Origin of the sequence: Tenacibaculum finnmarkense (assembly GCF_900239185.1) — a bacterium.
Classification (GTDB): domain Bacteria; phylum Bacteroidota; class Bacteroidia; order Flavobacteriales; family Flavobacteriaceae; genus Polaribacter; species Polaribacter finnmarkensis.
In genome coordinates this window covers 1-47,455 of sequence record NZ_OENA01000093.1, presented here as the reverse complement: position 1 = coordinate 47,455, position 47,455 = coordinate 1, and the positions used below count along the sequence as shown (strand labels likewise).

Sequence of the window (47,455 nt, the reverse complement as noted above, 5' to 3'; positions counted from 1 at the left end):
TTTAATGACTAAAAGGAATTAAAATAGTATCGAGAATTTGAATTGTTTTCTTTTGATACTAAAAAAGTTCTCGATACAATTTTTTGAAGGAAAAAATCACTCGAACTGATAGGGTAGAGATTGGTGGAATTATAGTTGATGTATCGATTTATGAAAATTAACACAAATGCCTAGCCCCGATTGAAGCTTTGTTTGAGCTCTTTTTTGTTATTTTTTAACAAAAAAAGCGAGTGCGGAAAGCGGGAAATTGCTTCAAAAAAAATCGATAATAAGTAACTTTTAAGCTCCTTATTATCGATATAAAATAAAATCTTTTTTAAGATACTATTTACAAATAGTGTTTTTTAAACGAACTCCGAAATCGGCAAGTGTTTTTATTTCTTTAATACCTGCTAATCGTTCTCTACCAATAACCAATAGACCTTTATTGTTTGCTTCAATATGATAGTATTTATTGCTTTCAAAAAATAAAACAAGTTCGTCTGTAAAAAAGCTTTTTATTTGAGAAGCATTTTTTCCAGAAAGATAAAATCGTTTAGAAAAATCAGGGTGATTGTCTATGTTAATGTCTTTAAAACCTGCAAAATGATAAATGTATTCAAAAATCCCTTCTTTGTCTAAAGTGAATTCAGGAGTGTTTTTTTCAATGTCAATATACATCATAGTGACCTTAATAATTTGTTTAGCGATTAATTCTCCTTCTGAAAATTCAACGTCAAATAATGTACAGTTTTCATTAGATAAAACATTGGATATATTACTTATTTGGCGGGTTTTAAAGTAACCAAAATGTGGGATTTTAGTTAGAGCTTCTTTTGCTGAAATATTATACGACCATTTTAATTCGTTAGAAATTTTTTGTAATGATTTTTGTCGTTTTGTTAAATTAGATGATGTAGTATTTTCATCAATTTCAACAGGGTTATTTTTACGTAAAGCAAATGGATGGGCGCTTTCTGTTTTATAACCATCTAAACCAATAACTTCAAAATAACCACCTTTTCGCTTAAAGGTTTCTGCGTAATTATTTAAATTTTCCATAACAGAATGATCTATAAAATCACATAAAGAAAAATCAATAATTGCTTCTTCAGTTTCAGGTATTTGATCTAATTTTGATTTCAATTTTGTGAAATTTAAAAAACTTGCGAAATTTTTTACTGAAACATAATATTTTTCATCTTCTTTAAACATTAAAACATTTGGTTTTAATAGGTTTGTAATGAAAAACATAATGTTTTTATTAATGAAAACATGAATGATAAAAGTAATAAAAATACCCGCTAAAATACCCGTAATTAAATTGGTAGCTATAGTGGTTAATAGGGTTGCCAAAAAGATAATTAATTGCTCTTTCCCTATTCTAAATACTTTAACAATATTTTCGGGTGATGCTAATTTATAACCTGTATATACTAATATTGCTGCTAAAGCTGGTAATGGTATTTTTCGTAATTCGGTAGCGAAAAGCAAAATAAATGCGACTAAAAATAATGCGTGAAAAAAGTTTGCTGAACGATTACTTCCTTTGTTATTTACATTAACAGAGCTTCGTGCTATTACCGTTACAACATTTAAACCACCTAAAAGACCACTGATTACTGTGGCTAAACCTAAGGCTCTAATGTCTTTATTAACGTTAGAACGGCGCTTTAAAGTATCTAATTTATCTACCGCTTTTATACTTAATAAACTCTCTATACTAGCAATTAATGTTATGGCAATTACTGCATTTATAAATTCAAATTCATAAATTTTATCAAAATTAGGAAAGGCAAAGCTCGATAAAACATCGTTTGGTAATTCTATTAATAAGCTTTTATCAATAGGGTATGGGCTTGCTGAAAATAAATCATAATAGTAATACATACCAATACTTAAAACAACAATCCACATAGGAGCAGGGATTAATTGAAAGTATTTATTACGTATTTTACTGTAAAAAATCATGATTAACAAACTAATAATACCAACTAAACCTGCATAAAAAATACTGGTGTTATCGGTTTTTATAAAATCAATGATTCCGCTAGGCATTTGTAAAAGCAAATCGATAATACTTCCTTTTGCATTTAAATTACCCAGCATTACATGTATTTGTTTGGCAAAAATACCGATACCTATGGCTGCTAGCATTCCTTGAATAGCGGAGGATGGAAAATAATCTCCTAAAGCGCCCATTCGAAGAAAACCAAGAATAATCATGATAATTCCTGAAATAACAATTGCGGCAAGGGTGTATAAATATCCTTGATGCATATCGCCAGCTCCTAAGGTGGTTATTGCTGCGATTACAACAACAACTAATCCGTTTCCAGGACCTGTAATTGTTACATTAGAACCTCCTAAAACAGCAACAACGGTACCACCTACAATTGCAGCAATAACTCCTGAAATTGGTGGTGCTCCTGATGCTAAGGCTAATCCGAAACCTAAAGGAAGTGCTATTAATGATACTACGAAACCTGCAAAAATATTTTGAGGTATTTCACTTAAAAATGTTTTAAAACGTTTTGATTTTCCCATTCTACTTAACTATTAAAACATCGGTTGGTAATTCGGATAAGATATATTCAATATCATGCGGAAATATTCGGTCTAAAAGCCCTGTTTTTTTAGGGGCACTTATAACCAATAAATCGGCTCTTTTTACTTTTGCGTAATGACCAATAGAATATCCTCTACGGCCAAAAATACTTTGTGTTTTTATGATAATATCAGCTGTTTTAATGTGTTCTAGCATTTTATTTACACGTGCGTCTTCACGTTTTTGCATGCGTTCTTTGGTTAATGTTGCTTTACGTAATGATACGTCATCGCTTACATTTACGTTTAATTCGGCAGCGCTTATTTCTTCAACAATAGTAACTCGTTTACAGTCTAAATTTGTAGCGAAATTAAAGCCTGTTTTAATGGTTTCTTCTGTTTTTTCGTCTTGTAAGCCGCTAATAACAATGTGTTTACAGGGTATTCTTTCTGTAGATGGTTTTATTAGTAATAATACAGAGCAAGGAGCTTTACGGGTAAGTTTTCGGGCAATTGAGCCTACATAATAGGTGTATATTTTTTCTTTTTGTAAAGCACCTAGTATTAATAGATCTACTTTTTCTTGTGTTGTTGTTTGTAAAATTACATCAACGGGTTTTCCTTCTTGCCAAATAACTTTTAAAGTTTTTTTTAGTGTAGGAGCCTCACTTAATAAGTGTTGTAGTTGTTTTTCTTTTTCATCAGATTTTTGTCCGACGTGAACTCCAATTAATTGTGCATTAAACATATTTGACAAGCGAATGCTTTCAAATAAATTAGCTTTTAAATTGGGTGAAAAAGCAATACCAATAAGAATGTTTTTTATCAAAGTCTAAATTTTAAAAAGCCCTAATATATAATTTTCTGACTGTTTAAAAAAAAAATAGATGCTATGAATTTATATTGGTTGTTTTATCTGAGAAAATAAGGAGTTTTGATTCTTATAATTTATAAGAATCTGTTTAAATTTCATCTAAAAAGTTTTGTAACAGAAAAATAAGAAATTGAATTCGTCAAGGGGATTCTAGTTTATTTTTGCATCCTGATTTGCCGTATTTTTTTGGGTTTTTTAATAATTTTTGTCAGTTCGAGTGATTTTAATGACTAAAAGCAATTGAAAAATTGAAATAGTCGAGAATTTTAACTATTTTATCTTGACCAATTTTACTACTTAAGGATTTCTCAGAACTGACAGTTTTTTTATTTTAAACAGGATTTAAGAAGATGCTTCTCTTCTTAAAAAGAACGATATGGAGTAATAAAAAATAAATTAAAGTGATAAACCAAAAACGCTTTTTAATTTTTCTATTAATGGATTTTTCTCTTTAAGTTTAGTGAATTTTTCTTGTGGTGTATAGGCGAATTTTTTTTCGACTACTTCATTAACTACAATAGTTATTTGAATAGCATAATTATTTAATTTTTCACGTAAAAATCGAGTAAATTTAGCCTTAATACGTTCTAATTGTACTTGCATTAATTCATTTGGGATAGCAAAAGTAACTGTATATTCTTTTGCTAAAACAGGTTGGCTAGAGGCTAAAACTGAAGCAATACTAAGATCGCCAAGTTGTTGTGTTTTTAAAGTGTATACTTTCCAAGCATCTTTAAGTTCTTTGTCTGTAAAAAGAGTTTTAGGATGGTTTTCAAAATTTTCAGAATCATCCTCGGTATTTTTAACCACTGGTTTTTGATGAATACTTTTTAAAGATAAGCCTGAAGTACGGCGTTTTATATTTTTTAATAATGGTTTTGATGATGATTGGCTAGTAGCGCTAATTAGCGGCTTTATTGGAGCCGCTGTAGCTATTTTTACTGTTGATTTTACAATAGGTGGTGCTATGCTATTTTTTACTGGAGATAAAGAAGTAAAAAAAGTAGCTGGAATTATGTAGTTGCTAGATTTTTTTTTTGCTCCATCAAAATTGATAGAGGCTATTTGCATTAAGGTTAATTCTACCAGCAATCGTTGGTTTTTACTGCCTCGATATTTTAAATCGCAATCGTTTGCTTTGTCAATTCCTAGGAGTAGAAACTGCATGCTTGCTTTTTTTGATTGTTCAAAATATTTTTTCTTAGTAGTATCGCCAACTTCTAATAAAGAAATGGTAGCGGCATCTTTTGAAACTAATAAATCTCTAAAATGAGATGCTAATCCGTTTATAAAATGATGACCTTCAAAACCTTTGTTTAAAACAGCATTAAAAGCCAGTAAAACTTGTGGGATTTTTTGTTCAATTAGTAAATCAGTAATTGTAAAATATACGTCATAATCTAACACGTTTAAGTTTTGAGTAACTGCCTCTCGAGTTAAGTTTTTCCCTGAAAAACTAATTACTCTATCAAAAATAGACAAAGCGTCACGCATGGCACCATCTGCTTTTTGAGCGATAATATGCAGCGCATCATCATCTGCTGTAATATTTTCTTTGATGCAAATGGTTTTTAAATATTCTTTTGCATCTAAAACACCAATACGTTTAAAATCAAAAATTTGACAACGAGATAATATCGTAGGTATAATTTTATGTTTTTCGGTAGTTGCTAAAATAAAAATAGCATGGGCTGGTGGCTCTTCTAAGGTTTTTAAAAAGGCATTAAAAGCCGCTTGAGAAAGCATGTGAACTTCATCAATGATATATACTTTGTATTTTCCTGTTTGTGGAGGAATACGAACTTGATCGGTTAAATTTCGGATGTCATCAACAGAATTATTTGATGCTGCATCTAATTCAAAAATATTAAAAGCAAAATCTTCATCAGTTTTAACCGTTGTATTATCTTCTTGATTGATGCGTTTTGCTAAAATACGCGCACAAGACGTTTTTCCAACACCTCTAGGACCTGTAAATAATAAAGCCTGGGCTAAATGATCATTTTTTATAGCATTTTCAAGCGTGTTTGTAATTGCTTGTTGCCCAACTACATCTTCAAAAATTTGAGGACGATATTTACGTGCTGATACTATAAAATGCTCCATTTAATTGCTCCTTTTTATACTTACAAAAATAGAAAAACTCCGCTATAATAGCGGAGTTTTTTACATTTATTTAAAAATCATTTTAATTTTTAAATAAAAATTAAATCGTAAAATCAATTCCAAAAACAATATTTCTACCAGCATTTAAAATAGCGTCTGATTTTAAACGAGATAAATGATTTATATATTTTTTATCAAAAATATTTTTAACACTAATTGATGTTGTAAATTTATATTTATTAATAAAAACATCACCGCCAATACCAAAATTAACCAAACTATAGCCAGGTGTTTTTGTTTCAAAAGAGCTTATGTTTTTTTGTTCAAAAGAAGAATGAATACTTAACGAAGTATAGCCGTTTTGTAACCATTTCGTGTTTAAAACTTCGGTTCTAAGTGTGTTTTTTAAGGTATTTGCCGGTATTAATGGTAAATAACTGTTTTCGTTTTTTATATTATTTTGTTTACCGATAACTGTTTCAAAACTACTTTCTAAATGCAACCAATCTAAAGGGTGTGGGTGTAAATGAACTCCAAATTCACCACCGTATAATTTAGCGTCTTCTTGTAAATAGGTATAAACAGGTGCTTCATCTTCAATTTTACCCGTTGGCGATAGATAAATATAATCATTTATTTTATTATAAAATCCGTTGGCAAAAACTTCAAAATGTTTCGATTTATAATCAAAAGAAATATCTAATTGCAGGTTTTTTTCGTTAGATAAATCATTATTTCCTTGTTCAAATCGATTGGTTCCGTGATGAACACCATTTGATGTTAATTCGGCTAAATTGGGAGCTCTAAATCCGTTAGCGATATTTATACGAGTATTTATATCTTTAAAAAGTAAGGTTTTAAAACCTAAAGAAGCTGTAAAACTATTAAATTGTTTGTCTATTGGATTAAAAACATGCACTTCATCTTCATGCTTAATTTCATGTTTTTCGGTTTTTATAGCCCTATTATCGAAACGAATTCCTCCTTGTAATTTAGTGGTTTCGTTTACATTAAAATTAGCGGTTGTAAAAATACCAAAATCATTAATAGTTGCATCAGGAATTAATAATTCTTCACCAAAATTAGTGTTTGTTTGATGCAAACCTTGTGTTCCTAAAAGAATTTCAAAATTTTTCAGTTTAGGAAAATGATATTTCAAATTATAGCTAAATGTTTTTAGCTCCATATTTAAGGCCGGCTCATTATTTGCGTGTTCGTCATGCTCCTCATGTTCGTCGTGTTCGTCGTGGTCATCATGATGGTCGTCGTGGTCATGATCTTCGTGATTCGCATGGGCATCATCATGGTCATCGTGGTCATCATGATGTTCATGTTCGTCTTCAAATTCTTTTCTACTATTGATTGTATATCCTAAATCGATATCTAATTTTGAAGCGTTAAAAAAAATGTGATTATGCAAGCTTATAATATGGTTATTAATATCTTGATACGGGTTTTCAAGGGCTGTTTTTTTGGTTTGTGTTCCAATTCCTTCTGTTAAACCTAGTTTTGAGTTATTAAAATTATAACGCAATGCTGATGAGAAGTTTTTTTGATGAAAACCAACACCTAATTTCAAATCTTTTTCTTTAAAACGAGTATTAGTAACACGATATGAAGGTGTTTTGTAATCGGAATGAATTCCATAGGTTCCACGAGCTAAAAATTGCCATTTTTCAAGAGATGATTTAACACCTAACGACATATTACTTCCCATTGTATTGGTAAAATAACGCTGATTAACATTGGTTTTAGTGGTGTTTTGCGAAGCAAATTTTTCTGGTTGAATATATAAAACTCCTCCTAAAGCATCGGAACCATAAAGAAGCGATGCAGGTCCTTTTATTACTTCAATCCCCTGAATACCAGCTTGGTTAATACCTAAACCATGTTCGCCACCAAATTGTTGATTTTCTAATCGAATTCCTTGGGTGTACACTAAAACACGGTTACCGCTTAAACCTCTAATTACAGGTTTTCCGATAGATGCGCCTGTTGATATTTGAGAAACTCCTGCAATATTTGTAATTCCTTCTGCAAGTGTCGTAGCACCTGTTCTGTGCAATGCTTTTGCCGATAATCGCTCGACTTTCATTACATTTTCAGATTGTAATTTATTAAAAGAGGTAGAAATAATTATTTCATCAATTTTAAAAATAGCTTCTTCTAGTAAAGGATTAAAAATTTGGTTTTCGTTATTAAAAATAAATGTTTTTGAAACATTTTTAAAACCTAAATAATTAAATGTAATGGTTATTTTTCCGTTAGGAATATGATTAAAAGTATAGTTTCCTTGCGCATCTGAAGTAACACCTTTGTGCAGTTGTTCGGCATAAATTTCAACGCCTAATAAAGCGTTTTTATTGATGTCTGTAATTTTTCCTGATACTTTATTTTGTGCGTACGAGTTTGACATCCCTATTAAAAATAGGAAAAATATTATTTTTTTCATTAAATGTTTTTTATGAATATTTTTACTGATAAAATCTTTATAAATCATCATTTAAAATGATTACAAAGTATTGTAATATGTAATTATGAAGCATCATTTTACTTCTTCGTTTTATTAAATAAAAAAAGTAATATCAAGTTCAAAAAAACACGATTATATAAAAAAGACTATTTTAAACCGTAAAATAGGGTGGGCCTCGGGTGAGTTTTTTATCCGTATAAACAACCGAAATTACTTGTGGTTGCTCGTTGTGTTTATTTTTGTAAAAATGTTGTGGAATTACAGCGTAATTTGAAGCTGCGGTATATGAAAATACTTGAAAATGAAAATCGTCTAACGAACAATCTAATTCTTGTTCATGAAAATGATGCTCATCGATACTGCTACAAATAGTATGTTTGTGGTTTTCAAAAGTATGCACGAGTTGTATTACTGACGGAAGTAGTAATAGCAACAAATTTAAAAAAGCGATATGTTTTTTGAAACGATACATTGAATTTGCAAATGTATAAAAAAATAAAGACCTGAGAGTTATAGATAACTGTCAGGTCTTTAAAATTATCTTAAAAGTTTCTTAAAAAACACACATAAGAGTCAATTATAATTTTTAATTTACTTTATAAACCGTTCCGTTTTGTTTAAAGTTAGAGTAGCCAATTTTAGCGGTAAAGCTATAAGAGCTATCAGTTACTTTGGTTATTTGCACAAATATCGGATCTTTATCTAAATCATTTTTAGGGCTTTTCATTCGTAATGAATAGGCAAAATTATTTTTCCATTTGATAAAAAGTGTATCAATATGTTTTTCTTGCTTTTCACTAACCGAACCATCAGCCAAAGAAATACTTGTTTTTTTAGTATATTCTTCAATTTGTAAACTATCGGTTCTTACAATCGTTGTTTTTCCGTAGCTGTTGCTCCCTGGAATTTGAAAAGTTCCGTGCTTAAAACGTTCGGGATCGCCTTGTTTATCCGTAGAATTACACGAAATCACTAAAGAAGCTACTAAAAAAGTAAAAAAATATCTCATTAAATTCCGGTGTAATTAGCTGGTGTAATTGCTTTTAATTCTTCTTTAATTTCTGATGAAACCTCTAAAGTATCAATAAAATTAGCAATTGATTTTTGATTGATTTTTTCGTTGGTACGCGTTAATCCTTTTAAAGCTTCGTAAGGATTCGGATACGCTTCACGACGTAATATTGTTTGAATAGCTTCGGCAACAACTGCCCAGTTATTTTCTAAATCTTCGGCAAATTTTGCTTCGTTTAATAATAACTTATTCAATCCTTTTAAAGTAGATGAAAAAGCAATTAACGTGTGTCCGAAAGGAACTCCTACGTTACGTAAAACTGTACTATCGGTTAAATCACGCTGTAATCTTGAAAGCGGTAATTTTGCTGATAAATGCTCAAAAATAGCATTTGCTAAGCCTAAATTTCCTTCAGAATTTTCAAAATCGATAGGGTTTACTTTATGTGGCATTGCCGACGAACCAACTTCTCCAGCTTTAATTTTTTGTTTGAAATAATCGTTTGAAACGTAGGTCCAAACATCTCTATCTAAATCAATTAAAATAGTATTGATACGCTTTAAACCGTCATATAAAGCCGCCATGTGGTCGTAATGCTCTATTTGAGTTGTAGGGAAAGAGTGGTGTAATCCTAAAATATCTTCTACGAAATGAGTTCCGAAGTTTTTCCAGTCGATATCTTTATACGCTACTTTATGTGCGTTAAAATTCCCTGTTGCTCCACCAAATTTAGCAGCGTGAGGCGTGTGTTGAATGTGAATTGCTTGATTGTTAATACGCTCTACAAAAACAAAAAATTCTTTTCCTAAACGAGTAGGAGAAGCTGGTTGTCCGTGCGTACGTGCTAACATTGGAATATGATCCCATTCTTCAGCTAAATCGGCTAATTTAGAAACTAATTCATCTAAAGCAGGATAATAAACTTCATCCATCGCATCTTTAATTGACATTGGAATTGCCGTATTATTAATGTCTTGAGAAGTTAATCCGAAGTGAATAAACTCCTTGTACTTATTCAAATTTAGCTTGTCAAATTCTTCTTTGATAAAATATTCAACTGCTTTTACATCATGATTTGTAATCGCTTCAATATCTTTAATTTTCTGCGCATTTTCAGTAGAAAATTCTTCATAAATTTTACGTAAATTAGGGTATAATTCTTTGTTGAAATCGGCTAATTGTGGCAACGGAATTTCACATAAAGCGATAAAATACTCTATTTCGACTTTTACTCTATATTTAATTAAAGCTTCTTCAGAAAAATAGTTTGCTAAATTGGCTATTTTATTACGGTATCTACCATCGATAGGAGAAATGGCGTTTAATTGTGTTAAGCTCATGATTTATGCTTTTTTATGTAATTTTGTTGTGTTGTTTCGCAAAAATAGAAAATACTATTCTTTTTTAACCGATTATAATTGATTAATAATAAAGAATAATCAAGTTCTATTTTATTTTTTATTTATGATACTTGTCATATATTAAATATATATAAAAAGATATTTTTGTATTTCACTAAAAGCCACTTAAAATGAATAAAGTAGATACAAAAGAAATTGAAAATAGAGAAGATGTTTTTTTATTAGTAAGCACTTTTTACGATAAAATAAAAAAGGATGATTTTATTGGGCATATTTTTTTAAAAACAATTCCTGCGGATGCTTGGGAAAGTCATCTGCAAAAATTAACTGATTTTTGGGAATCCAATCTTTTTTTCGTTCGAAAATTTAAAGGAAATCCGATGAAAGCCCACAAAGATTTAGATGCTCATTTTAATCACAGCATTTCACAAGAGCATTTTGGAAGATGGTTGCTTTTATGGTTTGAAACATTAGACGAAAATTTTCATGGAAATAAAGCAAACGAAGCCAAAGAACGTGCTAGAAATATCGCTTCTATGTTGTTTTTTAAAATGTTTGAAGATAAACCAAAAGCAACAAATTCATGATTTTTTACGCTCATCTATTTTTAACTTGTTTAAATTTTATCTAAAAAAAATAGTTATAGCAGAAAAATAAGGAATTGAATCCGTCAAACTAAATTTATTTCAGTTTCACATCCTGATTTACCACAGTTCTTAGCTTTATGCGATGCTGAAATAAATTCAGCATGGCGTTTAGATATTTAAAAAAGATTTTATTTAATTTTTAAACAGGCTCTTAGTTGAATTTATTTGATAGCTTTTTTTATCTTCACAAATTCAACTTTTTTAAACTTTTTTTTGTGGAAAAGATAACTATCATTTACCTTGTTTTGGCTGTTTTGTTAAGTGTTGCAATCGCTTATTTTCAATATTTCTACAAAACAACACGGAAATCTAAAAGAAATAAATTCCTTTTTGCTTTAAAAGCATTGAGTTTATTTTTACTGTTTTTATTGTTGATAAATCCTAAAATAAAAAGCATTGAAACTCAAAATATAAAACCTGTTTTAAGCATTTTAGTAGATAATTCATCATCAATAAAATATTTTAATGCCGAAAAAACAGTAACATCGGTTTTAAAAACCTTAAAAAATTCGACAAAAATCACCGATAAGTTTGATATTCAATCTTTTTCTTTTGATAAAAAAACAACAGTTTTATCGGCTGATAGTTTAAATTTTTCAGGAACTCAAACAGCTATTTACCAAGCAATAAATGCAGTGAATAAATTGCAAAAAGAACGCTTAAATACGACTGTTTTAATTACTGATGGAAATCAAACCAACGGGAATGAGTATCAATATATAACCTCAAAAAATAAAATTTTCCCAGTTGTTATAGGCGATACCACGGCTTATCAAGATTTGCAAATTTCACAGGTAAATGTTAATAAATACAGTTATATAAAAAATAAGTTTCCTGTTGAAGCCTTCCTGTATTATCAAGGAGAATTTAACGGGAAAGAACAAATAAACGCTACTTTTTCAATTACACATCAAGGTAAAAAAGTGTTTTCTCAAAATGTTGCCTTTTCGGCAGATAATCCTACAAAAACAATCACTACTAATTTAACTTCGGATAAAAAAGGAATCCAATATTATAAAACGTCAATAAGTGAAATTAAAAATGAAAAAAACACCAAAAATAATTATAAAAATTTTTCAGTAGAAGTAATTGACGAGCAAACAAAAGTGTTAATTTTAAGTGCTTTTTTACATCCTGATATAGGAGCAATTAAAAAATCGATAGAAAGTAACAAGCAACGAAAAGTGGATATCGCTTTTATAAATGATAAAAATATTAAATATAATGACTATCAGTTTTTTGTTTTTTATCAGCCAAATAGTTCTTTTAAAAAGGTTTTTGAAAAAGTAACCTCTAATTATTTAATCGTTTCAGGAACAAAAACTGATTGGAATTTTTTAAATACACAAAATTTAGGCGTTCAGAAAGAAGCAATTAAGCAATCTGAAAATTATACGGCACTTTACAACGCCAATTTTTTACCTTTCTTACAAAAAGATATCAATTTTAATGATTTTCCGCCACTAAAAGATGTTTTTGGAGATATAACAATAACAGGCGAAGCACAGGTTTTATTACATCAAAAATATGCAGGTTTTAAAACCAAAGAACCCTTATTGGCGACTATCGAAAACTTTGAAAATAAAAATTCTAAAACTGAAAAATCGACAAAAAACAATCAAAAATACGCCGTTTTATTTGGAGAAGGAATCTGGAAATGGCGTTCAGCTAGTTTTTTAGAATCACAAGGAATTGAAAATAACTTTGAAAAATTTGATGCTTTTTTAGGCAATTTAGTACAGTATTTAGCCTCTAATAAAAAAAGAAAAAGACTGTCTTTAAAAAGTAAATCATCGTATTTACAAAATGAAGCCGTAACAATTTCAGCTTTTTATGTTGACAAAAATTATAAATTTGACAATAGGGCATCGCTAGAAATAACCATTACAAACACCCTAACAAAGCATCAAAAAACACTGCCTTTTTCATTGGTAAATAATTCGTATCAAGTTTCAATTTCTAACCTTTCTTCTGGCGATTATTCATATAAAGTTGCTGTAAAAAACCAAAAAAACAACGCAAATCAGAAAATAAACAGCTACGGGAAATTTAAAATTACCGAGTTTAATATAGAAGAGCAGTTTGTAAATGCCAATGATCAAAAACTACATCAATTAGCCTTAAAAACAGCAGGAAAATTAATATATCCTGATAAAATAGATGGATTAATTTCTGAATTATCCGAAGATAAAACCTATTATACTACTCAAAAATCAAGCATCAAAAAAGAACATTTAATTAATTGGAAATGGCTTTTATCGTTAATCATTGTTTTATTTTCAGTAGAATGGTTTATCAGAAAATTTGATGGTAAAATATAAAAAACGAATCGCTTTTAATTGTGTAACTTAGCATTGTTCCTGTACTTTGTATATATAATTTAAAACTTAAAAAGATGAAATTTAACACCAGAAAATGGATAAAACCAGAAGATTTAAACCCAAACGGAACGTTATTTGGCGGTCGATTATTACAATGGATTGATGAAGAATTAGGAATTTATGCCATTATTCAATTAGAAATACCCCGAACGGTTACCAAATTCATGTCTGAAATAGATTTTATAAGTTCAGCAAAACAAGGCGATATTATTGAAATTGGTATTGAAGTTGTAAAATTTGGAAACACCTCAATTACCTTAAATTGTCAAGTCCGCAACAAGCTTACCCACAAAACAATTATAGAAATAGACAAAATTATAATGGTTAGTTTAGGTGAAGATGGAACGCCAATGCGTCACGGAAAAACCAAGGTTGAATACGTTAAAGATCGATTAAATAAATAATTTTTATATCTTTGTTGTGCAACATAAACAGAAATCATGGAAGATTGTATTTTTTGTAAAATAATCCGAGGTGAAGAAAAATCTCACGTCATATGGGAAGACGACAAACACATTGCTTTTCTTTCCATATTCCCAAACACATTAGGTTTCACTGTTGTAGCGACAAAGAAACATAAAGCTAGCTATTGTTTCGAACTGTCTGACGCTGATTTAGCAGATTTAATGCTTGCCTCTAAAAAGGTTGGACTTTTAATAGATTCTAAACTTGAAGATGTAGGAAGAACTGGACTTATGATGGAAGGCTTTGGAGTAAATCATGCTCACACTAAGCTTTTCCCCATGCATGGTACTGCTGACATGTCCGAATGGAAAGCAATCAATTCAAATAAAACTAAGTATTTCGACAAATACGAAGGTTATTTATCATCACATGATAGCGAAATAGCCAATGAAGATGAACTTAAGAAAACTGCTGAAAAAATCAGGAATTAAACGTTACACAATAACTAAAATGCATTAAAACGCAGCTTAACCAAAGCATTATTGTAATTTAATTTTTTAAATCAATAAATTGAAAATTATTAGCATCCTCATATTAACCTTATTGCTGTTTGTACCTCCGGTGCAGGCACATTCGGATGCTATTATTTTTTCTGATTCTGAAACCGCACATTTTAATACGATGGACGATGCACATTCGCAAACCCATCATCAAAATGATACCGAAGAACAGAAAAATACCGAACACCATCATCATTGTATTTTTTTAGGTATTTCAAGCGCTGTTATTGCGCCTGAATTCAATTTTCAGATTATTATATTCTTTCAAAAACACTCAAAAAATCATTTTTATAAAGTGTTAAATACCGCTAGTTATTTAAACCAGCTTTTTCAACCTCCAATAGTTTAATTCTTTTTTTACTTTTTAATAATCGTATTATTTCAGCTGTTTAACAGTCGAGGTGATGTTGTTATTTCGTGTAAATTTTTATCGATTTTTATCCTTTTCATTTATTTTTTTTTGAAGCAATTTCCCGCTTTCCGCACTCGCTCTTTTTTGAAAAAAATCAAAAAAGGAGCTCAAACAATGCTACAATCGGGGCTAGGCATATAGTTCTTTTACTATTGCTTAGAGTGTTGATTTAAATAAAGCTACATTAATAATAAGATTCAATTATCGTAAAAATTGCACTTCAAAATTTTTAAAAATCAAGAATTAAACACATAAAAGATGTTAGATAACATTATAAAATTTTCAATTAAAAATAAATTGATTATTGGCGCTTTTGTATTGGTATTAATTGGTTGGGGAATTTATTCACTAAAACAATTACCGATCGATGCAGTGCCAGATATTACCAATAATCAGGTGCAAATTATTACTTCAGCACCCTCACAATCGGCAGAAGATATAGAGCGATTAGTAACATTTCCCATAGAAATGACCATGTCTAGTATTCCTAATATTGAAGAAGTTCGTTCTTTTTCTCGTTTCGGACTAAGCGTGGTAACCATTGTTTTTAAAGACGATGTAGATATTTATTGGGCAAGGCAACAAATTAGCGAACGCTTAAACGAAGCAAAAAGCAATATTCCAGACGGAGTTGGTTCGCCCGAAATGGCGCCTGTAACTACTGGTTTAGGAGAGATTTATCAATATACATTATTTGCCGAAGAAGGTTTTAAAGAAAAGTTTCCAATTATGGAATTACGTTCTCTTCAAGATTGGATTGTTCGCCGTCAGCTATTAGGAATCGAAGGAATTGCAGATGTTAGTAGTTTTGGTGGTTTTTTAAAACAATACGAAGTTGCTTTACAACCCGAAAGATTGCAAACACTAGGCGTAAGTATCAACGAAGTTTTAGAGGCTTTATCTAAAAATAATCAAAATACAGGAGGTGCTTATATTGATAAAAATCCGAAGGCATATTTTATCCGAAGCCAAGGGTTAATACAAAACTCGCAAGATATTCAGAATATTGTTATTAAAAATACTCAAAATGGTACGCCTGTTTTAATTAAAGACATCGGAAAAGTACAATTAGGAAGTGCTATCAGATACGGAGCAATGACCAGAAATGGCGAAGGAGAAGTTGTTGGTGGAATTGTAATGATGCTAAAAGGAGCGAACTCATCAAAAGTAATAAAACGTGTAAAAGATAGAGTTGCTCAAATTCAAAAAAGTTTGCCCGAGGGTGTTGTTATTCAACCTTTTTTAGACAGAACAAAATTAGTTGATAAAGCAATTAGCACGGTAGCTACCAATTTAATTGAAGGCGCTTTAATTGTGATTCTTATTTTGGTGTTATTATTAGGGAACTTACGAGCAGGTTTAATTGTTGCATCGGTAATTCCGTTGGCAATGTTATTTGCCATTATATTGATGAATCTTTTTGGAGTTTCAGGAAACTTAATGAGTTTAGGAGCTATTGATTTTGGAATTATAGTTGATGGATCGGTGATTATTGTGGAAGCAACATTGCATTATTTAGTAATGAAAAAATCAGGAAAAAAATTAACACAATCCGAAATGGATGAAGAAGTATATCAATCAGCTTCAAAAATTAGAACCAGTGCGGCTTTTGGAGAAATTATTATTTTAATTGTATATCTTCCTATTTTGGCTTTAGTAGGTATTGAAGGAAAAATGTTTAAACCAATGGCGATAACTGTAAGTTTTGCCATTTTAGGAGCATTTATTTTATCATTAACCTACGTTCCGATGATAAGCGCTTTATTTTTAAAGAAAACTATTACCGACAAAAAGAATATTTCTGATAAAATAATAGGAGCATTACAAAATATTTATTCGCCTATTTTAGAGTTTGTTTTAAGTTATAAAAAATCGGTGCTTATTGGTGCTGTACTTATTTTTTTATTGAGCCTTTTTACATTTAAAAATATGGGTTCAGAATTTATTCCATCTTTAGATGAAGGAGATTTAGCGGTTCAAGCAACGGTTTCTACAGGAAGTTCATTATCATATACGATTGATGTTACTAATAAATCTTCAAAATTATTATTAGCAGAATTTCCTGATGAAATAGAACAAATTGTAAGTAGAATTGGTTCATCAGAAATACCGACCGACCCAATGCCTGTTGAAGTTGCTGATATAATTATCATCTTAAAAGATAAAAATGATTGGACAAAAGCACGTACTAAAAACGAGTTGACCCAAAAAATGAATCATTTATTAGATGAAAATATGTTAGGTGTCAATTACGGATTTCAACAGCCGATACAAATGCGTTTTAATGAATTGATGACAGGAGCAAGGCAAGATGTTGTCTTAAAAATTTACGGAGAAGATTTAGATAAATTAGTAAAATATGCAAATGAATTAGGGAAAATTATTCCTGAAGTAGCTGGTGCTGAAGATTTGTATATTGAAAAAATGACAGGTTTAAAACAAATTGTTATTGATTATAAACGAAGTCAATTAGCCTTGTATGGTTTAAATATTTCTGATGTAAATACGGCTGTAAACACTGCTTTTGCTGGGCAAAGCGCAGGTTCGGTATATGAAGGCGAACAACGTTATGACTTGGTTGTTAGAATGAATAAACAAAACAGAGCAGGTATTAACGATATTCGTAAACTATATGTAACGACATCAAATGGCGCACAAATTCCGTTAGAAAATGTTGCTCATGTAAGCTTTAAAACAGGACCAAATCAAATACAAAGAGATGATGCAAAACGAAGAATAACAGTAGGTTTTAACGTTAGAGGGCGTGATGTAGCAAGTATTGTTGCTGAATTACAACAAAAAGTTAGCGAAAAAATACCATTCGATACCGGATATTATATCACCTACGGCGGAACTTTTAAAAATTTAGAAGAAGCCCGTGCAAGATTAGGAATCGCAGTTCCTGTTGCATTATTATTGATTTTTTTATTATTGTATTTTACTTTTAAATCGATTAAACAAAGTTTTTTAATTTATACGGCAATTCCAATGTCGGCAATTGGTGGAATTTTCGCTTTATGGTGTAGAGATATGCCTTTTTCAATATCCGCAGGAATAGGATTTATAGCCTTATTTGGTGTCGCTGTTTTAAATGGAATTGTACTAATTGCAGAGTTCAATCGTTTGAAAGAAGCGGGAATGACCGATATAAAAGCGATTATAAAAAAAGGAACTTCTGTTCGATTACGCCCTGTAATTATGACGGCAATGGTAGCATCATTAGGTTTTTTACCCATGGCAATTTCAGCATCAGCAGGAGCAGAGGTTCAAAAACCATTGGCAACCGTGGTGATTGGCGGTTTAATATCAGCAACCTTATTAACCTTATTAATTTTACCTGTTTTATATTTATTTTCTGAGAGTAAAAATGCTAAATCAATAAAAATAAACTCAAAAATACTTAGCTTATTATTTATAATATCAGGAAGTTTATGTGTTCAAGCACAAGAAATAACAAATAAAAATCCTCAGAAATTAAGTGAGCAAAATGTAATTGCTATCGCTTTAAAAAAATCAGTAGCTCGTTATAAATCGGCTTTAAATATTGTTAAAAATAAAGCGGGGATTGCAAGTGCAATTACTTTAAATCCTATTGCTGTAAAATATCAAGATGTTGGAGTTAGTGCTGGTTTATCAGAAAAAGAATGGTCTGCAAATCAAAATTTTGGTGCTGTTTTAACACATCTTCAAAAAAGAAAATTAGCGATTTCAAAACATGAATTAGCGATTGCCGAAAATGATATCTCTGTAAAAGAAACGATTCGAACTGCTCGAAGTTTATATCAGCAATGGCATTATTTATATGGGCTTATTTCATTACTTGAAGAACAAACTAAAAATAGTAATCTGATAAAAAGTATTTCTAATAAATTATACGATGCAGGAGAAATAGGAGGTTTGGAAAATGATTTAACAATCTTACAATCCTTAGGAACACAGGCTAAAAAAAGCAGTATTTATAAGGATTTTACATCCGTAGAAAATAAATTAAAAGAAGTGTTACAAATTAAAACAGCTATAATTCCTGAAACAAAATTTCCTATTAAAAAAATGCTGAAAAATGCCGTTTTACTTCAAAATAATGGCAAAAAAGATAGCCTTTCAAAGGCATTTTTAGAAATTTTATCTAAAAGAGAAAAAGTAGCTAAAAAGAATATTTTAGTAGCTAAATCATCTTATTTCCCAGAGATAACCGCAGGAATTATCAATAGAAAAACAGGAAACGCAACCGATTATACCGGTTTTAATATCGGCTTAAATGTTCCTATTTCTTTTTGGGCTAATAATGCTAAAATTAAACAGCAAAAAATAATATCCGAAGAAATAGCTTTTGAAAATCAAGCGAATAAAATAGCGATTCAGAATAATTTTAAGAGTTTACAAGAACAATTAACCTATTTAAAAACGGAATTAGTTGGTATTGAAGCCATGAAAATAAAGGCTGATAAATTTATCAAAAAATTAAAAATAGCTTACAGTGTTGGCGAAATAGATGCCTATAAATACAACCAAAGTTTTAACACGTATTTTCAGGTGATGCAAAATTATTTATTATTGATTCATAATTATAATCAAACGGTAATTAGCTACGAATTTTACACAAAAAATAATTAAAAATTAAAAAATATCCGACTTTTATCTAATCGATTTAGTAAAGATTTAGTCAGGAAAAAAATATATAAAAAGATGAAAAAATATATCAATATAATCAGTTTATTAATAACAATAGTATCGATTATCAGTTGTAATTCAAAAAAAGAAGACCATACAGGACACGATCATGCATCCGAAGAAAAAACAGGAACACATAAAAAAAATAAAGGCAAAAATAAGGGTAAAAATAAAAGCGAACATCAAGTTGAAAATGAAGAGCACGCCGAAAATGAATTGCATTTAACAAGCGCACAAATAGCGTCAGCAAATATAAAAACAGCCGAAATTACCCAACGAAAAATACGCAATAGCATTGCCGTTACAGGAACTATTGAAGTACCGCCACAAAGTAAAGCAACTATTTATGCGCCCTTAGAATCGTTTGTATATAAAACCTATTTATTGCCTGGCGATAAGGTGAAAAAAGGGCAAACGGTAGCCGTTTTACAGCATCCTAATTTTATAAAATTGCAATATTCATATTTAGAAGCAGTGAATAATAATAAGGTTACAAAGGCCGATTATGAGCGTAAAAAAATGCTATTAGCAAACGAAATTACCTCAAAAAAATCGTTTCAAATAGCAGAAGGAATGTATAATTCTTCAAAAAGTTTGGTGGCTAGTTATGCAGCACAATTAAAGATGGCAAATTTATCGGCAAGTAGCATTTTAACAAATGGAATTCAACAATATGTGTATATAAAAGCGCCAATTTCGGGGTATGTGGTAGAAAATAATTTAAATAAAGGGCTTTTTTTAGCAGCAAATTCAGAAATGATGGAAATTATTGATACCGATCATATGCATGCCGAATTAAATGTTTTTGGAACGGATATTACCAAAATTAAAAAAGGTGATGAGTTTGTTTTTAAACCTTCAGGAATTGACACAGAATATCAAGGGGTTATAAAATTAATCAGTCAAAAAGTAAACGATAAAACAAAAACGGTAAATGTTCACGGGCATTTCGAGGATGAAAAAAATAGCCTAAAATCAGGAATGTTTATCAATGCGGAAATATTATTAAATGGCGAAAAAACATTCGCAATTCCTGAAGCTGCAATTATAGAAAAAGAAGGCGAAAGCTTTATATTTGCTGCCGAAAATACTGTAGAATTTATTCCTTTAAAAGTAACTTTAGGGAATAGTGATACAGGTTTTGTAGCTATAAAAACAATTGAAGGAAATAATTTTGATGTTAAAATAGTTACGCAAGGTGCTCATTTTTTAAAGGGCAAATTATTACAACAAGCAGGTGGCATGGAAGGTCATGTGCATTAATTAGATGACGATGGATTTAAAAAAAAACCGATTATTAGCACTCATTTTAGTACTCATTCCTTTGGCGGGTTTTGCCCACGGAGTAGATGATAGTACCCAATTATTTTTAGTAAATAATAAGGGCGTTTCTTTTGGCGCTTTTCTTTATATGGGTGCCAAACACATGCTTACGGGCTATGATCATTTGCTTTTTTTGGTAGGAGTTTTGTTCTTTTTATATAAAACAAAAGACGTTATAAAGTACGTTACTTATTTTACAATTGGGCATAGTTTTACTTTATTATTAGGCGTATTAACCGATGTGAGTATCAATGCTTTTTTGATAGATGCCATTATAGCATTTTCAATAATATATAAAGGATTTGATAATTTAGGCGGTTTTAAAACGCTTTTTAACAAACAACCTGACACCAAAAAAGCCGTGTTAATTTTCGGTTTATTTCACGGGTTGGGCTTGGCTACTAAATTGCAGGAATTTCAATTAGATAAAGACGGACTTCTTGTTAATTTATTAGGCTTTAATTTAGGTGTAGAAATAGGGCAGTTTTTAGCCTTAGGTGCAATTTTATTGTGTATTTCTTACTGGCGACACTATGAAAGTTTTTTGAAATTTTCAAAGGTTACCAATATACTTTTAATGGCAGCAGGATTTTTATTATTAGGATATCAATTAACAGGATATTTCATTTTATAACATACAAATAATGACAACAAATAAACAAAATTTAATGAGTAAAAAACAATTATTAAAATCAGTTTTTTTAGCATTTATTATAGGATTATTAGTTCTTTTAGTAGCTATTTTACCTGCCGAATATGGCGTAGATCCTTTAGGTACAGGCAAATTAATGGGCTTTGCTAAGCTGTATCAAGAAAATAAAAAAGAGCTAGTAAGCGATGCTTCATCTAAATTAAATTTCAAGAAAATAACACTTAAAAGTATTGGTTCTGATCCAAGTATTGTAAAACCTTTAGAGGCTAATAACCTGCCTTCTGAACAGCGATTAACTGAAAGAGAAGATAGTATTCGTGTTATTGTTCCTGCTAAAAAAGGGATAGAATATAAGGTTAATACCCTTAAATACAGTAGTTTTAATTATGAATGGTCATCAGAAAAAAAAGATATTCTTTATACTGATTTTCATGGAGAAGTAAAACAAAACAATCCGCCTGAAGAGGTGTTTTATGAAAGTTATACCGTCGCATATTCTAATAATATGGCAGGAACTTTTACCGCTCCTTTTAAAGGAAAACACGGTTGGTATTTTAAAAATTTAACCGATAAAGATATTACTGTTTTTTTAAAATTAAAAGGACACTACAAAGTGTTTATGAAATAAGTAATTTTAAGATTTTGCTTTCGTATCATTTAAAACAAGATTAATTGTACATTTGAAATTAAAATAAATTAAACTATAAAAATGAATAATAACAGACAATTAGATTTTCAATTACCAAAAGGAGGTTTTCTTTTAGGAATAATCGCTGTACTTGGAATTATTGCTTTTACAAAATCGACAGTAACCATAAAATCAGGGCAGGCAGGTGTTTTATATAAAACATTTAGCGGTGGTGTAGTAACTGACCAGCCAGCAATGGGCGAGGGGTTTCAAATTGTAGCGCCTTGGAATAAAGTTTTTATTTACGAGGTACGTCAGCAAGAAATTTTTGAAAAAATGCAAGTTTTATCATCTAATGGATTAGAAATTCAGTTGGAAGCTTCTGCATGGTTTCAGCCACAATCAGATAAAATTGGTTCTTTACATCAAGAAAAAGGAGAAAATTATATTTCGAGAGTTATTCAGCCAGCTATTCGTTCGGCAGCTCGTAGTGTTGTTGGTCGTTATACGCCAGAACAATTATATTCTAGTAAAAGAGATGTGATTCAAACAGAAATTTTTGCAGAAACAAAAAAGATTTTAGACAAGCAGTTTATTCAATTAAATGAAATTTTAGTTAGAGATGTAACTTTACCTCCAACAATTAAAACAGCAATTGAACGTAAATTAAAACAAGAGCAAGAATCTTTAGAATATGAGTTCAGATTAGTTACTGCTCAAAAAGAAGCTGAAAAACAAATTATTGAAGCAAAAGGTAAAGCGGATGCAAATAAAATTTTAAGCGCTTCTTTAACCGATAAAATTTTACAAGATAAAGGAATTGAAGCTACCTTAAAATTAGCAAATTCGCCAAACAGTAAAGTAGTTTTAATTGGTTCGGGTAAAAGTGGAATGCCAATTATTTTAGGAAATCAATAAAAAGCATTACACTAAAATTTAAGAATAAATTTAAAACTCTGAACAGTTACTTGTTCAGAGTTTTTTTATGCTGTTTTATTTTCTCTTTTAAGAGCCTGTTTAAATTTTATCTAAAAAAGTTTTGTAACATAAAAATAAGAAATCGAATCCGTCAAACTGAATTTAGTTCAGTTTCGCATCCTGATTTGCCGTGATTTTTATCTTTTTTTAATAATTCTTGTCAATTCGAGTGATTTTAATGACTAAAAGGAATTTGAAGGAAAAAAATCACTCGAACTGACAGTTTATTTAATTTTTAAACAGGCTCTAAAGTTTATAGTTTGAATAAATAAATTTTATTTAAGAAGAAAACTCCTCATATAATTTTTCCATTTCTGAAGATGCATCATTATCATAGATTATATGCGCCAACATTCGAAGGATAAATCCACCGTAATTATATTTCTCTTTGGCATCAATATTTTGCCCATCGTAAGGGTCAAGATCATTTAAATCATCACCATGACTAAAAAAACAAAGCTTCGGCTCGTTAAAAGAATTTAAATCCTCCGTATCAGCGACTACACAATCTTGTGCTAAATCACAAAATTCTATATAACGATCTATATCTTCTTCTTCTTGATCTTCAATAAAATGTTCATACATAAACGATGGAAAATTCAATCTTTTTGAATCTGACTCAGGTTTAAAAAGTAATATTTCTTTATGTAAATTGGTTATAGCATCTTTAATTCCTGTATGATTTTTATCAACAGGAGAAAATATAGCCCATACAGGTTCTGGTTCATCACTCCAATTTGTTCCTTGAAATTCGATAAATAAAGAACCTTTTTCCCATTCTAAAGATATTTTTTCATCTTCTTCTAAAATTCTGAAAGATTTAATTCTTGCTAAAATATGTTCAAATGTTTCTTGACATTTATCAGTAACAATCCATGTTTTAAAATGATTTTTTAAAAAGTCTATTTTTTGGGTAGTTAATTTAGATATCATTAATTTTAGTTATAAGTTTTCATCTAAAGTACTTTTTTTTAATAAATAAAAGGTATTATATTTTCAAGTAAAAAGTATAAAAATAGGAGAGGAGTTTTATTGTTATTTGATAAAAAATCAAACAAAAAAAGACAGCTCAATTGAGCTGCCTTTTTTATAAAATATATAAATAATCGAATTTAAGAATAATCTTAAATTAATTAATCTCTGTTACGTCTTCTTCCAAAACCTGAAGATGCACCGTCACCGCTACTTCTTCTTGGTGAAGAAGAACCTGTATCGCTACGTCTTCTTGAATCACCACCACCTCTTGAATCTCTATCTCTTGGAGCTCTATCTCTAGAACCTCTATCGCTTGAACCACCACGAGGCTTTCTTCCGCCGAATCCACCACCGCCACCACGAGGTTTTCTTCCGCCACCACCGCCACCGCGATTAGATTTGGTAATTTCAATATTTACAGAACGTCCGTTAAAATCAGCACCATTAGAACTAAAAGCTTCTAATGTTTCTTTTTCGAAGTTTTTATCTATTTCAAAGAAAGAAAAAGTATCTAAAATATCAATCGCTCCGATTTCAATTTTATCAGCAATTTTCTGATCGTTAATTAATCCAATTAATGTAGCTGGATTTAATTTATCTTTTCTACCTAAGTTGATAAAGAAACGAGTCATGTTTTCGTCCGTCGCTCTAGCTCTTGAACTATCTTTATTAGAGATGTCGTTTAAATCGTCAGATTTATTATAATAGGTTAAGAATTTGTTGAATTCTAATGAAACGAATTTTTGAATTAATTCTTCTCTAGTTAAGTCTTCTAATTTTTCATAGATACTAGGTAAAAACTCTTCAATTTGTTCGTTGTTAACCTCTGTAGCTTTTACCTTTTCAATTAAGTGCATTAATTGATTCTGGCAAATTTCTTTACCAGTAGGTACTTTTTTAGCTTCAAATTTCTTTTTGATAATACGCTCAATAGAACGTAATCTACCTTTTTCTTTATTGTTAACTAAAACGATAGAAATACCTTTGTTACCAGCTCTACCAGTTCTTCCACTACGGTGATTGTAGTTTTCAATTTGGTCTGGTAATTTATGGTTAATAACGTGTGTTAATTCAGTAACATCTAATCCACGAGCAGCAACATCAGTTGCAACTAAAATTTGGATAGTTTTCTTACGGAATTTCCCCATAACGCTATCACGTTGTTGCTGAGATAAATCACCATGTAAAGCATCTGCGCTATAACCATCTTTAATAAGATTGTTTGCTACTTCTTGAGTTTCACGACGTGTTCTACAGAAAATAATTGCGTAAATATTAGTATTTACATCTGCAATTCTTTTTAACGCTTGGTAACGCGTTCTTTCGTTTACTACATAATATTCGTGAGTAACGTTGTCAGAACCTTGATTTTTTTCTCCTGAAGTAATTTCAACAGGGTTAGTCATATAGTTTCTAGCAATCGCTTCTACCTCTCTAGGGAAAGTTGCCGAAAATAATAATGTTTGTTTGGTGTCAGGAGTTGCCTCTAATACTTTATCAAGCTCATCTTTGAACCCCATGTTAAGCATTTCATCAGCCTCATCTAAAACTAACCATTTTACGTTTCCTAAACGCAAAGCTCTACGATTTATTAAATCGACAGTTCTTCCTGGAGTTCCAACAACAATTTGAGCGCCTCTTTTTAAGCCTCTCATTTGTTCTTCGATATTCGAACCACCATATACTGTTACCACTTTTAAGTCTGGTATGTATTTAGCGAAATCTTTAATATTATTTCCTATTTGAACAGCAAGTTCACGAGTAGGAGATAAGATAATTGCTTGTGTGTTTTTATCTGAAGAATCAATTTGTTCAATAATAGGTAAACTAAAAGCAGCTGTTTTACCAGTTCCTGTTTGAGCAAAAGCTTTTAAATCATCAGTAGATGAAATAATTTGAGGAATTGCTTTCTCTTGAATTACAGTTGGTTTTTCGTAACCTAAATCTGTTAATGCTTTGTTTATTGGCTCTTTTAAGCCTAAATCTAAAAATGTTGACATATATACGTCTGTGTTCTTTTAGATTCACAGACGCCAGTATCTGTAAACCTGATTCTTAATTTGGACAATAGATTAATAGCTAGTAATCTGGTAGTTAATAATCTAGACTTTATTCTAGTTGAATAATAAAATCCCGCAAATTTACGTTATTTTGTGATAAATAACAACTATTATTTGTTATTTTGTAAATTTTGCACTTGTTTGTTGATGTTTTTTGCAGATAAACTTGTATATCCGTTTTGGATAATACCTTGCTTGTCAATTAATACCATGCGTGGAAACTTGCTTGAAGAAAAATTACAAACAAGGCTCTTTTTAGGTAGTGTATATTGGTGTTTTATGGCTATTTTTTTGGTGTATCGCTTAAAATTATTGCATAAATTGATCACAATAAAGGTAACATCTGCGTTATTTTTTATTAAAAAGTTGGTTCGAGATGAAATCCAGTCATCGGAAGCATATTTATAGTCTTTAAATAAAATGACCGCAGCCTTTCCTTTTATCAGCTTTGAAATACGTTTTGTTTCGCCTGTTGCGGCTATTAAATTAAAATCGGGTAGTTTTTCGCCAACATTTAATAGCTTAAGATCATTAACCAATCGTTGCATATTTTTTTTCTGCTCAATATTGGTGTTTAATTTAAAAAATTCAAAAAACGTTTTGTTTTTGTTTTCATCGTTCGGTTCTTTAAAAAAATGACGAATTACCGTATTATAAAGTAATTTATTTTTTATTTTTTCCGAAGAAATGGTTGCATCAATATTATTTAATAAGTTTCGTGTAAAATTATCCGCAGTACCTTTTTCAAGATATACATCATTATATAACTTGTCAATTATTAAAGCATAATAGGGGCTGAAAAAAATTAAAGAATCTTTTTTTAAATTGATATCCGCCCGATAATCAAAATAAGAAGCTACTAATTTTTCAGGATTTTTTTTGGTGAAATTTTTAATAGCATATTGTTCTGAATACGTATAAACAGGATAAAATAATGCTACCTTTAATATCTCTAAAAATTCTTTAGAAGCATTTTCTTTATTGTTTTTTTCAAAAGCGATTAATTTTTGTTCTTTAATTTTTTTAATAGAATCAATTTTTATTAAAAAATCAGACTGTGAAAGCTGGTATAATCGTTCAAAATTTTTGTCGTCTTGCTCGGTTTCTAAAAAAGCTTCAATTAATATATTATTTCTAGCGGCATCTTTTCCGCTAAAAACTAACGACTCATCAAAATCCCAACTATTTAAGCGAAATAATAAACTGTCTTGAGGCTCTAAATAAACATATTGATGCTCTGGTCCGTGTCCAAAAACATACAAGCCTTTTTTTAAATTTTTATAAGAACCTAAAAAACTATGGTCTTTTTTTAAATAAATAGTGTCATTAAAAGCGTAATTGTCCGATAAAGTGATATAGTTTGACTTCGGATTAATAATTTTACCGCCAAAATATGTGGTTTTGGGTGTTTTTGATGAATTACATCCAATGAATAAAATTAATAGAAGGGGTATTAAGTATTTAATCATGAGTTGGTTATTAACGGTATAAAAAGATAGTGTTCAAAAATAAACATATCGCTATCATTTTGTTGTTAATTCGTTGTTAAAAGAATTAACGCCGCCAAATGTAATGTGTTAAATAGTTCCTTGCAAATTCTTTTTAAGCGAGTATATTTTATACTTTTGTAGCCGAATTTAAAAAACTTTCAATGTTATCAGTTTCTAATTTATCAGTTCAGTTTGGTAAGCGTGTTTTATTTGATGAAGTAAACACGAAGTTTACTCAAGGAAATTGCTACGGTATTATCGGAGCAAATGGAGCAGGAAAATCTACTTTTTTAAAGATTATATCTGGAATACAAGACCCAACATCGGGTCAGGTTCATTTAGAGTCTGGTAAAAGAATGTCAGTATTAACGCAGGATCATTATGCTTTTGATGAGTTCACTACTTTAGATGCTGTATTAAAAGGGAATAAAGAATTATATAAAATTAAATCGGAAATTGACGCTTTATATGCCGATTATACCGATGAAAATGCAGAAAAAATAGGGGAGTTACAAGTTCGTTTTGAAGAAATGGACGGTTGGAATGCTGATTCTGCTGCGGCAACGTTATTATCTAACTTAGGGATTAAAGAAGAAGACCATTATACTTTATTAGCCGATTTAGACTCTAAGAAAAAGGTACGTATTTTATTAGCACAAGCCTTATTTGGGAATCCTGATGTGTTAATTATGGATGAGCCTACCAACGATTTAGATTTTGAAACGATCGCTTGGTTAGAAAACTTTTTAGCGAATTTTGACAATACGGTAATCGTAGTATCGCATGACCGTCACTTTTTAGATGCCGTTTGTACACATATTTCTGATATTGATTTTGCTAAAATAAATCACTTTTCAGGAAACTATACTTTCTGGTATGAATCGAGTCAATTAGCGGCAAAGCAAAGAGCGCAACAGAATAAAAAATCGGAAGATAAAAAGAAGGAATTAGAAGAATTTATCCGTCGTTTTTCTGCAAATATGGCAAAGTCTAAACAAGCGACTTCTCGTAAGAAGATGATAGACAAGTTAAATGTTGATGAAATTAAGCCGTCTAGTCGTCGTTATCCTGCAATTATTTTTGATAGAGATAGAGAGGCGGGAGACCAAATTTTAAACATCGAAGGCTTATCAAAAGATTTTGAAGGAAAACCTTTATTTGCCAATGTTGATATTAATTTAAACAAAGGCGATAAAGTAGCAATTATTTCAAAAAGCTCGAAGGCAGTTTCTACTTTTTATCAAATTATATCAGGAAACGAGCAAGCCGATGCTGGTAAAATTAGCTGGGGAGTAACAACGACCCAATCGTATTTACCTTCTGATAACTCATCATTTTTTCAAGATGGCGAATTAGATTTAGTAGATTGGTTACGTCAGTACGCACAAACTGAAGAAGAAAGAGAAGCAGTATTTATTAGAGGTTTCTTAGGGAAAATGATTTTTTCTGGCGAAGAGGCTTTAAAGAAAAGTAATGTATTATCGGGAGGTGAAAAAGTTCGTTGTATGTTGTCGAGAATGATGATGACAAGAGCAAATATTTTAATGTTAGACGAGCCTACAAATCACTTAGATTTAGAATCTATTCAGGCATTAAACAACTCTTTAATTAATTTTAAAGGAACTATTTTATTCTCAACACACGATCACGAGTTTGCACAAACTGTAGCTAACAGAGTTATTGAAATTACGCCAAACGGTGTAATCGATAAATATGCAACTTTCGATGAATATTTAGCCGACCCAAAGGTAAAAGAATTAAGAAAGAAGATGTATTCATAATATATTTTACAACATATTTATAAAAAGGAAGCGCAAATATTGTGCTTCCTTTTTTTGTGCTTTTTTGAAGTATATTTTTTTTTGAAGCTATTTCCCGCTTTCCGCACTCGCTTTTTTTATTTTTAAAGGGAAAAATAAAAAAGAGCTCAAACAATTGCTTCAATCGGGGCTAGGAAATCCGTAGTCTTAAAATTATTTTAGTTTTAAAACCTAAATAGAAATTATCAATTCTAGCCTGTCAGTTCGAGTGATTTTTTTCCTTCAAAAAAATAGTATCGAGAACTTTTTTAGTATCAAATTCATCAACATAAAATAATTCAAATTCTCGATATCATTTTAATACAGACCTCACAGGTTTTTAAAACCTGTGAGGTCTATTTTTATAGCCATTTAATTTTTACAGCTTTATTTGATAATTTTCACTAATAAAATGATACTTTTAGCCGTAAAAACAAAGAGTGCCTTCTATGAAAAAGATCAATACCAGAACAGCTTTAAATCCTGCATACCGAAAACATAAACCACTAAGAAAAGATGTTACTAATTTTATATCAGAATTACAAAATTGTATAACTGCCGTAAAATTAAGCGACACCAATAACGAAAGTGAAGAACATATAAAACATCATTTTATATCGTTTTTAAAAAACACTTTTTACGCTAATAACTATGTCAATACAAAAGATAGAATTGATTTGGCTATTTATAGCGAAAAGACACCTGAATCGGATGTTAGCGTGCTTATTGAAGCTAAAAAACCAAGTAATAAATCCGAGTTTTTAAGAGAAGATAATCTTAATAAAAAAGCCCTACAAGAACTTTTATTATACTATTTACGTGAACGTTTAGATAACAACAACAATAGTATTAAGCATTTAATTGCCACAAACGGCTATGAATGGTATCTGTTTAAAGGCGAAGATTTTTATAATTATTTCTTCAAAAATAAAGCCTTGATAAAAGAATATGAAAATTTTAGAGACGGTTTAAAAGATTCTACTAAAAATGAATTATTCTACAATGAAATTGCCAAAAAATATATCGCTGAAGTACAAGAAAAATTGCCTTTTGTACACTTGAATTTTACAAAAACTAATTTTCAAAAATTAACAGATGCACATTTAAACACGCTCTATAAAATATTTTCTGATGTTCATATTTTAGGAACTCCGTTTGGTAACGACAGTAATCAGTTAAATAAAACTTTTTATAACGAGTTATTACACATCATCGGGTTAGAGGAAGTAAAAGAAAAGGGTAAAAAAGTAATCAGCAGAAAAGAAGAGAAAAATAGAGATTACGCCTCGCTTTTAGAAAATTCAATTATAATTTTAGAAGATAGAGATTATTTACACAAAGTAAAAAGTATTCCTAATGATGGCGATAAAGCTTTTAACGCTGGTTTAGAACTCTGCTTAACGTGGGTAAACAGAGTTTTATTCTTAAAATTATTAGAATCGCAATTATTAAGTTATCATAAAAAAAATGAAAAATATCGTTTTTTAAATACTAAATTTATAAACGGTTTCGATGAGTTAAACGACTTGTTTTTTTCTGCCTTAGCAAAACCGATAAACGAAAGACATCCGAAGTATAAAGACAAATACAAAGATATTCCGTACTTAAATAGTTCGCTGTTTGAAAGAAATACGTTAGAAAATGAAGCTTTTGAAATATCAGCGTTAAATAACGATGAAATTGCTATTTACAGCGGTACAGTTTTAAAAGATGCAAAAGGAAAAAAACGAAAAGGAAAAATATCGACATTAACGTATTTATTTGAGTTTTTAGATGCCTACGATTTTGCAACAGATGGAACAGAAGGAATTGAAGATAATCAAGAAACAAAATCGTTAATTAACGCATCGGTATTAGGTTTAATTTTCGAAAAAATAAACGGTTACAAAGAAGGTTCGTTTTATACGCCCGCATATATTACGATGTATATGTGTAAAGAAACCATCAGAAGAACGGTTGTTCAGAAGTTTAAAGAACAAGAAAATGAACAAATTGAAACTTTTGAAGATTTACAAGCATATTGTAGCCGTTTCTTTAAAACTGATGATTTAAAACGATTAAATACTATTGTAAATAGCGTTAAAATTTGCGACCCCGCCGTGGGTTCTGGTCACTTTTTGGTAAGTGCTTTAAACGAATTAATTATCATCAAAAAAGAATTGGGTATTTTAACCGATGATAAAGGTATTTCTATACGTTGCGATATTGAAATTGTAAATGATGAATTGTATATAACCGACCAACAAAATGGCTTGTTGTTTGAATATAATCCGACAAATAAAGAGAGTGCTATCATACAAAAAACGCTGTTTAACGAAAAACAAAATTTAATAGAAAATTGCTTGTTTGGCGTAGATATTAACCCAAATTCTGTTAAGATTTGTCGTTTGCGTTTGTGGATTGAACTCTTAAAAAATGCCTATTATACCCAAGAAAAAACCCTACAAACTTTACCAAATATTGATATTAATATTAAATGCGGAAATTCATTAATTAGCCGTTTTAATTTAGAAGACGATTTAAAAGATGCCTTTAATAATAAAGATGTAAAGTATTCTTTTACAGATTATAAAAATGCCGTAGCCGAATATAAAGAAACGAACAGTAAAGCAAGAAAAAGAGAGGTTTTAGAAATTATTGATGAAGTTAAAAATAATTTTAAAAGTACGTTAGATGATAGTTTTATTGCTAAAATTTCGAAAGCTAGAGGAGTTTTACAAAATATGCAATCTGAAATTAACAGAAAAGAGCAGTGGCAAGAAAAAATAACGAAAAAAGATAAAGACGCATTAAAAAAAGCGAAATTAAATTTTGAAAATGCAGAAAAAGAAAAAGAAGAGATTGTAAATAATGCTATTTATAATAATGCTTTTGAATGGCGTTTTGAGTTTCCCGAAGTTTTATCGGAAGAAGGAAAATATATTGGGTTTGATGCTGTTATTGGAAATCCGCCGTATGGTTCATTTCCAAGTGATATTAGTGAAAAAAAGTATTTTATTAAAAATTACAAATCATCAAAAGGTAAGCATGAATTATATAAATATTTTATAGAAAGAGGAATAACCGTTTTATCAAAAAAAGGATTTTTAACATTTATAACACCTGATACTTGGTTACAATTAAACTCTTTTCAAAATTTAAGAGAACAAATTCTTTTAAATCATAATTTTATTTTCTCCACAGAAACACTATATAATGTTTTTGAAGAAGCAGTTGTTGATACAATTATTTTCAAAATTGGTAAAGAAAAATCAAAAGATAGTAATATTAAAATAATAAGTAAAGATTATAAAAGTAGTTGGATTGTTAATCCAAAAGATAATGTTGTTTTTTTAAAAAAAATGCCTAATTTTATTTTAAAGTTGGACAATACAGTTAATGTTTTAAGTGATTTTACTGAGATTTGGCAAGGATTAATTGCTTATGGTAAAAAAGACCAACCAAGAGAATATACTTCAGAAAGTAAAATAAATGAAACATATAGAAAATTACTTTACGGAGGTAATATTAAAAAATATAGTATAAATTGGGCTGGTGAATATTTGAGTTATGGTGATTGGCTTCATAGACCAAGACCTTCATATATTTATGATAAGCCTAAAATATTAATTCAACGTATTAGAAATCCTAAGTTATCAAATAGAATAATTGGTGCTATTGATTATGATAAATTTATAAATGGGACTGGATTATCTAATGTTTTTTTAAAAAATGAAGCTAATTGTTCATTGAAATTTTTATTAGGGTTACTTAATTCTTCATTAATAAATTATTGGTTTTCTTTTTATTTTTCAGATGTGAATATTAAACCTGAGCAATTAAGAAAAATCCCCATTAAAAGGTGTGAATATTTTGAGAAGTCAATTAAAAATATCATTTCAAAAATTTTATCAATAAAAAAAGAAAATCCTGAATCTGATACGAGCGTTTTAGAAAAAGAAATAGACCAAATGGTGTATAAATTATATGATTTAACAGCTGATGAGATTGCTATTGTTGAGGGTTCTTAAATTTGTAATAGAAAAATAAATTTGATAGCTACTTGTTTTGCGTTAGGGATTGAAGCAATTGTTTGAGCTCCTTTTTATTTTTTCTTTTAAAAAAATAAAAAGAGCGAGTGCGTAAAGCCCGACCTTTAGGGAACGCCCAAATTATCTTCAAAATTATCATCAAACAATAAAAAGGCGAACTTATAGGGTTCGCCTTTTATATGTATATCGAAAATTCGTAATTCTCGATACTATTTTAATTCCTTTTAGTCATTAAAATCACTCGAATTGACAAGGATTATCAAAATAACTGTCAGTTCGAGTGTTTTTTTCTTTCAAAAAAATGTATCGAGAACTTTTTAGCATCAAAATCAATCAAACTAAATTTCTCGATACTATTTTAATTCCTTTTAGTCATTAAAATCACTCGAATTGACAATGTTTAAATATCGTCAGAAGATTCATCATGACTAAAAAAACTAAACACATTTCCGCCATAACGCTTGTCGTAACGGTGGTTAGGATGACCTGTTAAATCGGTGTGCTTGTCATGCTCAATAATTAACGTTCCGTCTTGGTTTAACAGATTACGCTCAAAAACCAAATTGGCGATTTTTAAAAATTTATCTTGGTCAAAATCATACGGAGGATCGGCAAAAATAACATCCGATTTTAATCCTGTTTTCTCTAAGAATTTGTACACATCACTTTTATAGGTGTTAATGTCAAAATCAAGTTCTTTAGCAGTTTCATTGATGAATTTAATACATCCGAAGTGGGCATCAACCGAATGAATAGTTGTAGTTCCTCGTGAGGCAAATTCGTAACTGATATTTCCTGTTCCTGCAAACAAATCTAACACGGCAATGCCATCAAAATAATAATCGTTGTTTAAAATATTAAATAACGATTCTTTTGCCATATCGGTTGTAGGGCGTACGGGCAATTTTTTAGGGGCAGAAAGTCGTCTGCTTTTATATTTTCCTGAAATAATTCTCATTAGGATGCTAGGATAAAATTAAAATGATTTAATAGTTTTCAATAATTATGCAAATGTAAAATATATTAGCGCTTTTTAGGTTTGATAAACGCATAAATAAAAAAATCCACCCAAAATGAATTGGATGGATTTTAAAAATTAGGGAAAAAAAGAATTTTTCGATTATTTTTTCTTGTTAGCAGCCATAATTTCTGCTTTATCGTAAGACGGAGGCCAGTTACCACCAGTAGTTACGTCATCTAATGAACCTACAGAAACAAATTCACCTTTAATTTGATCGGTTTCTTTAGCTTCTAATTCTTGTTTAATTAAATGTTTTTTCATTCCTTTTAAAACGACTGCTTTTTCTATTTTCGCCTCAAAAACAGGTACAAATAAACCAGCAACTTTTTCAACTTTTCCTGTTACTAATTTAAATTCTTTGTCGGTTCCAGGAACTTTAAACATTGATTTATAGTCTTTACCAGCAAAATATTTAGATACTGCTTCGTAACCAATAGTATCAACTTGTTTTTTAGATACAGTAACGAAAATTCCACCACCTCTATCTACTTTTTCTTCAACATTTGTAGTTTGTGTTAAAACTAATTGTCCTTTTTCGATAAAGTTAATTAAAGAATCTTTACTGTTTGTGTAAGTTCTGTTAACTTGCTTGTATTTTACTTCGGCATCACGAATTAATTTTAAATTGCTAATAACTTTAGCGTATCGAACTTCTTTCTCTTTAGCAAAGTGGATAGGCTCCATAATACCTGAATAAATCTTAAATGCTAAGAAAATTGATGCTACTAATAATAAGATAGATACTAACCATCTGACTTTTAAGGGCACAAACTTAACGATAATGTAAGCTAAAAGAATTGCAACTACAGTAGCTGCTAAAATCATTAATAATAAATTCATTTTTTTTGTTTTTATATATAGTATAAGCAAATCTACACTTTTTTTTCAATCATTAAAATATTTATCGATTAAATAGAATTATCTTTGTTAATTATTTAAGATATGATAACATTAGCGTCTAAATTTTATGAAGAAGTTATAAAAGGCTTCCCATATAAACCAACCATAAAGCAAGATTTATTACTCAATAAACTTGCTGATTTTATTTTTGACACCAATAATAACGCCTTATTTTTACTAAAAGGATATGCTGGTACTGGTAAAACAACGATTATAAGTTCGGTGGTTCATAATTTAGAAAAAGCCAATAAAAAAGCTGTTTTGTTAGCGCCTACAGGGCGTGCTGCTAAGGTTATTTCTGGCTATTCTAAAAAGAAAGCTTTTACCATACATAAAAAAATATATTTTTCTAAAAAACAAGGGGCTGGCGCAATGAGTTTTGTAAAACAGCCCAATAAGCATAGCAACACCATATTTATAGTTGATGAAGCTTCTATGATTTCTGATGCCCAGCAGAATTCAAAAATGTTTGAAAATGGGTCTTTATTAGACGATTTAATTAGCTATGTGTATTCAGGGAAAAATTGTAAGCTTGTTTTTATAGGAGATACCGCACAATTACCGCCCGTAAAATTAACACTAAGCCCTGCTTTAGATGCCGATAAGCTTTCTTATAGTTTCGATAAAAATGTTTTTGAAATTGAATTAGATGAAGTAGTACGTCAGCAACAAAATTCGGGGATTTTAGCAAATGCCACGGATTTGCGTATGTTAATACAATATGGTGCTTCCGATTTTCAGTTTGATGTTAAATATCCTGATATTATCCGACTAGAGGATAGTTACGATATTCAAGATGCTATTACATCGGCGTATGATGGCGATGTTGGGGTAGAAGATACCGCTTTTATTGTACGTTCAAATAAAAGAGCGAATCAGTATAATAATCAAATTAGAACGGAAATTAGAGGGCAAGAAAATGAAATTTCTACTGGCGATTATGTAATGGTTGTTAAAAATAATTATTTCTGGCTAAAAGAATCGTCATCGGCAGGTTTTATAGCCAACGGTGATATTTGCGAGGTAATGCGTATCAATTCGATTAAAGAATTATACGGTTTTAAGTTTGCTGAGGTAGAGGTTCGCATGATTGATTATCCTGATATTCCAAATTTTGAAACGGTTTTATTGTTAGATACGCTATCGAGTGAAAGCCCGTCTTTAACCTACGAGCAATCGAATAAGTTATACGAAGCTGTAAAAGAAGATTTTGCCGATCAAACGAAATACAAGCAGTTTTTAGAGGTAAAGAAGAATAAGTATTTTAATGCGCTTCAAGTAAAATTTTCTTATGCGATGACCTGTCATAAATCGCAAGGAGGGCAGTGGAATACGGTTTTTATAGAACAGCCGTATTTACCCGACGGACCAAGTGTTGAATATTTACGCTGGTTATATACCGCAGTTACCAGAGCGCAAAACAAGCTTTATTTAATCGGTTTTAAAGATGATTATTTTTTATAATAACCGTTTAATAACATTTATTTAATTTAAGTTCTGAAAATGTGTGACTTAACGATATAAATAGTGTCAAAAAAGTGATAAAGAAAAAATTAAATTATTATTATTATTTTTATGAAAAATTTCACACTACTGATATTCCTTTTAGCATTTCAGTTAAATTTTAGTCAAAATAAAAAAGTTTGTCTTTCTACTCAAGAAGATGGCCTTGAAGATGTTAATCAGATATCGGTAAAAAATAAATGTAAAGTATCGGGTTTTAAGAGGCATTTATCTGTAAAAAGAGCCAGAAAATCAAGAGCTACTAAAAAGAGTTACACTAAAAAAAGTATTTTAAGCGATAAAAATAGCACATCAAATACTAAAAATGTAACGAAAATTAAAGAAGAGTTAGCCTCTTTAGCTTCTTCGATAGTTGCAAGTGACAAATCAATTTCTTTCACTGAAGTAGATCAAGTGCCTTTATTTAAGTCAAAACAAAGAAATACCGATGCTTTTGATGATTTTAATGAAAAAATAATCCGTCATATTGATGATAATTTAAAGGATGTTGATGGAGCAGAAGGAATTGTAGATGTAAGTTTTATTATTGATATTAATGGCGATGTAAATGCTATAAAGGCAAGTTGTGACAGCAACAGTGTTATTTTAGAGCAAGAAGCAATTAGAATTATATCGTTACTTCCAAGATTTACTCCTGGAAAACACCACGAAAAGAAAGTAAATGTTTTCTATAATTTTCAAATGGAGTTTTAGAGGTTGTTTAAATTTCATCTGAAAAAACAGCACATAAAAATAAGAAATCGCATTCTGATTTGCCAGCATTTTGTCAATTCGAGTGATTTTAATGATAAGAAGAAATTAAAATTGTATCGAGAATTTGAATTATTTTCTGTTCTGTTGATATTTAAAAAGTTCTCGATACATTTTTTTTGAAGGAAAAAAACACTCGAACTGACAGTTTATTTAATTTTTAAACAGGTTCTTAAATTAGATAGTTATAAAAAATCCCTCTAAAAATTAATTTTAGAGGGATTTTTGTTTTTATCAATTTTATCAAAAGAGATACTACAGTGAAATTTATTTAAAATACGAAAAATCTTCGCCGTATTCTATTTTTAATAAACTTTCGTAAATCATTTTAATTACATTTTCAACATCATCACGATGTACCATTTCAACGGTTGTGTGCATATAACGTAATGGTAAAGAAATTAATGCCGAAGCAACACCTCCGTTACTATAAGCAAAAGCATCGGTATCGGTTCCGGTGGCTCTTGATAATGCCGAACGCTGAAAAGGAATGTTTTTTTCTTTAGCAGTATCAATAATTAAATCACGTAATTTTTGCTGCACAGCAGGAGCGTAGGCAATTACCGGACCTTTCCCCATTTCTAAAAGACCTTCTTTCTTCTGATTAATCATTGGAGTAGTCGTATCGTGTGTTACATCGGTAACAATCGCTACATTTGGTTTTATGGTGTGTGAAATCATTTCAGCACCACGTAAACCTATTTCTTCTTGAACAGAATTGGTTATGTATAAACCAAAAGGCAATTCTTTTTTGTTCTCTTTTAATAAACGAGCAACTTCGGCAATCATAAAACCACCCATTCTGTTGTCTAAAGCACGACATACAAATTTATCGCCGTTTAAAATATGAAATTCATCTGGGTAGGTAATTACACAACCAACATGAACGCCTAATTTTTCAACTTCTTCTTTGGTAGCGCATCCTGTATCAATAAAAATATTATCAGGTTTTGGCGCTTCTTCGTTTGCTTTATTACGAGTATGAATTGCTGGCCATCCGAAAACTCCTTTTACAATGCCGTTATCAGTATGGATGTTTACAATTTTACTCGGTGCAATTTGATGGTCAGAACCACCATTGCGAACCACATAAATTAATCCTTCATCTGAAATATAGTTTACATACCATGAAATTTCATCGGCATGCCCTTCAATAACTACCTTATATTTAGCATCAGGATTAATAATACCTACAGCAGAACCATAAGTATCAGTAATAAATTCATCAACATACGGCTTTAAATAGTCCATCCAAATTTTCTGCCCTTCCCATTCGTAACCAGTAGGAGCAGCGTTATTTAAATATTTAGCTAAGAAATCGATTGATTTCTCGTTTAAAATTGATTCAGTTTTAGCCATAATTTATTGGTTTAGTGTTTGTTTGTTATGTTTTTTCTTGATGATTTTTACTCTTCTTCGTCTTTTTGATTTTTCGCTTCATCATCGACCCATGAACGACGTTTTTCAATAAACTCTTCTTGCTCTTTTAATTGTTTTGGTGTTAACACCTTTAAAAAAGAAGGATGTTGCTCTATAGCGTATTCAATTTTTTCAATAATACTTGCTACTTCTTCGTTTTCATAATCAATATCTAAAGGTTCTTTAATAACCATTGATTGTAAAACATTACGTTTTTTAATAACCAGTCCTTTTTTATCAAAAGAACGTCTAAAACCGTCAATAACAATAGGTACTACAACAGGTTTGTAGGTTTTTATAATATGAGCAGTTCCACGGCGTACAGGTTTAAAAGGAGTTGTTGTTCCTTGAGGAAAGGTAATAACCCAGCCATCATCTAAGGCTTTGCTAATATTTGAAATATCCGACATTTTTACCTGTCTTTTTACATCTTTTCCTTTACTTCGCCATGTTCTTTCTACAGAAATAGAACCTGCATAAGCAAATATTTTAGGCAATAATCCGGCACGCATTGTTTCACCAGCAGCAATATAATAAGTGTTTAATTTTGGTGTCCATAAGTAACCGATGTTTTTAAGATTGTTATCACGCCCTTTTAAAGCGGCATTAAAAACATGAAACATTGCGGCTACGTCGGCAAAATAAGTTTGATGATTGGAAATAAATAATACATTTTTGTCTGGAAGGTTTCTTAAAATTTCAGACCCTTCGATTTGTAGTTGGTTAAATTTTCGGTATCTACCATGAGAAATTATACCAAGTGCTTGAATAAGAAGCCTTTTCAGGAACAATATATGTCCGAAAGGATTCCTTTTGAATAAAGGCATTTGTAGTTTGTTTTTAAGTGTAAAAGCTAAGTTACAAAAGAAATCGAAAAAATACTATTTAAATAAATCTTTAATTTCCGATAACATCATTGCCGTTGCACCCCAAACACTATAATTGTTTAGTTTAAAGCATGGTACAGCTTCTTTTTTCATATAGGATGTTGCTATTTCTTTTGTCGTTAAATTACCATCATTTAACAAGTCGCTCATTAATACTTCAATTGTAGTTGCTACTTCGTAATTTGGTTTAAAGGCAGGTTTTTTTTGAATAACACCTATAAATGGGGTTACTAAAAAATTACTTGGTGGTATATAAGAGTCTGTAATTTGACGAATAATTTTAATTTCTTCGGATAAAATTCCAACCTCTTCAAAAGTTTCTCTTAATGCAGTTTGTTTAAGATTGCTATCTTTTTTAGCTATTTTACCTCCAGGAAAACTAACTTGAGCGGAATGTTTGCCTTTATAGGTAGCTCTTAAAGTAAGTAAAAAACGTGTTTGATTATTTTCATCAGGATAAAACAAGGCTAAAACAGCAGCTTTTTTAGGGTTTTTACTTTCAATTAATTCTTGCGGAAATTGTGTTCTTAATTTTGGTGCAAGTTTTAACTGAGATGTTAGTCCTCCTAAAGGTTTGGTTTGTAACTGTGCTATTTTATTTGTTAAATCAGAAAAAATCATTGTTTGGGTTTTTAAAAAATTTAATGAATTGAAAAAGAGTAATTAAAGTAAAAATACATCTTTATAAAGCAAAAAAATAAATTAATTTGGCTTGAAGTTTGATTTGTAAAGAATATATCTTAATTTTCGTTAAACAGTTAAAAATGAATATACAAAATTAGCGCTAAGCTTACTCTTTGATGCTATCGGATTACTATCATACGCAATCCCTGGTTTAGGCGAATTATCCGATATGTTTTGGGCACCAGCATCGGCATATTTAATGACCAAAATGTATAAGGGGAATAAGGGTAAAATTGCGGCAGCGGTTTCTTTTATTGAAGAAGCAATCCCTGGCTTAGACATCATACCGACCTTTACAATTATGTGGTTGTTTACCCATGTTTTTACTAATTTTGGAAAGAAAACGCCATTAAAAAAAGTAATTGAATAATCTTGGTTTTACTTAATTATAAATTTTAAAGAAACTAAAAAAGGCAATCATTTATGTGATTGCCTTTTTTTATTAAATAATTACTGATATAATATCCTTATTTTTTAATAAATTTCTTAGTGATAATTTTCTGATTATCATTAATTTCAAGAATATAGATACCCTTGTTTAAATTAGAAACATTAATAGCATCATGGTTTATTTGACCTTTTAAAACCGTTTGACCATTCATATTTATAATTCTAAATTGAGCATTTCTATTATCTAAAATTTGAATATTGATAAAATCAACTGCTGGGTTTGGATAAAAGTTAGCATTAAAAATAGCCGCTTCATTTCCTAGTTTTTCAACAGGTGTAAAGTCTGTTGCTGTAAGAATATTTTTAGAAGTATGTAATTCTTTTCGCTGACTTTGTCCTATAGTTACGGTATAATCTTCTACTTCACCATGAGAAAAAGTTTCACAAGCAGTTGCTTTAGCATCCCATTTCATAGAAACACGCATTCTTGTTTTTCCTGTTAGCACAGAAGAAGGTACGTAAATATTAGAAGATAAGTTACCCGCACTCGATGATGATCCGCTAACCACTTGTTCATCATTTTCAAAAACACCATTTTTATTAAAGTCAATCCAAACTTTCCAAAATTCAGTGTATGCTTCGCTTGAAAAACCTGCACTTACAATAAGCTTATTATTTCCATAATTTAAACTAGCTGTTTGTGCTGTAAAATCAGCATAACCACCATTTGACTTGGTAGCGTTATAAATTCCGCCGATAGCCACCTTGTCTATATATTCGTAGTTTGCATTTTTTCCTGTTGAAACGCAATAAGTAACAGCAACTTCTTCTCTAATATCTTCTTTAACTTCTTCTTCGATATTTGGGGTAGGAGCATCAGCATCTAAAACATGATTTGATAAACCGTCAAAAGTATCTTTAGAAAGAATATTCCACTGAGAAGCGTCATAAATACTACTTGCTTGTTTAATGCTAGCTTTTCGCTGTAAGGTTTTATCTTTAGCAAAAACAGCTGAACTACTAGGATTTCCAACAACATCAATAAGAACATTCTCTTTAAATAAACCAATAGCATCATTTCCGTTAAACGATAACACGCTTGCATCTAATAACTGTGCCTTGTTTTTTAAGGCCGAAGTAGCACTGCTATTCGCAATTACATACATTTTTTGATTATTTAAAACACCGCTTAATGTTAAGGTATTTGTCCATCCGCCACCGTTAGAGGCTTTCTTTAATGAATATCCTTCTAAATTAATTGCGTTTCCTGTAAAATTTGAAATTTCTAAAGCTTTATTATTTGATGAACCTTCTATATATTCAGAAATAAATAAATCGGCAACTGTAGTTGAGGTATTATTTTCTTGGGAAGAAGTATCTGTTGTTGTATTTGAATCGTTATTATCGTTATTTGTGTTTCCAAATAAATTTTCAGCTTGAGGTCCTCCCCAAATTTGAGTTGCAAAAGCAGGATTGTCAATAAACGGATTTCTGTTTCCTTGTATTGCTTCTATAATAGGATTTCGTTGTTTTTCAAAATCAGAAACAGGATCTTCTACATTCCATTCTAATAATAAATTAATCATGTTAGCATCTAATGAGTTCGCTGAACCAACAGCAACATTGCTAGGTAAACATTGATTTGCGTACCGAAGATACATGTACATCATCATACGAGCAACATCACCTTTCCACTGATCGCCAGGATACCATCCGCCAGAAACGCTTCCTGCATTTCCTGAACCTGCAACAAATTTCTTGCTACTTCTTTGCGAATTGAAAGAAATATCGGCAGGTCTTAAATGATGAATATCGGCTCCTGAACCTGAAGTTCCTAAATTAGGCGTTCCTAATGACTTCGGATATACGTGTTCTCTGTTCCATTGTGTACCAGCAAAACCTCCATTTGCATCTTTACTTCGTGTGATATCGGTAACGTAATTTTCGTCGTTATTATTATATCCGTAAATTAAAACAACTTTTGAATTATCTGTAGCGTCTAAATCTGCTTGCTTTAAAGCATTCCATACACCAGGGCTATACGATAAATTAACCTGTTGTGTACTAATTATTTTTGTTGCTAAAGCATCTTTTAATGCTGTATTTGTTAGTGTCAAGTCTATATCACTATAATAAGACGGAATTTGAGAAAATACTGAAACTGATAGCATCAGTAAAAAGAAGGGTATTAATTTTTTCATGTAAATGGTGTTTGTGTTGTGTTTGTTAATTATGAATTTCGGCAAAAAAACAACTTTTTATTGAGAAATCCATTATCAAACGATTAAAAATCAGTTTGGTATATTATATGATAAAAGCAGGGCTAAACAAGGCTAGTTTTTTGCTTTATTTTACTTAAATTTGTCAGTTCAAATTAGAGATTGATTATGAAGATATCATACAATTGGTTGCGCCAATTTTTACAAACGGACTGGGAAGCTGAAAAAACAGGAGAGTTATTAACTGACTTAGGTTTAGAAGTAGAAGGGATTGCAACTGTAGAGAGCATCAAAGGAAGCTTAAAAGGCATTGTAGTTGGTGAAGTAAAAACATGTGAAAAGCATCCAAATGCTGATAAATTAAAAATAACTACTGTCGATTTAGGTGACGGAAACCCGATTCAAATAGTCTGTGGTGCGCCAAATGTAGCTGCTGGGCAAAAAGTGCCTGTTGCTACTGTTGGTACTGTTTTGTATGATGAAAACGGTGAAAGCTTTAAAATTAAAAAAGGTAAAATAAGAGGCGAAGAAAGTTTCGGGATGATTTGTGCTGAAGACGAATTAGGCTTAGGTAAAGGTCATGACGGAATTATGGTTTTAGATGCAAATTTAGTTGCAGGAACTCCATGTGCTGATGTTTTTAAAATAGAAACTGATTATGTTTTTGAAATTGGTTTAACGCCAAACCGTGCCGATGCCATGAGTCATTTTGGTGTCGCTCGTGATTTACGTGCAGGATTAATGCACCAAGGAACAAATTTAGAATTAATTTCTCCTTCGGTTTCTGATTTTCATGTAGATGAGCGTACGCATAAAATTGATATTGAGGTTGAAGATAAAAACCTTGTGCCTCGTTATTGCGGAATTACCATTACTGATGTTGAGGTAAAAGACTCTCCTGAGTGGATTCAAAACAGGTTAAAGGCTATTGGAATTGCGCCTAAAAATAACATTGTTGATATTACAAACTATGTTTTACATGAATTAGGACAACCCTTACACGCTTTTGATGCTCAGAAAATTAGAGGAAATAAAGTTGTTGTAAAAACATTAGAAGAGGGAACAAAATTTAAAACCTTAGATGATGTAGAAAGAGAATTGTCAGCCGATGATATTATGATTTGTGATGCCGATGATAATCCATTGTGTATTGCAGGTGTTTTTGGCGGAGCAAAATCAAGTGTTACCGAACATACCACGAGTATTTTCTTAGAAAGTGCTTATTTTAATCCGGTATCTATTCGTAAAACAGCAAAAAGACATGCTTTAAATACCGATGCTTCTTTTCGTTTTGAACGAGGAATTGACATCAATTTAACAGAATATGCTTTAAAACGTGCGGCTTTATTAATTGAAGAATATGCGGGAGGAAAAATGTCTTCGGATGTTTTATCGCTATATCCAAAAAAAGTAAAAGGTTTTGAAGTGTTTTTATCTTTTGAAAACACCTATAAGTTAATAGGACAGGAAATTCCGAAAGAAACCATTAAAAATATTTTAGCTTCTTTAGAAATTAAAATAAATAGTGTAACTGAAGGAGGTTTAGGTTTAACAATTCCTTCGTACCGAGTAGATGTACAGCGTGAAGCTGATATTATTGAAGAAATTTTAAGAGTTTACGGGTATAATAATATTGAGTTTTCTCATAAATTAAATACCTCTATTTCTTTTGATAGCGATAAAAATGTTAAAGTAGAAAATATTGTTGCAAATCAGTTAACCTCTTTAGGATTTAACGAAACAATGGCAAACTCTTTAACAAAGGCAAGCTATGTAGATTTATCGGAAACCTTAAATGAATCGCAAAATGTTGAAATTTTAAATCCGTTAAGTAATGATTTAAAAGTGATGCGTCAATCATTATTGTTTAGTGGTTTAGAATCTGTTTCTTATAATATCAACAGAAAAAATAATGCGTTGAAGTTTTATGAATTTGGGAAAACCTATCATAAATATGAAAGCGGATATCAAGAAGATAAGCATTTAACCTTGCTTGTTACTGGTAACAGAACAAAAGATAGCTGGAAAGTAGCTTCTGAAAATGCAGATTTCTTTTATTTAAAAGGAATTGTAACTTCATTATTTAGTAGGTTAGGGTTTGATAATTTAAAAACATCGCCTGCAAAATCAGATATTTTTTCGGAAGGATTAGCATTGAGTTTAGGGAAAACTAAATTAGTAGAATTTGGGGTTTTAAAAACAAGTATTTTAAAAGAGTTTTCTATTAAACAAGAAGTATTATTTGCCGATTTTAACTGGCAAAATATTTTAACCTTAGTAGGAAACAAGAAAATTAAAATTGCTGAGTTTACAAAATTCCCAGCGGTAAAGCGTGATTTAGCTTTGTTATTAGATGATAAAGTAGCCTTTAAAGAAATTTATAATTTAGCTTTTCAATCAGAAAAGAAATTATTGAAAGAGGTAGATTTATTTGATGTATATCAGGGTGATAAATTACCTGATGGCAAAAAATCATATGCTGTGAGTTTTGTTTTACAAGATGAAAATAAAACACTTGACGACAAACAGATTGATAAAATAATGCAAAAATTACAAGCAACTTTTGAAAAGAATTTAGAAGCTGTTTTAAGATAATAATTTAAAAGCTCCATTTATTTGGGGCTTTTTTTATGGCTTTTTTTAAAAAAAAATATGGCTAAAATTTAGAGCTTCCTTTTCAACCTTTAATAAAACAATATGTACAAACAATTAATTCGCCCAATTTTATTTATTTTTGATCCTGAAAAAATTCATTATTTTACTTTTTCAGTGGTAAAAACAGTTTCTAAAATACCTTTTGTTTCTTCAATATTTAGAAGTATGTATCAGGTAAATGATAAAAAATTAGAACGTAATTTATTCGGACTAACATTTAAAAACCCTGTTGGTTTGGCTGCCGGTTTCGATAAAAATGCGGTACTATATAATGAGTTGGCAAATTTTGGTTTCGGTTTTGTTGAAATAGGAACGGTAACTCCAAAGGGTCAGGCAGGAAATCCGAAGAAAAGATTGTTTCGTTTAAAAGACGATCAAGGAATTATTAACCGAATGGGGTTTAATAATGAAGGCTTGGAAGTTGCAATTGAGCAGTTAAAAAAGAATAAAGGTAAAATAATTATCGGTGGAAATATTGGTAAAAATACCGATACCACTCCCGAAAATTATACGCAAGATTATGTAACTTGTTTTAAAGGATTACATCCGTATGTAGATTATTTCGTTTTAAATGTAAGTTGCCCAAATGTTGGTAGCCACGCAAAATTAGACGATGTTTCTTATTTGAAAGAATTGATTACCGAAGTACAGGCTTTAAATAATAAAGAGGTAAAACAAAAACCGATTTTATTAAAAATTGCGCCTGATTTAAACAATCAGCAATTAGATGAAATTATCGAATTGGTCGCGCAAACAAAAATTGATGGCGTTATTGCATCGAACACTTCTGTAAATAGAGCTAATTTAAAAGCATCGAAAGAACGGTTAACTGAAATCGGAAATGGTGGTGTAAGTGGTCAGCCGGTAAAAGATAGAAGTACCAAAGTAATAAAATATTTAGCGGATAATTCGAACAAATCGTTTCCTATAATTGGAGTTGGCGGTATTCATTCTGAAAAAGATGCCCTAGAAAAAATTGATGCAGGTGCTGATTTAGTTCAAATTTATACAGGATTTATTTATGAAGGACCTAGTTTGGTGAAAAGAATAAACAAAGCTATTTTAAATAGATAAAATATTTTTTACTTTTTAAGAGCCTGTTTAAAAATTAAATTAAAACTAAATTCTCGTCATGCTGAATTTATTTCAGCATCGCATCAACAAGAGAACTACGGTAAATCAGGATGTGAAACTGAAATAAATTCCCTTTGACGGACTCGATTCCTTATTATTTTTCTGTGATATTTTTTTTAGATAAAATTTAAACAGGCTCAAAGACTAAACAATGCTAGAAATTTTAAGCTCTTTTTTAATTACCACTGCAATATTGGCTATTTCACCAGGTCCTGACAATATTTTTGTATTAACACAAAGTATTGTTAATGGCAAAAAATATGGTTTAGCAACAGTTTTTGGTTTAATGGCAGGTTGTATTATTCACACAACTTTAGTTGCTTTCGGAATTTCTGAATTGATAAAACAACAACCAAATTTATTTTTCAGTATTAAATTATTAGGAGCAGGGTATTTGTTATATTTAGCATATTATTAGGTCTATGTATAGTGCCATCCTGTAAGGTGGCATTATATATAGATAGTGTTGTGTGTTTTTTAATATTACTAAATTAAAAAAATAAAAGGA

At 30.4% G+C, this 47,455-nt stretch carries 33 protein-coding genes and 1 pseudogene; 18 read left to right on the top strand and 16 right to left on the bottom strand.

The window, feature by feature from the left end; translation table 11 throughout:
- Window positions 1-324 precede the first annotated feature (324 nt).
- The 7 genes from AQ1689_RS10965 to purB form a co-directional block, all read right to left on the bottom strand.
- Entirely contained in the window at window positions 325-2,526 is a 2,202-nt protein-coding gene (locus AQ1689_RS10965; protein ID WP_101956108.1) for a SulP family inorganic anion transporter, read from the bottom strand.
- 1 nt (window position 2,527) lies between these two features.
- On the bottom strand, window positions 2,528-3,355 hold the full coding sequence (locus AQ1689_RS10960) for a universal stress protein (protein WP_232122598.1): 828 nt from the start codon (window positions 3,353-3,355) through the stop codon (window positions 2,528-2,530).
- Between the two features lie 441 nt (window positions 3,356-3,796).
- Entirely contained in the window at window positions 3,797-5,506 is a 1,710-nt protein-coding gene (gene dnaX / locus AQ1689_RS10955; protein WP_101956107.1) for a DNA polymerase III subunit gamma/tau, read from the bottom strand.
- A 100-nt stretch (window positions 5,507-5,606) separates the two neighbouring features.
- Window positions 5,607-7,958: a TonB-dependent receptor gene (locus AQ1689_RS10950; RefSeq protein WP_101956109.1), complete on the bottom strand. Its 2,352-nt coding sequence runs from the start codon at window positions 7,956-7,958 to the stop codon at window positions 5,607-5,609.
- 172 nt (window positions 7,959-8,130) lie between these two features.
- The gene (locus AQ1689_RS10945) at window positions 8,131-8,451 is read right to left on the bottom strand and encodes a hypothetical protein (RefSeq protein ID WP_101915280.1); all 321 of its coding nucleotides are present in this window, start codon (window positions 8,449-8,451) and stop codon (window positions 8,131-8,133) included.
- A 114-nt stretch (window positions 8,452-8,565) separates the two neighbouring features.
- A complete protein-coding gene (locus AQ1689_RS10940; protein WP_101956106.1) occupies window positions 8,566-8,988 on the bottom strand; it encodes a hypothetical protein in 423 nt (140 codons plus the stop codon).
- Window positions 8,988-10,331 (bottom strand): adenylosuccinate lyase, encoded by a 1,344-nt coding sequence (gene purB / locus AQ1689_RS10935; RefSeq protein ID WP_101956105.1) that lies wholly within the window; start codon window positions 10,329-10,331, stop codon window positions 8,988-8,990. Before purB ends, AQ1689_RS10940 begins: the two co-directional genes overlap by 1 nt.
- A 191-nt stretch (window positions 10,332-10,522) precedes the next feature.
- On the opposite strand from purB, the gene AQ1689_RS10930 reads away from it, so the two are divergent.
- The 10 genes from AQ1689_RS10930 (at window position 10,523) to AQ1689_RS10885 (ending at window position 22,949) form a co-directional block, all read left to right on the top strand.
- Complete coding sequence (locus AQ1689_RS10930; protein ID WP_101956104.1) at window positions 10,523-10,939, top strand: group III truncated hemoglobin; 417 nt, start codon at window positions 10,523-10,525, stop codon at window positions 10,937-10,939.
- A 275-nt stretch (window positions 10,940-11,214) separates the two neighbouring features.
- A complete protein-coding gene (locus tag AQ1689_RS10925; RefSeq protein WP_232118850.1) occupies window positions 11,215-13,320 on the top strand; it encodes a VWA domain-containing protein in 2,106 nt (701 codons plus the stop codon).
- Window positions 13,321-13,394: 74 nt separating this feature from the next.
- Window positions 13,395-13,784, top strand: coding sequence for an acyl-CoA thioesterase (locus AQ1689_RS10920; RefSeq protein ID WP_101915276.1), 390 nt, complete (start codon window positions 13,395-13,397; stop codon window positions 13,782-13,784).
- Between the two features lie 36 nt (window positions 13,785-13,820).
- Complete coding sequence (locus tag AQ1689_RS10915) at window positions 13,821-14,276, top strand: HIT family protein (protein ID WP_101915275.1); 456 nt, start codon at window positions 13,821-13,823, stop codon at window positions 14,274-14,276.
- A gap of 79 nt (window positions 14,277-14,355) precedes the next feature.
- Window positions 14,356-14,694, top strand: a complete 339-nt coding sequence (locus AQ1689_RS10910; RefSeq protein WP_145993765.1) for a hypothetical protein — start codon at window positions 14,356-14,358, stop codon at window positions 14,692-14,694.
- 321 nt (window positions 14,695-15,015) lie between these two features.
- A complete protein-coding gene (locus AQ1689_RS10905; RefSeq protein WP_101956102.1) occupies window positions 15,016-19,371 on the top strand; it encodes a CusA/CzcA family heavy metal efflux RND transporter in 4,356 nt (1,451 codons plus the stop codon).
- Between the two features lie 72 nt (window positions 19,372-19,443).
- Entirely contained in the window at window positions 19,444-20,691 is a 1,248-nt protein-coding gene (locus tag AQ1689_RS10900; protein WP_101956101.1) for an efflux RND transporter periplasmic adaptor subunit, read from the top strand.
- A 10-nt stretch (window positions 20,692-20,701) separates the two neighbouring features.
- On the top strand, window positions 20,702-21,385 hold the full coding sequence (locus tag AQ1689_RS10895) for a HupE/UreJ family protein (protein WP_101915271.1): 684 nt from the start codon (window positions 20,702-20,704) through the stop codon (window positions 21,383-21,385).
- A gap of 10 nt (window positions 21,386-21,395) precedes the next feature.
- A complete protein-coding gene (locus AQ1689_RS10890; protein ID WP_101956100.1) occupies window positions 21,396-22,031 on the top strand; it encodes a hypothetical protein in 636 nt (211 codons plus the stop codon).
- A gap of 81 nt (window positions 22,032-22,112) precedes the next feature.
- Window positions 22,113-22,949 carry a prohibitin family protein gene (locus AQ1689_RS10885; RefSeq protein ID WP_101915269.1) on the top strand — a complete coding sequence of 279 codons (837 nt, stop codon included), beginning with the start codon at window positions 22,113-22,115 and terminating at the stop codon, window positions 22,947-22,949.
- Window positions 22,950-23,288: 339 nt separating this feature from the next.
- Here AQ1689_RS10885 and AQ1689_RS10880 read toward each other — a convergent pair whose 3' ends face one another.
- The 3 genes from AQ1689_RS10880 to AQ1689_RS10870 all read right to left on the bottom strand — a co-directional run bounded on the left by AQ1689_RS10880 (window position 23,289) and on the right by AQ1689_RS10870 (window position 27,513).
- A complete protein-coding gene (locus AQ1689_RS10880; RefSeq protein WP_101956099.1) occupies window positions 23,289-23,942 on the bottom strand; it encodes a hypothetical protein in 654 nt (217 codons plus the stop codon).
- A gap of 200 nt (window positions 23,943-24,142) precedes the next feature.
- Window positions 24,143-25,984, bottom strand: coding sequence for a DEAD/DEAH box helicase (locus AQ1689_RS10875; protein WP_101956098.1), 1,842 nt, complete (start codon window positions 25,982-25,984; stop codon window positions 24,143-24,145).
- Between the two features lie 170 nt (window positions 25,985-26,154).
- Window positions 26,155-27,513: a TlpA family protein disulfide reductase gene (locus AQ1689_RS10870; RefSeq protein ID WP_101956097.1), complete on the bottom strand. Its 1,359-nt coding sequence runs from the start codon at window positions 27,511-27,513 to the stop codon at window positions 26,155-26,157.
- A gap of 182 nt (window positions 27,514-27,695) precedes the next feature.
- Here AQ1689_RS10870 and AQ1689_RS10865 point away from each other — a divergent pair, with 182 nt between their 5' ends.
- Window positions 27,696-29,315 (top strand): ABC-F family ATP-binding cassette domain-containing protein, encoded by a 1,620-nt coding sequence (locus AQ1689_RS10865; RefSeq protein ID WP_101956096.1) that lies wholly within the window; start codon window positions 27,696-27,698, stop codon window positions 29,313-29,315.
- A 467-nt stretch (window positions 29,316-29,782) separates the two neighbouring features.
- Window positions 29,783-33,343, top strand: a complete 3,561-nt coding sequence (locus tag AQ1689_RS10860; protein ID WP_101956095.1) for a type IIG restriction enzyme/methyltransferase — start codon at window positions 29,783-29,785, stop codon at window positions 33,341-33,343.
- 421 nt (window positions 33,344-33,764) lie between these two features.
- Here AQ1689_RS10860 and AQ1689_RS10855 read toward each other — a convergent pair whose 3' ends face one another.
- Both AQ1689_RS10855 and AQ1689_RS10850 read right to left on the bottom strand, forming a co-directional pair.
- Window positions 33,765-34,322, bottom strand: coding sequence for an RsmD family RNA methyltransferase (locus AQ1689_RS10855; protein WP_058885064.1), 558 nt, complete (start codon window positions 34,320-34,322; stop codon window positions 33,765-33,767).
- Window positions 34,323-34,484: 162 nt separating this feature from the next.
- Window positions 34,485-35,225, bottom strand: coding sequence for a hypothetical protein (locus AQ1689_RS10850; protein WP_101956094.1), 741 nt, complete (start codon window positions 35,223-35,225; stop codon window positions 34,485-34,487).
- A 102-nt stretch (window positions 35,226-35,327) separates the two neighbouring features.
- On the opposite strand from AQ1689_RS10850, the gene AQ1689_RS10845 reads away from it, so the two are divergent.
- Entirely contained in the window at window positions 35,328-36,749 is a 1,422-nt protein-coding gene (locus AQ1689_RS10845; RefSeq protein WP_101915261.1) for an ATP-dependent DNA helicase, read from the top strand.
- Window positions 36,750-36,860: 111 nt separating this feature from the next.
- Window positions 36,861-37,502, top strand: coding sequence for an energy transducer TonB (locus AQ1689_RS10840; RefSeq protein WP_101956093.1), 642 nt, complete (start codon window positions 36,861-36,863; stop codon window positions 37,500-37,502).
- A gap of 324 nt (window positions 37,503-37,826) precedes the next feature.
- Here AQ1689_RS10840 and AQ1689_RS10835 read toward each other — a convergent pair whose 3' ends face one another.
- Genes AQ1689_RS10835 through AQ1689_RS10825 form a run of 3 tightly spaced genes read right to left on the bottom strand, consistent with a single transcriptional unit; the run spans window position 37,827 to window position 40,486 of the window.
- A complete protein-coding gene (locus AQ1689_RS10835) occupies window positions 37,827-38,918 on the bottom strand; it encodes a M42 family metallopeptidase (RefSeq protein WP_101915259.1) in 1,092 nt (363 codons plus the stop codon).
- Window positions 38,919-38,965: 47 nt separating this feature from the next.
- Window positions 38,966-39,805: a lysophospholipid acyltransferase family protein gene (locus AQ1689_RS10830; protein WP_101915258.1), complete on the bottom strand. Its 840-nt coding sequence runs from the start codon at window positions 39,803-39,805 to the stop codon at window positions 38,966-38,968.
- A gap of 54 nt (window positions 39,806-39,859) precedes the next feature.
- Complete coding sequence (locus AQ1689_RS10825; RefSeq protein WP_058885058.1) at window positions 39,860-40,486, bottom strand: NUDIX hydrolase; 627 nt, start codon at window positions 40,484-40,486, stop codon at window positions 39,860-39,862.
- A 232-nt stretch (window positions 40,487-40,718) separates the two neighbouring features.
- Here AQ1689_RS10825 and AQ1689_RS10820 point away from each other — a divergent pair, with 232 nt between their 5' ends.
- A complete protein-coding gene (locus tag AQ1689_RS10820) occupies window positions 40,719-40,919 on the top strand; it encodes a hypothetical protein (protein WP_317047044.1) in 201 nt (66 codons plus the stop codon).
- 97 nt (window positions 40,920-41,016) lie between these two features.
- On the opposite strand, the gene AQ1689_RS10815 is transcribed toward AQ1689_RS10820, so the two are convergent.
- The gene (locus tag AQ1689_RS10815; protein WP_101956091.1) at window positions 41,017-43,140 is read right to left on the bottom strand and encodes an endonuclease; all 2,124 of its coding nucleotides are present in this window, start codon (window positions 43,138-43,140) and stop codon (window positions 41,017-41,019) included.
- Window positions 43,141-43,326: 186 nt separating this feature from the next.
- Here AQ1689_RS10815 and pheT point away from each other — a divergent pair, with 186 nt between their 5' ends.
- The 3 genes and pseudogenes from pheT to AQ1689_RS10800 form a co-directional block, all read left to right on the top strand.
- Window positions 43,327-45,753, top strand: a complete 2,427-nt coding sequence (gene pheT, locus AQ1689_RS10810; protein WP_101915253.1) for a phenylalanine--tRNA ligase subunit beta — start codon at window positions 43,327-43,329, stop codon at window positions 45,751-45,753.
- 102 nt (window positions 45,754-45,855) lie between these two features.
- Complete coding sequence (locus AQ1689_RS10805) at window positions 45,856-46,887, top strand: quinone-dependent dihydroorotate dehydrogenase (protein WP_101956090.1); 1,032 nt, start codon at window positions 45,856-45,858, stop codon at window positions 46,885-46,887.
- Window positions 46,888-47,098: 211 nt separating this feature from the next.
- Window positions 47,099-47,359, top strand: a pseudogene (locus AQ1689_RS10800) (LysE family translocator); the annotation flags it as partial.
- Between the last annotated feature and the right edge of the window lie 96 nt (window positions 47,360-47,455).

Excerpts from the sequence above, each read along its gene's own strand:
- AQ1689_RS10965 (WP_101956108.1), bottom strand. The coding sequence starts at position 2,526 with ATGGGAAAATCAAAACGTTTTAAAACATTTTTAAGTGAAATACCTCAA.
- AQ1689_RS10915 (WP_101915275.1), top strand. The coding sequence starts at position 13,821 with ATGGAAGATTGTATTTTTTGTAAAATAATCCGAGGTGAAGAAAAATCT.
- AQ1689_RS10860 (WP_101956095.1), top strand. The coding sequence starts at position 29,783 with ATGAAAAAGATCAATACCAGAACAGCTTTAAATCCTGCATACCGAAAA.
- AQ1689_RS10805 (WP_101956090.1), top strand. The coding sequence starts at position 45,856 with ATGTACAAACAATTAATTCGCCCAATTTTATTTATTTTTGATCCTGAA.
- AQ1689_RS10855 (WP_058885064.1), bottom strand. The coding sequence starts at position 34,322 with ATGAGAATTATTTCAGGAAAATATAAAAGCAGACGACTTTCTGCCCCT.
- AQ1689_RS10945 (WP_101915280.1), bottom strand. The coding sequence starts at position 8,451 with ATGTATCGTTTCAAAAAACATATCGCTTTTTTAAATTTGTTGCTATTA.
- AQ1689_RS10835 (WP_101915259.1), bottom strand. The coding sequence starts at position 38,918 with ATGGCTAAAACTGAATCAATTTTAAACGAGAAATCAATCGATTTCTTA.
- AQ1689_RS10830 (WP_101915258.1), bottom strand. The coding sequence starts at position 39,805 with ATGCCTTTATTCAAAAGGAATCCTTTCGGACATATATTGTTCCTGAAA.
- AQ1689_RS10890 (WP_101956100.1), top strand. The coding sequence starts at position 21,396 with ATGACAACAAATAAACAAAATTTAATGAGTAAAAAACAATTATTAAAA.
- AQ1689_RS10930 (WP_101956104.1), top strand. The coding sequence starts at position 10,523 with ATGAATAAAGTAGATACAAAAGAAATTGAAAATAGAGAAGATGTTTTT.
- AQ1689_RS10880 (WP_101956099.1), bottom strand. The coding sequence starts at position 23,942 with ATGATATCTAAATTAACTACCCAAAAAATAGACTTTTTAAAAAATCAT.
- AQ1689_RS10905 (WP_101956102.1), top strand. The coding sequence starts at position 15,016 with ATGTTAGATAACATTATAAAATTTTCAATTAAAAATAAATTGATTATT.
- AQ1689_RS10865 (WP_101956096.1), top strand. The coding sequence starts at position 27,696 with ATGTTATCAGTTTCTAATTTATCAGTTCAGTTTGGTAAGCGTGTTTTA.
- AQ1689_RS10845 (WP_101915261.1), top strand. The coding sequence starts at position 35,328 with ATGATAACATTAGCGTCTAAATTTTATGAAGAAGTTATAAAAGGCTTC.
- AQ1689_RS10940 (WP_101956106.1), bottom strand. The coding sequence starts at position 8,988 with ATGAGATATTTTTTTACTTTTTTAGTAGCTTCTTTAGTGATTTCGTGT.
- AQ1689_RS10950 (WP_101956109.1), bottom strand. The coding sequence starts at position 7,958 with ATGAAAAAAATAATATTTTTCCTATTTTTAATAGGGATGTCAAACTCG.
- AQ1689_RS10850 (WP_101956094.1), bottom strand. The coding sequence starts at position 35,225 with ATGAATTTATTATTAATGATTTTAGCAGCTACTGTAGTTGCAATTCTT.
- AQ1689_RS10875 (WP_101956098.1), bottom strand. The coding sequence starts at position 25,984 with ATGTCAACATTTTTAGATTTAGGCTTAAAAGAGCCAATAAACAAAGCA.
- AQ1689_RS10840 (WP_101956093.1), top strand. The coding sequence starts at position 36,861 with ATGAAAAATTTCACACTACTGATATTCCTTTTAGCATTTCAGTTAAAT.
- AQ1689_RS10900 (WP_101956101.1), top strand. The coding sequence starts at position 19,444 with ATGAAAAAATATATCAATATAATCAGTTTATTAATAACAATAGTATCG.
- AQ1689_RS10825 (WP_058885058.1), bottom strand. The coding sequence starts at position 40,486 with ATGATTTTTTCTGATTTAACAAATAAAATAGCACAGTTACAAACCAAA.
- AQ1689_RS10870 (WP_101956097.1), bottom strand. The coding sequence starts at position 27,513 with ATGATTAAATACTTAATACCCCTTCTATTAATTTTATTCATTGGATGT.
- purB (WP_101956105.1), bottom strand. The coding sequence starts at position 10,331 with ATGAGCTTAACACAATTAAACGCCATTTCTCCTATCGATGGTAGATAC.
- AQ1689_RS10820 (WP_317047044.1), top strand. The coding sequence starts at position 40,719 with ATGTTTTGGGCACCAGCATCGGCATATTTAATGACCAAAATGTATAAG.
- AQ1689_RS10895 (WP_101915271.1), top strand. The coding sequence starts at position 20,702 with ATGGATTTAAAAAAAAACCGATTATTAGCACTCATTTTAGTACTCATT.
- AQ1689_RS10920 (WP_101915276.1), top strand. The coding sequence starts at position 13,395 with ATGAAATTTAACACCAGAAAATGGATAAAACCAGAAGATTTAAACCCA.
- AQ1689_RS10885 (WP_101915269.1), top strand. The coding sequence starts at position 22,113 with ATGAATAATAACAGACAATTAGATTTTCAATTACCAAAAGGAGGTTTT.
- pheT (WP_101915253.1), top strand. The coding sequence starts at position 43,327 with ATGAAGATATCATACAATTGGTTGCGCCAATTTTTACAAACGGACTGG.
- dnaX (WP_101956107.1), bottom strand. The coding sequence starts at position 5,506 with ATGGAGCATTTTATAGTATCAGCACGTAAATATCGTCCTCAAATTTTT.
- AQ1689_RS10815 (WP_101956091.1), bottom strand. The coding sequence starts at position 43,140 with ATGAAAAAATTAATACCCTTCTTTTTACTGATGCTATCAGTTTCAGTA.